We start from the raw sequence: 57,135 nt of genomic DNA, 5'->3' as shown, positions 1-57,135 counted from the left end.
TGCTTGCTGTGTTCCACCTGGCTGGTCATTTCCAACTGCTTGGCATAGGCCTGGCGAAGTTCCGCCTCCTTGCGTTCGCCCGATGCCAAGTCCTTGGCGAGGCGGTCGGCGATCAGTGCAAAGCTCTTGCCCACTTCACCGAATTCATCCAAACCTGCCTCGGGCAGGGTCAGCTTGATATTGGCGTCCTTCAGCTGGGCGGCCTTGGTCAAGGCATTCTTGAGCGCATCTAAGGGGTTCAGCACCAGTTTGAGCAGAACCGCCGACATGGAAATCAGCAGCAGGCTGATCAAGACAAACATCTCCAGCGCCCGGCTGCTCACCAGGGAATGCAATTCCTGCTGAATCACCGCACGGGTGGTCACCACCGTGACCAAGCCTAGTTCGACCGTGTTGCCCTCGGCCTCGATCACCAAGGGGAAGACCAGGCGGTCTTGCAGTTCGGGCTGTTCATTCGCTGCTTTGACATGGGCCTCGGCAATGGGCGGGCCGTTCTTGTCCTCGGCGATGACGATGCTGAGAACTGGGGTGATGATCTCGGCCTGGAGGTTCTTCTTCACCGTCTCGGTGTCCAAGCGCCACATCGGTGAGGCCAGATTGATCTCCAAGCGCTTGCGCAGGGACTGGCGATCCTGCTCGTAGCGTTCAAGGAGCTGATCACGGCTGTCGATGTAGGACACCAGACCAAAAACCCCCAAGATGGCCGAGATCAGGAGGGTGAAAAATAGATTGAGGCGGAAGCGAATGCTGTGTCGATTCAAGTCAGCCCCACCCTTTGCCAAGACGCAGCCTTAGGCCTGATCGAGAAACTTGCCCAGCATCATCGGGGCAAGCCCAGGCGCTGGTAGAAGTCGTTCATGAATTTGTCGTAGGCGCCGCTGCTTTTGAAGTCCAGCAGGGCCGACTCAAAAACTGCGACCATATCCTTGCCTTCTGGGTGACTCTTGGAGAAGTTCAGCCACATCCCGTCCTTGCTGAGTTCACCCACCAGGGCAATATGGCCCGCCAGCTTGGGATCATTTTTGATGCGTACCAAGCCCGGCAAGCTGCTGAGCACAGCGTACTTGACGCGCTTGGCCATCAGCATCTTGAGCAAAAGTTCGTCCGAGCTGGCTTCCGTGAACTTGATCTTGGGATTGGTTCTGAACTCCGCCGGGTAGGTGTAGCCGGCCGTCACCCCCACGGTCTGCCCCTCCAGCTCCTGTGCTTTGATCGCCTGCTTCGGCGCACCGGATTCGGACAAGGCAAAGATGCTGGTGCCTGAGAAAAACAGGGGCGTCGGGTGCCACAAGAACTCGTTCTTGTTCTCCTCGGTGATGGAGGTGTTGAAGCAGGCCACCACCTTGCCGGTCTTGACCAAATGCAGGCAGCGTGAAAACGGCACGACCAGGTATTTCACCTCGATGCCGCGAGTCTTGAAGATGGCACGGACCAGATCGGGTGTCATGCCCTCTGGGCCCGATTTGTCGGCTTTTGCAGAGGAGTAAGGCGGCCAATCGTCTTCGGCGGCGATGGTGATGGATTTGCTCTGCGCCAGGACTGCGCTTGATGCAAACAGCATGAGGCCAAGGCTTGCCAAGGTCGCGGCCAACCGTCGCCGGGATCCAGCTGAGATCAAATCCATGGACTACTCCAACAAGCCCCTTGAAGGGATTCAAGGAAGGGCCAAGCAGACATCGCTCGATGCCCCTCCTCGCTCAATCCGCTGTGATGATACTGCGCAGGACTTGTCAGGTGCTTTCAGGCATTAGGCAATTCGCCAACAGTCGTGACTAATGTGTTACTTGCCCTGTGTTGATCCAATTTGCCAGCATTGCCCGTAGTCTGGCGGCCTGGGCCAGCTGGCTGCGCTCGGCGGTGTTTGGCGGCCATGCTCGATCAGCCAGCGGCGGGCCAGCATCCAACCGCCGTGGCTGATGACAATCTGCGTGCCCGAGGGCGCCGACCAGTTTGCGGCTCTGGCCAGGAGGGCCTGCAGGGATTCGCCCCCGCCTGGTGCATAGTCGACAAAGTCTTGCACCCAAGCATCGATCTCGCTCTTGTCGATCGCATGCCAGGGCCTGGCCTCCCAGGCGCCGAAGTCGAGTTCGCGCAGAGCAGGGTCGACGGCCAGCTGCCATCCCCAGCGCTGCAACCAGCGGCCCACCTCGGCACAGCGCCGCAGCGGTGAGCAAACGACGCGCTGCGCTAGCCGCTCGCGCCGCGCCCGTGCCTGAATGCGCCGGGCCAGGCGTTTGGCGCGCCGCCAATGCACCGGCAGATCGCAGCCGGAGCCTACGCACAGGCCCTGGGCTCCCTCGGGCCGCGGATGGCGCCAGACCCACAGGCCGGGCTCAGAAGACATTGAGCAAGCCCACAAAGGCCAGCAGCCCGGCCAGTTCGGCCAGTTGCTGGGTGGCTCCCAGGGTGTCGCCGGTATAGCCGCCCAGGCGGCGCTCCAGAAAACCCTGCATGGTGAAAGTCGCCAGGGCCATGGCCAACCAGGCGGCGCAAAGGCTGGGCACCAGATTGGGCTGGGCCCAGGCGATCAGGCCGCTCAAGCCCAAGACCCAGAGCAGGGCGAAGACAAGGGTCGCGCCACCGGCCTGGGTGGCCAGGGGCTTGGCCTTGGCATGTTCGGCGTCCCCGGCGTAGCTGAGGTGGTGCATCAGGGCGACGGGGGCAGCGCGCGAGGCCGTGTGAGCCCAGAGCGTGGCCAGCAGGGCGAGGTCGGGGTTGAAGTCCAGCAGGGCGACCAGGCAGGCCGCTTTCAAGCCCAGCATCAGGATCAGGCCCAGGGCACCGTAGCTGCCGATGCGCGAGTCCTTCATGATGGTGAGCGCTTTTTCGCGGCTGACCGCGCCGCCCAGGCCATCACAGCTATCGGCCCAGCCGTCCTCGTGAAAGCCGCCGGTCAGCCAGATGCTGGCGGCCAAGCCCAGGCCCGCGCAGATGCCGGCCGGCCAGATCCAGGAGGCGCCCCACATCACCAAAGCGGCCCATGCCCCCACGACCGTGCCCACCGCCGGGAAGTAGCGCGCGCACTCCTGCAACCACTCGGGCTGAAAACCCACCCAGGCGGGAACAGGGCAGCGGGTGAAGAACTGCAGGGCGGTGAAGAAGAGGCGGAGTTCGTGCAGCAAGGGGCGCATGGGGCGGAGGCAGGGGAGCGAGTTCGGCGGTGGAGGCAGCCCGCACTCTAATGCAGCCGCCGCCCGTTCTTAGCCCGGACATTTCACGAGGTCGGCCCCCGCTGACTTGAATCACCAATGCCTGTTGAGTCTTTGGCGTTCAACAACAGATCCAATTTGGAACCAGGGCCTACGCGGGTTTGCGCGGCGCAAGGCTTGCTGGCTGGCCCTCAACTCCTCGCCAATGCCTGTGGGCATTGGCTGCGGCCGTCTCGGACCAGCCCGCGGCGCCCTGCACCACGCAACTCCCGCGTCCCTCGTGAAATATCCGGGCTAGGCGTCAGGGAAGCGCTGGTAAATGTCTTTCACCGCGTCCAGCCGCGCCAGCAGATGCTGGATCAGCAGCGGGTCGAACTGGGTGCCGGCCTGGGCGCTCATATAGGCCACACTGTCCTCAAAGCTCCAGGCGGGCTTGTAGCAGCGCTGGCTCAGCAAGGTGTCCAGCACATCGGCCACCGCGACGATGCGGCCGGCGATATGGATCTGATCGCCGATCAGGCCGCGCGGATAGCCCTGGCCGTCCCAGCGTTCGTGGTGTTCGTGGGCGATGATGGCGCCCAGCTGCAGGATGCGTTTGTCGGACTTGCGCAGCAACTCAAAGCCCACCCGGGCATGGGTTTGCACACTGGCCCATTCCTGTTCATCGAGCTTGCCCGGCTTGCCCAGAACGCGGTCGGCAATGGCGATCTTGCCCACATCGTGCAGGGGCGCGGCCAGGCGCAGAAACTCGATATCGGCCTCGCGCATGCCGGTAGCTTCGGCCAGCAGGGCGGCGATCTCGCCGACGCGGCGCACATGCTCGCCGGGCTCCATGGAGCGGCTCTCCACCGCTTCGCCGATGATGTAGACGGTGGAGCGCTGGGTGTCTTGGATCTCCTCGCGCAGCAGCAGGCTTTCGTAGGTGATGGCCACATTGGCGCAGAAGATCTCCAGCAGTTCGCGGGCCTGCTCGTCGATCACCTCGGCGAACTCCATGTACAGCAAGGTCTCGTTCCCCGAGCTGCTGCGGTAGTAGCCCACGAAATGCTGGGGGTCTGAATTGCCTTGCTGCTCGACCAAAGCCCGGTCCAGCGCGGCGCAGACGCGCGGGGGCAGGGTGTTGATTTCTTCGTCCACCAGCATGCGCGAATACTCAGGCGTGGCGGCCAGAATCTTCAGCCGCCCCTCGGCATGTGAGGCGGCATAGGCGGCCACCCGGCTGGCACACACGCCTCGGGCCTCATAGCCCAGCAGATAAGCCACCTGCTCCAGCACGGCGGAGGCGAAGCGACGTAGGTTTTGCGAGTCGTAGACGCGGGTGATGGCATCGATGGAGCGGCGCAGCGCCTGGCGCGACTGCTCGATGATCATGATGTCGCGGTAGGAGCGCAGGGCAGCGTAGAAGACGGTGATCAGCTTGCGCTTGGTCAGCTCGGTCTTCTCTTTGTAGTCGTTGATGTCATAGCTCTTGATGACATGCTCTTCCGGCGCCTGGCCGGGTTGGCCGGTGCGCAGCACGATGCGCACATGGTGGTTGTCCAGCTCTTCGCGGATGAAACGCGCCAGCTCCAGGCCGGCGTGCTCTGACTCCATCACCACGTCCAGCAGGATCAGGGCCACATCGCGGCGGGACTTGAGCAGCACCCGCGCCTCGGCGGCGCTATAGGCGTCGAGAAACAGCAGGCGGCGGCCGGCGAATTCAAAGTCCGCCATCACCAGCTGGGTCACCTGATGCACGGCCACATCGTCATCGACGATCAGCACCACCCAGGGATCCAGCGCCGCTGCGGCTGCGGCCGCTGCGTCGCTCTCGTCCTCTTCGTCCGCAAATACCAAGTCGGTCATCACAAGGCCCCGCTGTTGACGAGTCAATTATGTGACCAGGGGATTCAGTCGGCTTGCTTCTCGCTGACGCCGGCCGATGCAAAGCTGGCCATTTCGTGCAGGATGCGACAAGCCGAATCGAGCAGGGGCCAGGCCAGGGCCGCGCCCGAGCCTTCGCCCAGGCGCAGGCCCAGGTCCAGCAGCGGTGTGGCCTCGCCGCAGGCCTGCAGCATCAAGGCATGTCCGCGCTCTTGCGACTGGTGAGCAAACACGCAGCGCTCCAGCACCGCCGGTTGCAGGCGCGAGGCCACCAGCACGGCGCTGCTGGTGATGAAACCGTCCACCACGATCACCCGCCGCTCCAGCGCCGCCTGCAGCACCGCGCCCACCATCATCGCGATCTCAAAGCCGCCAAATGCGGCCAGGGCTTGCAAAGGCTCGCTGGCACTGGCGTGGCGTTGCAAGACGGCCTGCAGCACGCGGGTCTTGCGAGCCAGGCCAGCGTCGTCCAGGCCGGTGCCGCGGCCGGTGCAGTCGCCCACCGGGTGGCCGCCCAGGCGGGCCAGCAGCAGGGCCGCGCTGGAGGTATTGCCTATGCCCATCTCGCCCAGCATCAGCACATTGCCGGGGCGCTGGCGTAGCAAGGCCTTGCCCTCGTTGATGGCGGTGGCGCATTGCTCCACGCTCATGGCCGCCTGGGTCGAGGCGTCCTGGGTGCCGTGGGCGATCTTGGCGATGATCAAACCCTTGCGCGGCTCGAAGTCGTGGGCCACTCCGGCGTCCACCACCACCAGGTCCAGGCCATGCTGGCGAGCCAGCACCGACACGGCCGCGCCACCGGCCAGAAAGTTCTCCACCATCTGCCAGGTCACATCGCTGGGGTAGGCCGACACGCCTTGGGCCACCAGGCCATGGTCGGCCGCAAACACCATCATCTGGGGCTGGTGCAGCGAGGGCGTCTCGGTGCCCTGGATCAGGCCCAGGCGCAGCATCAAGCCCTCCAGCCGGCCCAGGGAGCCCAGGGGCTTGGTCTTGTTGTCGATGCGCTGCTGCAGGGCGGCGGCCAGGGGCTGGTCGTGCAGAGAGGGGATGTGGGGAATCAGGTCTTGCGGGGTGTGCATGGGGGAGCTCATGGGAGATTGCGCATCAGTTTTGTTTTTTGTCCTGTAAGAGACCGGCCAGCACGCCGGGCTGGAAGTGGCGGTCCACATAGTCGGCCAGGCCTTCGAACACGCGGTCCAGGCTGGGCGCTTGGGCGCCGAACAGGGCTTGCATGACGGCGCTGTCCTCAAACAGGCCGTGGGCGTAGCAGCCCAGCACCGGGCCGGCTTGCCAGCCCACCACCCCAACCTTGTCATCAGCGCTGTCGCTGAACACGGCCGGCGTGGCCGCCGCCAGGCTGGGGTGCTGGACGGTGCGGCCATGGTGAATCTCGTAACCCTGGGCTTGCACCGCGCTCAGGGCGGCCCAAGGTTCGCTCAGGGGTGCAAAGCGAAGCCGGGCCGGGCGCAGCAGCTTGTCGCGTTCGAACTGGGTGACCAGGGGCAAGAGCCCCAGGCCGGGTGCATTACCGTCCAGGCCATGGGGGTCGAGCAGGCTTTCGCCCAGCATCTGCAGGCCGCCGCAAATGCCCAGCACTTTTTTGCCCGCCGCCGCATGCTGGGCGATGGCTTGATCCAGTTTCTGCGCGCGCAGCCAGGCCAGATCGGCCGCCACCGCCTTGGAGCCGGGCAGGATGATGAGATCCACCCCGTCCAGACCGGCCGGTTCGCGCACCCAGCTCAGGCGCACGCCGGGCAGACTGCGCAGGGGCTGAAACTCGTCCAGATTGGACAGGCGCGGGTAGGCCACGATGGCGATCTTGAGGCCACGGCTGCTGCCGCTGATGCCGTCGTCGAACACGCCATCTTCCTCCGGCAGGCCATGGCCGCGCCACATGGGCAGCACGGCCACGGTGGGCACGCCGGTCAAGGCTTGCAGCTGCTCGGGCCCGGGGGCCAGCAAGCTGGCGTCGCCACGGAAGCGGTTCAAGACAAAGCCACGGATCAGCGCCCGCTCATGCGCGGGCAGGAGCTGGTGCGTGCCGTAGAGGTGGGCAAAGGCGCCGCCGCGGTCGATGTCGGTGACTAGCAGGCAGGCGGCCTCGGCCTCCAGGGCGGTGCGCATATTGACGTAATCGCTGCTGTGCAGATTGATCTCGGCCGGCGAGCCCGCGCCCTCGATCACCACCACATCGTTCTCGGCCATCAGCTCATGCAGGGCGGGCTTGGCGCGCTGCCACAGCAGCTCGCTGCGCTCCCGCCAGGGGGCACGGGTCAGGACCTCGTCCACCTCGCCCAAGACGATGACTTGCGAGGCCGTGTCTTTTTCGGGCTTGAGCAGCACCGGGTTCATGCGCACATCGGGTGTGCAGCGCGAGGCCAGGGCTTGGAAGTATTGGGCGGAGCCAATTTCGCCTAACTTTCCATTCAATGCTGGTACGACTCTCGCGTTATTGCTCATGTTCTGCGCCTTGAAGGGCGCGACCTTCAGCCCCTGGCGCGCATACCAGCGCGACAAGGCCGTGGCCAGCCAGCTCTTGCCTGCGCCACTGGTGGTGCCCAGCACCATGATGGCGCGGGCTCTGTGTTTGCTGCTCATGCTTGCAACTCCTCCAAGGCTCGCTTCAGCGCCGCCTGCGATTCTGTGTTTTGGGTGGACAGCCGCACCCAGCCCGCCAGGCCGAAGCTGCTGGCGTCGCGCAGCTTGATGCCGCGCTGGCGCAGGGCCGGCAGCAACTCGCTGGTCTGCACACCCACGGGTGGGCGCGCCAGCCAGAAATTGCTGCAGCTGCTGGTCTGCTGCCAGCCCAGCTCGGCCAAGAGCTGGCGCTGAGTGTCGCGCCAGCCGCGCAAGGTCGTTTGGACCTGACGCAAATAATCAGCGGATTCTGGGCTGCGCCAGGCCCGCAGCAGCTCGCAGCCTTCGCTGGACAAAACCCAGCTGGGCGCCACAGCCTGGGCATGCAAGTACAGGGCATCGCTCCTGCTCGGCGCCAGCAGGCAGGCGGCGCGCACGCCCGTCAGGCCCAAGACCTTGTTGGGGCAGTGCAGGCGCCAGGCCTGGTCCTGCAGATGGGCGGGCAAATGGCTTTGGCCCTCCAGGCGCAGGCTTTCATACGCCAGGTCAACGACCAGCGCAGAGCTGCTGCGCTCGATGGCGAGGGTCAGGTCTTGCCACTCGGCCGCGGTGAGGCTGCTGCCACTGGGGTTGCAGGGCTCGCAGACCCAGACCAAGCTGCGGGCTTGACGCAGGCCGCTGCACAGCTCGGCCACGCTGCGGTAGCGGCGCGTCTCCAGGCCCAGGGCCTGGGCGGCGGCGGCATAGTCGCCAAAGCCGGGTTGTGGCACCCAGACTTCTCGAATGCCGCTCAAAAAAGCCGCCAGGCTCAGGCGCCGGATCGCCTCGGCCCCGCCGGAGCAGGGCAGCACCCGATCGGCCGCCACGCCCAGATCCGCGCCCAGATGCTCGCGCAAATCGGTGTAGGCCGGGTCGGGGTAACGGCGTCGGTCGGCGGCCAGCACGGCGCGCAGCAGGGCGGGCGGCGGGCCCAGAGGGCTGGCGTTGCTGGAGAAATCATGGGCCGGTGTGGGCCCGGCATCGCTGCCGCCGTGGATATTCATGTTTGCAAGCGCAGGAAAGCGGCCAGGGCTGCCAGCGAGAAGGCCGATGCCAGCAGGCCGCGCCGCGCGTATGCGATCGCAGCGGGCAGGTCTTGCGGCTGCGGGGCGCGACCCTCCGCGTTGAGTTGATAAACGCCAGGCTTGCCCAGGCGCAGATCCAAACGCAGGGCCATGGCCGCCATGGGCCAACCGCTATTGGGCGAGGGCGTGCGCGAGGCTTGCTGGCTCAGGCGCAGCAAGGCCTGGGGCCGCAGACTGCTCATGGCTATTGCGGTGATGCGGGCCGGCAGCCAGGACAGCACATCGTCCGCCCGCGCCGCCCATTTGCCCGCCCATTCCCACTGGCCGCGATAGCCCCACATGGCGTCGGCCGTGTTGGCGAAGCGGTAGACAGCGGCACCGGGCAGCCCGGCCAGCATGGCCCAGAACAGGGGCGCGACGACCGAGTCGTTGAGGTTTTCGGCCAGGGTTTCGATGGCGGCCTCGCGCACCTGCTCGGCACTCAAGGCCGAGGTGTCACGGCTGACCAAGCGTGCCAGCTGAGAGCGGCCGTCCTCCAGAGAAACTTGGAGCGCCCGCTCCACCGCCAACACCTCATCGGCCAACATACGCCAGGCCAGCAAGGGCTTGAGCAGCAGGCCCAGCAGGGCCGCGCACAGCAGCAGGCGCGGCCAAGAACTCCAGGGGGCCAAGCTCAGGATCAGGGCCGACTCCAGCAGCAGGGCCAGCCCACCCACCAGCAGCGCGCCCAAGACCCAAGCCAGCGCTCCCAGGGCAAAGGCGGGCCTGGGTGGCAGGCTCAGCAAGCGTTTGGAAAACAGGCCCAGATAGCGACCCATGGCGACCACCGGATGCGCCCAAGTCGGAGGCTCGCCGAAGAGACGATCCACCAGCAGGGCAAAGGCAAAGGCCAGCGGCCACAGCAGGCACATGCTCAATCTTCGATGCCGCGCTGCGCGGGTACACCGGCCTTGAAATGGTGTTTGATCAAAGCCATCTCGGTGACGGTGTCGGCCAACTCAATCAGCTCGGCCGGCGCGTTACGGCCGGTCAGCACCACGTGCACATGGGCGGGCCGCTCGCGCAGGGCTTGTAGCACCGGCTCCAGCGGCAGCCAACCGTAGCGCAGGGGGTACATGATCTCGTCCAGCACGACCAGAAAGTTCTCGCCGCTGCGAATGCTGGCTTCGGCGCGCACCCAGCCATCACGCGCCAGCTGGGCGCTGTGCTCCAGGTCCTTGCTCTTCCAGCTGAAGCCGTCGCCCAGGCCTTCGATGGGCACGCCCAGTTTTTCAAACACGCGGTGCTCGCCGAAGCGTGCGCTGGGCACCTTCATGAATTGGTAGATCTTGACCGTCTTGCCCCGGCCATGGGCGCGCAGGGCCAGGCCGAAGGCGGCCGTGCTCTTGCCCTTGCCGTCGCCGGTGTGGACGAGGATCAGGCCGCGGCGCTCGGCCGTGGGGATGACGCGTTCGCGGTCGACGGGAGGTTTTTCGATTTCCATGCTTTGCTCAGCTCAATTCAAAAAGGGGTTCGTCCATCAGCATGTCGGCCAGCGGGCGGGTTTGGCGCCAACCCAGCGCCTCCAACATGGGGCGCTCATAAAAGGTGGCGACCGGGCCCAGGCAGAGCAGGCCCAGGGGCAGGGAGCCCGCAGGCAGCTTCATCAACTCGGCCAGGGCAAGCGGCTCGAACATCGAGACCCAACCCAGGCCCAGGTTCTCGGCCCGCGCCGCCAGCCAGAGGTTTTGCACCGCGCAGGCAGCCGAGCACAGCGCCATCTCGCGCGGCATGCTGCGGCGGCCGAACACGGTGCCATCGTCGGGCGCAAGGCTGACCAGCAACAGCTCGGCGCAGTCGCCAATGCCCTCGACCTTGAGACGCAGGAATTCTGCCGCGCGCTCGTCCAGCGCGGCGGCCGTGCGTTGGCGCTCTGCCTCGACCAGGGCCTGGATTTGCTGGCGGGTTTGAGCATGGCGCACACGCATAAAACGCCAGGGCTGCATCAGGCCCACCGAGGGCGCTTGATGGGCGGCAGCCAGCATGCGCTGCAGCTGCGCTTCTTCGACCTGGCCGCCGGGCTGAAAATGGCGGATGTCGCGGCGCAGGGCGATATTGGCGTAAATCGTGTCGCGCTCAGCCGCGCTGAACTGGTGCTGGGCGCTGGTAATCACCTGCAAGCACCCGTAGCGAAAAAGCGCGCCACCGCCGCTGGGTTGGAGGGGAAGTAATGGTGCACATAGCTGGCGCGCAGCGAGCCCTGGATGAAGAGCGGCTCGGCCGCGCGGCTGCCGGTCTTGGCATTGGGGTTGCTGGCAACGGCTCGCGGCTGCAGCGGGGTTTCCATCGTGGAGTGATGAAAGCTGTGGCCGCGCAACAGGCCCTCGGGCCAGTCCAGGGCCTGTAGACCTAAGGCGGCCAGGCGTTTTTGCATGCGCGCCTGGCCGGGCATCAGGCCGGCCATGGGCTGGGCCTGGCCAGCGGCATCGCTCAGGCTGTCGAGCAAGCAGAGCATGCCGCCACATTCGGCCAGCAGAGGTTTGCCTTGGGCCAGATGTTCACGCAACGAGTCGAAGAAGCTGGGGTGGGCGGCCAGGGCTGGCGCATGCAGCTCGGGGTAGCCGCCGGGCAGCCAGAGCGCATCGCAGGCAGGCAAGACCTGACCCTGCAGGGGCGAGAAGCAGATCACCTCGGCGCCGAGTGCGCGCAGGCAGTCCAGATTGGCGGTGTAGATGAAGGAGAAGCAAGCATCCTGGGCCACGGCGATGCGCAGGCCCGCCAGGGCTTGAGCGGGGAACTCGCTCTCAGGCCAGAGCGGCGCTTGCAGATCGAAGCGCACCCGTGGCCATTCAAACTCGGGTCTCAGCGCCTCGCCCCAGGCCTGGGCCCAGGCATCGAGCTGGCTGTCCAACTCGGGTAACTCCATGGCTTGCACCAGGCCCAGATGGCGCTCGGGCAGGCTCAACTCAGGCTTGCGCAAGAGGGCGGCGGCCAGGGGCAGATCGGCCGGCAGGCCTTGGGCCACCATCTGGCCATGGCCGGGGCTGCCCACGCGGTTGGCCACCACGCCGCAGAGGGTGATGTCGCTGCGATAACGCTGCAAACCCGTGGCAATGGCGGCAAAGGTCTGGGCCATGCTTGATGCATCGATCACGGCCAGCACCGGCAGGCCAAGGGCGGCGGCCAGGTCGGCGCTGCTGGGCTCGCCGTCGAACAAGCCCATCACGCCCTCGACCAGGATCAGGTCGGCCTCAGCAGCGGCCTCGGCCAGCAGGGCGCGGCAATGCGCCAGGCCGCCCATGAACAAGTCCAGTTGATACACCGGGTGACCGCTGGCACGCTCCAGAATCATCGGGTCCAGGTAATCCGGCCCGGTTTTGAACACGCGCACCCGCTGGCCTTGGTGGCGGTGCCAGCGAGCGATGGCCGCGGTGACGCTGGTCTTGCCCGAGCCCGAGGAGGGCGCGCTGATCAGCACGGCGGGGCAGAGGGTGGTGGCGTCAGTTGGCATAGGGCGATGAGGCTCAATCGGCCTTTTGTTTGAGGGGCACGACATTGCTGAAGGCGGGGGGCTTTGGCGCGGGCGCCGTGGGCAAGGCCAGCCACTGGCCTTCAAGCTCCAGCAGGTGCAGGCGTTCGTCAAACACCTGCTGCAGGGCGCGGCGAGTCTCGGCTTGGCCGGGCGAGCCGTGGCAGAGCACGCGGCCGGCCTGCATGACCACCAGTCCGTCGGCCTGCAGTGCCATATTCAGCTCGTGCAAGACGCTGACCACGGCCACGCCGGCCTCGGCCAGGCCGCGCACCAGCTGCAACCAATCGGCCTGGTGGGGCGGGTCCAGATGGGCCAGGGGTTCGTCCATCAGCAGCACTTGGGCCTGCACGGCCAGGGCACGGGCCAGGAGCACGCGCTGGCGCTCGCCGCCCGAGAGCTGGCCCAGCGGGCGCTGACGCCAATCCCAGCACTGGGTTTGCACCATGGCTTGTTGCACGGCGGCATGGTCGCTGGCGCTGGGTGGGGCCAGCCAGGCCCGGTGGGGCAGGCGGCCCAGCATGACCACGTCTTGCGCACTGAGCTCGTCGCCGCTGCTTTCGTTCTGGCCCAGCCAGGCCAGCTCGCGGGCGCGGGCCTTGCGCGGCCAATCATGCAAGGGGCGGCCCAGCAGCGCTATGGATCCCAGGCTGGGGCTCAGCCCGGCCAGGGCGCGCAAGAGGGTGGATTTGCCCGCGCCATTGGGGCCGACGATGGCGGTCCAGTGGCCCGGCGCTAATTCAAGCGTCAAGCGGTGCAGGACCGGCTGGCCCTGCAGGCTGGCGCTGAGGTCCTGGCAGCTCAAAGCGGGTTTCATGCGCGGCCTCCGTACTTGCGTTTGTGCATCAGGCGCAGCAGATAGCCGCCGCCCAGGATGGCGGTGATCACGCCCACCGGCAGCTCTTGCGGTGCCATCAGCCAGCGCGAGAGGATGTCGGCCGCCAGCAGCAGCAGGCCACCGGCGCAGGCGCTGAGCAGCAGCAATTGGCGGTGCGAGCCGTGGCAGAGATTGCGCACCAGATGGGGGGCGACCAGGCCGACGAAGGCGATCATGCCGGTCTGGGCCACGGCCGTACCCGTGGCCAGGGCGAAGGCGCAGATCAGCAGCACCCGCACCAGGCCCAACCGCACGCCCAGGGACTGGGCGGTGGCCTCGCCCAGGGTCAGGGCATCGAGCGCCTCGCTAGCACCCAGGGCCACGGCCAGGCTGAGCAGCAGCACGACGCCCATCAGCACGATGCTGGGCCAGCCCAGAAAGCTGGTCGTGCCGAGCACAAAGGCCTGCATGGTGCGCAGGATGTCGGGCTGGGCCAGGGTGATCAGATCGGTGACGGCGCCCAGCACCACGCCCACCACCACGCCGGCCAGCAGCAGGCGCAAGGTGTGCTCCACCCCCTTGGCCATGGTCAGCGCCAGGCTCACACCGGCCAGGGTGCCCAGAAAGGCCGCGCCGGTCAGGCCCAGGCGCTCCATCCACTGCATGCCCATGGGGCTGCCGCCCAGCACGGCCAGGCTCAGTGCAACGCCCAAGCGCGCACCGGCGGCGCTGCCCAGCAGATAGGGGTCGGCCAGAGGGTTGCGAAACAAGCCTTGGGTGATTGCGCCGGCCAGGCCCAGCAAGGCGCCGGCCAGCCAGGCTCCCACCGAGCGGGGCAGGCGGATCTGCCAGAGGATTTGCGACTGCATCGCATCGGCGCCCGACCAGTCCAGCGCAAAGCCGGTGCTGCCCACGGCCACGCCCATGGCCAAGGCCAGGCCGCTGGCCAGCAGCAGGCCGGCCAGCAAGGGCCAGGCCGACCAGGCGGTTGTTTTGATGCCGACGGAGCTCATGGCTTGGCGTATTGCTCGCGCAGGCAGCGCGCCATGATCTGCGCCGCCTCACCCATGCGAGGGCCGGGCCGGGCCAGCACATCGCTTTGCTGGGCGTCAAAAACGCAGACCCGTTTGTCGTGAATGGCGGGGATGCGATCCCAGCCCGGGCGTTGGAACAGGCCGTCGGCATTGCGCTTGCCAATCATGATCAGCTGCGGCTTGGCGCGCACGACGAACTCGGGGCTGATCTTGGGAAAGGGGCCCATCTCGGGCGTGATGATGTTGCGCAGGCCCAGACGGGCCATGGTCTCGCCCATAAAGGACACCGGCCCTGCGGCATAGGGCGAGCGGTCGACCTCGTAGTAGACCAGGGCGCCGCGCGCCTGCGCTGGGATGTCTTGCGCCGCGGCGCCGACCAAGGCATCGATGCGGCGCCAGACGGCCTGCGCATCGTTGACCTGCAGCAGCTGGCCCATCTTGGCCAGCACCCGCTGCACATCGGCGTAGGACTTGGCCTCCAGCGTCACCACCTTCAGGCCGAGGCCGCGCAGGCGTTCGGTGACGCGTGAAGAGGGGGCCAGCAAGACCACATCGGGCCTGAGGGAGACGATGGTCTCGACCTGGGTGTCGTCCAGGCCGCCGAGCTTGGGCAGCTTGTTGACCGACGCCGGGTGGTTGGAATAACGGTCCACGCCGACCAGGCGCGCGCAGGCACCGAGTTCGCAGACGGTTTCGGTCAGCGAGGGCAGCAGGGTGACGATGCGTTGGGGCGGCTGGGTCCAGTGCGTGATCTGGCCGAGGTCGTCCTTGATCTCAACACGGGCTTGCGCCTGGCTCAGGCCAGCGGCCAGGGCAAGAAAGAGGCCGAGGATGCTGCCAAGGCCTAGTTTCATGGTGTATTGCATGAGGGTTCGCTCTGCGTTTGTACGGGGCGGCTCCAGGCTTGGCCGGCCACCATCAGGGTCAGGTCTTGACAGCGTGCCGCCACCGCCTGATTCAGGCGGCCTAACTCATCCACATAAAAGCGCGCCTCGCGGCTCATGGGCGAGACGCCCCAGCCCACCTCGTTGGAGACGAAGACAATGCGGCCGGGCAGGGTGGGCAGGGCCTGCAGCAGGGCCTGGCGCTCGGCCTCCCAGGCTGCCAGATCGGCTGTGCCCGAGATGGGCATCAGCCAGTTGGTCAGCCACAGGGTCAGGCAGTCGACCAGGATGAAGTTGTCGGCCGAGGCTTCTTGAACCAGGGCCGTCGTCAAGGCCAGGGGCGCCTCGACGGTGGCAAAGCCCGCCGGCCTATCTGCCTGGTGGCGGGCAATGCGCGCCTGCATTTCTTCGTCCAGGGCCAAGGCCGTGGCCAGCACCGTCACCCGCCGTCCGGCGGCTTGGTTGAGCCAGTCTTGCGCCAGCTTTTCAGCATGGCGCGACTTGCCGCTGCGCTGGCCACCGACGATGAGTTGGTGCTGGGGTTTCATCGCTTAGCGTTTGCTCAGAGCTTGGGCGAGTAGCGCAGGCTGAGGAACACGGTGCGCGGCGCCTGGGCATAACCCTTGGCGGTCTCGTAGTCCTTGTCCAAGGCGTTGTCCAGATTGAGCTGGAGGCGCAGCTGCGGGTTGACGCGGTAGCCAATATCCAGGTTCAGCAAGGCGTAGCCGCCCAGAGGGCGTGTGTTGGCATGGTCATCAAAACGATCGCCAAAGGCCTGCACTTGCGCGCCGGCCGTCCACTGCGCCAGGGCCTTCTCGACGCGCAAGCTGCCATGCACCTTGGCCCGGCGGCCCAGGATTTTGTCGGTCTTGGTGTCGCGCGGATCTTGCCAGTCCACCGAGCCTTGCAGGCGCAGTCCGGCCAGGCGGGTTTCACCTTGCAGGCTGATGCCGCGCAGGCGCACCTCGGCGAGATTGCCGTAGCAGCCGTCCCAGGGTTGCGGGTCGGCGCTGGGTGGGCAGCTGCCCAGGAAGATGGAATCCCAGGTGATGAGGTCCTGGATCTTGTTGTTGTAGACGCTCAGACCCAGCTCGGTGTCAGCGCCCTCATAACGCAGGCCCAGCTCGGTATTGCGACCACGTTCGGGATCCAAGGGCTTGGCGCCTGGCTTGGGTCCGTATTGGCTGAAAGTTTGGTAAAGCGTCGGCGCGCGGAAAGCGGTGCCTGCGCTGGCCCAGGCGCGCCAGGCGCTGGCAAAGCGCCAGCCGACAGCCAGGCTGCCGTTATTGCTATTGCCGAAGTCGCTGTCCTGATCTTGACGGGCATGCAGCTGTGCGTCGAAAGCGCCCAGGCTGAGCAGATAACCAGCGCCGATGGCGTTCTGGCTGCGCTTGGCTTGGCCGCCGGTGTCGGCGCGCAGGCCGGAGTTGATCAGCTCGTCTTCTCGGCGCTCCAGCAGGAAGTTGACTTGCTGGCCCGTGCCCAGCTTGAGTCCGGCGTTCAGGGCGTACTGGCGCACCTGGGTTTCGGTCACATAGGTGGGGCGCCGGTTGCTCTGGGTCTCGTAGCGTTCGGTGGATTCACCCGCACTCAGCTCGGTGTTCAGTGCGGGCGTCCAGTTGGCGCTCCACAGGGCGCGGCTGGCGCGGGTGGCATGCAGATTGTGGTCATCCACGCCTGGCTTGGGCTTGGCCGAGGCGTCGTACTGGGCGTCGGTGGAGGCCGCGGTGCTGAGCAGCTCCAAGCGGTGCGCGGTGTTGAGCTGGTAGCCCAGGCGTGCGCTGCCGCTGTAGTTGCGCCAGCCATCCTGGTCGGCCTGGTAGCTGGGGTCGTTGAGGACCTTGCGGGTGTTGAAACCTTCGGAAAACTCGGCAGCCATGCTCAGCGCGTAATCGAAATCGCCTTGGCGACCGGTGGCGCTCAGATCGCCCTTGACCGTGCCCAGGGAGCCGATGCCGGCACCGAAGTCAAAGCTGGGCTGGCCATTGCCCTTGCGGGTGAAGACCTGCACCACGCCCGCCACGGCGTCCGAGCCGTAAACGCTGCTGGCCGGGCCACGCACGATTTCGATGCGGTCGATCAAGGCCAGCGGGATGGCTTCCCAAGCCGCACCACCGCTGCCGCTTTGGGTATCCATGCGCACACCGTCCACCAAGAGCAGGGTGTGCTGGGTGTTGGCGCCGCGCATGAACAGGCTGGTGCTGGCGCCGGGGTTGCCGTTGCGTACGATTTCGATGCAGGACTGGCGGCTCATCAAATCGGCCAGATTGCCGAAGCCTTGGCGCTCGATATCGGCGCGGGTCAGCACGGTGACATCGGCCAGCACATGCTCAAGGCTGAGCTTGCTGCGGGTGGCGGTCACCATCACAGAGTCAAGCTTGTTGGGGCCCAGCGCTGCGGTTTGAGCTTGGGCGGAAATGACTTGGGTGCAGGCCAAAACGGCCAACGCGATGGGAGTGGCGTGCAGGCCAAGGGCGAGCGCGGACGGGCGTGTTGAACGCCGGACGGAAGAGGTCATGAGAGCTAGAGGGGCAAAGCAAAAACCAGGCGCAAAGCTCACCCGCTGAGCGCACTGAATATCGACGCCGAGCTGCGGCTTGGCCGCGGCACTGCATCACCTTGTTGGCCGGTATCCGGGCTGATGAACTGGCCGTCGATATCAGGAGGACCCTGGACCTGGGCGGCTGACCCCTGCGTCCTTCCCAGCGCGCTTTTGCGCACCAGTGGATTGAGAACAGGGATTGCAGCGAGAGCCTTGTCTTGCTGCGTTCACTTACCGTTGCGGGGACAGCTCAGGTTGGGCTTGCATGCGTGGCAGCGCGCCTTCCTGATTCCCGTTTAACTGCGCAGACATGAATGCCTGCGCGAGCACCAACAGGCTTGGATTCTAGCTGCTGCGGCTCATGAGGAAACGCTGGGCTGGGCGCAGCCCGGCCCTGGGGGCGCTGAGAATGCCGATCAGGACGTGCTTTGTGCGCCCTGGGCTGAGGCCTTGTTCTTCTTCTTTTTTTCTTTGGGCCCCTTAGGCGCCTTGTGCGGCTTGGGGGCCGCGCGCTTCTTGCTGGGCTCGCCCGCCGTCGACTTGGGCTCTTGGGACTTCATGCGCCCATCGATGCTGCCTGCCTTGGCATTGGCCTGGCGGTCGCGGGCCTCTTGCTGGAGGCGTTCGCGCTCCATCGCATCGGCCAGTTTCGCCTCGCGCGCGCTTTGGGCCTGGGCGGCTGCGGTTTGCGCGGCGCTGGGTTGTTCGTACTGCAGCTTGGTGGGCTCGTCCTTCTTGCCGCCGGGGCAGGGCGAGTCGCGCAGATCGCGGCCCTCGGGCCCGCAGCGGTAGAGGGGGCTGCTTTGGGTCTGGGTTTGCCCCTGGGCCGGAGCCTGCATTGCAAGCGCTGCAATCAGCAGCAGGGCGAGCGATGCAAGGTCCGGTGAGGGGCGGGGCTTCATGGTTTGGGGCCGGGATCCGGTGTGGGGACTGGGCCTGCCGATTCTGCGACGCTGACCGATGGGCTCGCAAGAGCGGCGGGATTATTGGCCGAGGTCGTGGCCGTGGCCACCTGCGGCGCCGGCTTGGGTGGCTTGGGCCGGGGCGGCTTGGCGTGGATCTTGGTCAAGGCCTTGTCCATCTCTCCTTTGAGCATGAACTCCAGCGCGTCCATGGACTTGCCAATGCAGTCCTCCACCGCCTGGCGCTCGGCCAGGGGCGGCTTGCGCAACACATAGCCGGCTACCTCGCTCTTGATGCCAGGGTGGCCGATGCCCAGACGCAGGCGCCAGAAATTGGCCGAACCCAGTTGGGCTTGCATGTCCTTGAGCCCGTTGTGGCCGCCGTTGCCGCCGCCTTGCTTGAACTTCATCTCGCCGGGCAGCAGGTCCAGCTCGTCGTGGATGGCCAGGATCTCTTCCGGTGCGATCTTGAAAAAGCGCGCTAGCGGGGCCACCGACTTGCCCGAGAGATTCATATAAGTCATGGGCTGCAGCAACCAGATGGGGCCGCTGGCGCCGGGCGCGTTGTTCACCCGGGCGCACAGGCCGTAGTAGTTGCGCTCCACCTGCAGGCTGGCACCCAGCTTGCGGGCCAAGGAATCAATCCACCAGAAGCCTGCGTTGTGGCGGGTGTCCTCGTATTCAGCGCCTGGGTTGCCCAGGCCAACAAAGAGTCGAATCATGGGCGGGATTATCGGTGCAGCGCACCGGCCCGCCCTGGTTCAGCGCCTCAGCATTTGCCTGCGGCCTTGAGCAAGGCATTGCAGCTGGGGGCAGGGGCCGTGCTGGTGCTGCCGCCGCCGCTCTTGCCCATCTGGGTGCAGATGGCGTCGGAGTGCGGCGTCTGGCCAAAAGACATGGCCTTCTGGAAGGCGGTGGCGGAGTACATATAGCACTGGAAGTGGGCGCCGTCCTTGGCCTTGACGTTGAACTCGATGCGGCCGCCGCCGGCTTCCACCTGGTCGGTAATGGTGAAGCTGCCTACCGGGCGGCCGGTGGCCATGGCGGCTCTTTGTTCAACGCCTTCTTGTTTGATGGTGGACGAACAAGCGCCCAGGCTGAGCAATAAGGGGATGAGGAAGTAGTGGGCGCGAGCTCGGCCGTGGCGACTGGCTTTGATGGAAGATGAGGAGGGCATGGGCTTGTGCTTTCGTTTTTGACTACAGTTGGGAGCAAGGGCGTTCAGACCTGCGGGGCGCGTGGGCAAGGGCGGCCATGGCGCTGCGCAGCTTGAAGCTCTGGCCGAGTTTGCCCAGGCCCGTGCCCGCTCGTGAACCCTCCCGCAGTAGGGTGGCGTACGGGCCAGATTTGCGGGCCAATACAGGAATGCACGGAATGAATGCAGAGCCTCGTTTTTCTCCTCCTGCGAGGCAGCCGGGTCCGGCGGAGCGCCTGGGCCATGCCCTGGTGGTCGATGACCATCCCTTGGTCGCGCGCGGCCTGGCGCAGTTTTTACAAAGCCATTGCGGCTTTGCCCAGGTTCATCTGGCGAGTGATGGTGCCAGCTGCCTGCGCTGCTTGCAGGACTTGGGGGATGCGGCAAGCTTGCTGGTCTTGGATTTCTGGCTGGCCGATGGCAGTGCCTTGGATCTGCTGGCTCAGCTGAGCGTGCAAGCCCCGACCACCCGGCTGCTGGTGCTGAGCGGCGATGAAGACCCGGCGATTCAAGCCAAGGTCCAGGCGGCCGGCGCCCATGGTTTTCTGCTCAAACAAGCCTCGCCCGAACAGTTTCAGCAGGCGGTGGACTCGTTGCTCGCGGGCGAGACCTGCTTTGCCCCTGCTGTGCAGGCGCGATTGCCCCTGGCCCGGCGTGAACTGCCCTTGCATGCGGCCGACCTGGGCCTGACCGAGAGGCAGGCCGAGGTCCTGAGTTTGACGCTGCGCGGCTTGCCGAATAAGCGTATCGCCCGCATGCTGGCGGTGAGCGAGGCCACGGTGAAAGAGCATATGGGCAAGATCCTGGCCAAGCTGGGCGTCAGCAACCGGGTCGAGGCCATCCATCTGCTCAATGGCCGCCGGCTTGAGCCGTGATGAAGCGCCGCCTTGCTCAGGCCTGGCGGAATGTGTTTCCGCCGGCGCTGGCTCAGGAAGATCTCAGCCCCGCGGGTCGGGCCCGTTTGCTGGCCCTGATGTTGCAGCGCCTGGTGTTCAGCATCTGCGCAATGCCATTTTTCGGCCTGGTACTGGCTCTGTGGTTCCAGGGTTTTGGGCGCAATCAGCTGGGCTTGCGGCTTTGGACGGCTGGCTATGTCCTGGCCTCGCTCCTGGCCTTGCTCATGCGCCAAGGTTTTTTGCGCGAGTTGCAGACGGTCTCGCCGGAGGCCCTGCTGCTGCGCTGGCAGCCGCGAGTGCGGCGCTTGAGTCAGGCCAATGCCTTGGGTCTGGCGGCGCTGGGATTGACGCTGTTTCTTGCCTCGGGGCGTACCGAATACGACTTCGTCCTTTTGCCCCAGATCGGGCTGGCGCTGCTGATCGTGACGAATGCGCGCAGCCAGCTGCCTGCGGTAGGCATCTTGCTGCGCTTCCTCGGGTTGGGCTGGGGAATTGCGACCGTCGTCTATCCCCTGACTCGAATTGACTGGCCGCCCCTGATCGCCGAGCCCAGCTTGAGCCGGGTCAGCGAGATGCTGTCTCAATCGCCCTGGCCCTTGGTCTTGCCGATTTCCTTGCTCTTCCTGCTGGCGCTCTACCGCCATGCCTTGATCACGCAAAACTTCTTCCACCAACAGATCAAGCTGGAAGAGCAGGCGGCGCAGCTGGCCCAGCAGTACCAGGCGGCCAAGGAGGAGGCCGAGCAGGCCTTGCAGAGCAGGAACCAGTTCATGCGTACGGCCAGCCATGATTTGCGCCAGCCGGTGCACGCCATGAGTTTCTTGATCGAGTCCATCGCCCATCGCAACCAGGACGCCGGCCTGCGCCCGGCCCTGGCCGATTTGCGCCAAGCGGCGCAGTCCTTGAGTCTGATGTTCAATGCCTTGCTGGATTTGTCCCGCATCGAGAGCGGCCATATCAGCGTCAATCCGCAGCTCCTTGCGATCAACCCTTTGTTGCAGGAGGTTGTCACGCTGTTTCGCGCCGAGGCCCAAAGTCTGGGTTTGGCCCTGCGGGTGCGGTTGGCCCCGGCGCATGCCTCGGTCTTTGCCGATCCCGTGCTGCTGCGCCAATGCTTGGTCAATCTATTGCACAACGCCATGCGCTACACCCGGCGGGGCGGGATTTTGCTGGGGGTGCGCAAGCGTGGCGCGTACTGGCAGCTGGAGGTTTGGGATAGCGGGCCGGGCATACCGGTCGAGGAGCGCTCACGGATCTTCTCGCCCTTCTACCGCCATGTGCATGGGCAGGAGATCGACGGCGGAGGCCATGGTCTGGGCCTGGCCGTGGTGGCGCGCTGCGCCGAGCTGATGGGCGCCAGCTATGGCCTGGACTCCATCGAAGGCCGGGGTTCGCGCTTTTTCCTGCGCCTGAAGTCGGCCGCAAGCCTGGGCCTAGCCTCTGCAGCGCAGTCCTTGCCCGAGCCGCGCAGAGGCCAGCTGTGTGGCCGCTGCCTGGTGGTGGAGGACGATGCGCAGGTTGCATCTGCCTGGGCCAGTTTGATGCAGGCCTGGGGCTTGGAGGTGCGCTGCGCCGAAGACGAGGCACAAGCCTTGGCCGTCTTGCAAGCGGGCTATCTGCCGCAGGCCATTCTGTGTGACCAGCGGCTGCGTTCGGGGCAGAGCGGGGTGCAAGTGCTCAAGACCTTGCTAAACCTGTGCCCCGACGCCAGTGGGGCCATGGTCAGCGCCGAGTGGAACTCCGAGGAGCTCTTGGCCGCGGAGCAGGAGGGCTATTTGGTCCTGCGCAAGCCCTTGGCCGTGGAGCACTTGCATGCCTTGCTTTCTCAGTGGATGCCCAACTCAGTGCTCGCCCAATGAAAAAAGGCCTCGCAGTGCGAGGCCTTTCTCAGCAGAAGCTCGTCCGGGGACGAATTACTTCTTGCCCTTCTTCTTGCCCTTGCCGTCATCGGCGGGAGCAGCAGCGGCGACGATCACTTCTTCGGTGATCGGCTCAACCGGGGTGGCGACCACGGGGTTGGGCTTGCCGTGGGTCACAACCTTGACGCCGGCGGGCAGCTTCAGGTCGTTCACGTGCACCGAGTGACCCTTGGTCAGGCCGCTCAGGTCGACTTCGATGAACTCGGGCAGTTGCTGAGCCAGGCAGGTGATCAGCAGTTCGTTGATCACGTGGTTGACGGTGCAGCTGTCGGTCTTGACGGCGACCGAGGTCTCTTCACCGATGAAGTGCAGAGGCACCTTCTTGGTGATCTTGGTCGTGCCGTCCACGCGCTGGAAGTCAGCGTGCAGGACTTGCGGCTTGTAGGGGTGCAGTTGGAAGTCGCGCAGCAGAACTTGCGTGACGGCGCCGTTCAGTTCCATCTCGAGGATGGTGCTGTGGAAGGCTTCCTTCTTCAGGGCGTGGAACAGGGCGTTGTGGTCCAGTTCGATATTGGTGGGCTCACCAGCGCCAAAAACGATGGCGGGCACGCGGCCAGCAATGCGCAGGCGGCGGCTCGCTCCGGTCCCCTGCAAATTGCGCTCAAAAGCGACGAATTTCATATGGTTCTCCAAAAAGGATGGAGCGCCCGCGACCAGGCTGCTCCGATAAAAGCGGTCTCAAGAAAGTGACCGCTGACGACATTCAGCCCTGGCATTGCTGCCAAGGCTGAAGAAACTTAGAAGTTGTTGTTCTGCTCGCTGAACAAGGAGGTGACCGACTCACCGTCCGAGATGCGGCGGATGGTCTCCGCGAACAAGAAGGCCACCGAGAGCTGGCGAATCTTGCCGCAGGCCTTGGCCGCGTCGTTCAGAGGAATGGTGTTGCTGATCACCACTTCGTCCAGATGGGACTTGGAGATGCGCTCGATCGCCGGGCCCGACAGGATGGGGTGGGTGCAATAAGCGAACACGCTCTTGGCGCCACGGTCCTTCAGCACCTCGGCAGCCTTCACCAGGGTGCCGGCGGTGTCGATCATGTCGTCCATGATGACGCAGTTGCGGCCATCGATCTCACCGATGACGTGCATCACTTCGGAGACGTTGGCGGCCGGGCGACGCTTGTCGATGATGGCCAGATCGCAACCCAGCTGCTTGGCCAGGGCACGTGCACGGACCACGCCGCCGACGTCGGGGCTGACCACCACCAGATTGGAATAGTTGCGGGCCTTCAGGTCCGACAGCAGCACCGGCGAAGCGTAGATATTGTCGACCGGGATGTCGAAGAAGCCTTGGATCTGGTCGGCGTGCAAGTCCATGGTCAGGACGCGCTCAACACCCACGGTTTCCAGCAAGTTCGCCACCACCTTGGCCGAGATCGGCACACGGGTCGAACGGGGGCGGCGGTCTTGACGGGCGTAACCGTAGTAAGGGATCACGGCGGTGATGCGGCGAGCGCTGGCGCGCTTCAGGGCATCGACCATGATCAGCAGTTCCATCAGGTTTTCGTTGGTCGGCGCGCAGGTGGGCTGAATCACGAAAACATCACGGGCACGGACGTTTTGCTGGATTTCGACGGTGACTTCACCGTCGGAGAAACGACCGACCACGGCTTTGCCGAGCTCAAGGCCCAGATGCGTGGCGATTTCTTGGGAGAGCACCGGGTTCGCGTTACCGGTGAAGAGGACGGTATTGAGCAGCACGAGCCATCCTTTACGGAGAAGGACCCGTGGTCAGCCGCGTGTCCGGGTGAAAAAAGCAAAGGCCCCTAACGATTAAATTAGTGGGCCATGGAACAAAGCGTAGAAACTTTGACTTCCGAAAGAAATTTGGCAGGGGAAGAAGGATTCGAACCTTCGCATGTCGGAATCAAAATCCGATGCCTTAACCAACTTGGCGACTCCCCTACACAGGACACTGCAGAGCTGCAGCACCCCATAACTTTTCAGCACAAGCAACTCGCGTTGCTTTCTAAAAATCAACTTGCGTTGACTTTTTGCTTAGGCCCAACCGTGAAGTGGGTGCTGATCTAAGCAGCGGCAAATTCTAGCATGAAAATTAGAGGGTAAACCATCTATCCATGTTTTTTTATCCGAAGATAAAATGCCGCCCTTTTTCTGCAATTCGCTTGGCAAACCGTTTGACTGATAGTCAGACGGCAACCTTGCGAATACTGCGCTTCCCGATCCTGTCATTCGGCTATTGCCAAACTCAGCTTCAAGAATTCGCAGCGCCTGAACAACTTCGGGGCAGCTTGCTTCGGCTGGCTTTTGCAGATCATTACGACCGTAGCCATTCAGAAAACTTGCTATCCCTTCCTCGTTCAGCACAACGGGTTTGGCATCCTGATCGCTTGAACTCTCGTTCAAACTCTTCTGTTTGCCTGTCAACTCGTGTCGTAACTCGTTGTGTGCAGGAAAGCCCGCTACTATAGCCACAGAATTCGACCTTGCCAAGAGGGGGCTCGAAAATATTTGCTGTGTCGAGATGCTTTGGCTGGGTTTGAGGACCGCAAAAGACATCGCCGGTAGATCGATGGGATGCAGGATTTCCCCGATGCCTTCTACGAACGCGTGCCGTCCGCCCAGAAAAAAAGGCACGTCCGCGCCCAGGCTCAAGCCCAGTGAAAAAAGTTTTTCCAGCGGCCAGTTCAGACCCCATAAACGGTTCAAAGCGAGCAAGGTGGAGGCCGCATCCGAAGATCCTCCCCCCATGCCGGCACCGGCGGGCAGGCGCTTTTCGATATGAATGTCGGCGCCGAAGCTGCAGCCGCTTTGCGCTTGCAGGGCACGGGCCGCACGCAGGCACAAATCATCGGCGGGCAAGGCGTCGCCTTGGTCATGCCGTGCGAGCTGGCCGTCAGCGCGCTTTTCAAAATGCAAGGTGTCGGCCCAGTCGATCAGGGCAAAAATGGACTGCAGCAGGTGATAGCCATCCGGCCGCTTGCCCACCACATGCAAGAAGAGATTGAGCTTGGCGGGCGCCGGGACGTCGTAGATGGCTTGCATTGCGCGGGAGAAAAGAAAGAGGGAAATGAAAGGAGGACGCGAGGCGCTGATTTTCTCAGGGCTCGATGCGTGCGCGCAGCACCACGGCCGGGTCGGCCAGATAGGGGCCGCGGGTGGCGATGATCAGGCCTTGCTTGGCAACGGCGTCGAAGCGCGAGGTGTCAATGCGCCAGCCCAGTTGCTCAAAGCCTTGTGTGTTCTTGCCTTCCAGGGCGCTGCTGCTCATCTGCGGCCAGGGGCGGCCTTGCAGCCAGTCAAACAGGGCGGCGACAGGAATGGCCTCGCCCAGCAGCTCGCGGGTCAAGGCGTCGAGGTCCTCAAAGCTGCGATCCATCTCGGGCGTTTTCAGGCGCACCTCGCCGTCGCCCCAAGTCGCCCTGGCCAACAAGCTGCCCAGAGGGGTGCTGAGCTCCAACTGTCCGGCCGCCGGGCGGCCATTCAGATCAAAGCCCACATTGCCGCCGGTGGGGCGACCGTTGGCTGTGTTGTTGACCTGGATGCTCAGGCGGCCATTCAGATGAATATCGCCTTCCGCCACTTGCAAGAGTGGGGCTGGGCGCTTCTCCAGGCTGCTACACGCGCTCAGGCCCAGCAGGCAGGTGCCGACAAGGGCAGCGAGCAGTGCACGCTTCACAGGCCTACCTTCAGACGTTTGAGGGTTTCTTGCAAGGCCTCGTTCTTGGCGTCGCGCTTGATGCCTTCTTGCCAGATGCGGCGGGCTTCGTCCTTCTCACCGCTGACCCACAAGGCCTCACCCAGATGGGCGGCGATCTCGGCGTCAGGCCGCGAGGCATAGCTCTGGCGCAGCAGGCGCACCGCCTCGGCCTGATTGCCCAGGCGGAACTCCACCCAGCCCATGCTGTCCAGAATAAAGGGCTCGTTGGGCACAAAGCTCAAGGCCTTGGCGATCAGCGTGCGGGCTTCGTCCAAGCGGATATTGCGCTCGGCGAGCGAATAGCCCAGGGCGTTGTAAGCGTGGTGGTGATCGGGTTTGATCTTGATGACCTTGCGCAGCAGGGCTTCCATCTCGTCGAAGCGGCCCAGCTTTTCGGCCATCATGGACTGCTCGTAAAGCATGTCGGCATCGTCGGGCAGGCGCTCGTTGGCCTTGGCCAGCACCTCGTAGGCCAGCTGCCATTCGCGCATATCGCGCAGCAGCTGGGACTCGGCCAGCAGCTTGCCGCGCAGCTTCTCCGGCGTGTCCTCGGCCATGGCTTGCACGACCTTGCGTGCATCGCTCAGCCGACCCTGGCGTGCCAGCAAGGAGGCGCGGCGGAACTGCGCCTCGGTGACTCGCTCGGCGCCGTCCACCTTGATCAACCAGGCCTCGGCGGCCTTGAAGTCGCCGCGCATCTCGGCCGTTTGGGCCAGCATCAGCCAGGCTTGTTGGCGGGCCTCGCTATCGGCTTGGGCCTGAGCGGGCACGGTGGCCTCGGCGCTGCCTGCGGCCGCGGCGGCCTTGTCCAGCAGTTGCAGGTATTGATTCAAGGCGGCCTCGGCTTCGCGCGGATGGCGCAGGTCCAGCTCGAGCGCACCCAAGGCAAACCAGGCGGTCGAGATGCTGGGCGCGGCCTCGGTGATGGTGCGGAACTCGCGGGCAGCATCGCCGGCGCGTTGGGCGCGCGCCAGGGCCTGACCATAGGCCAGACGCAGGGCGTGGTTGGCGGGTGTGGCGCTCAGCCGCGTCTTGATCAGCGCTTCGGCTTCGGCCTGGCTGGGCATCAGCTCCAGGGCCAGCTGCATGGGCTCATCGGACTCGGGGTAGTGCTGGGCGATGTCCTTGGCAATCGTCAGGGCGCGCGCACTGTCGCCGGCCTGGTTGGCAAAGCGGGCCTGCGTTACGCGGGCGGCCAGGCGGGTTTGCTGCTGGGTCGCGGCGGCTTCCAGCACCGGGTCCAGGGCGGCTAAGACTTTTTTCGGCTCGGCCGCGCGCTGGAACAGGCGGGGCAGGGAGACCAGCACACTGGGGCGCTGTGCCTCGGGCGTCAGGGCCAGCAGGGCGCGCAGCGGCTCGGCCACCTCGGCCGGGCGATTCAGCAGGGCCAGCAACTGGATGGTCATCTGCTGGGCTGCGGCGGACTTGGGCAGGGCATCGCGCCAAGCCTTGGCGGCCAGCAAGGCCTGGTCGCCGGCGCGGGCCTGCAAGGCGATGCTGACGACACGGGTGAACAGCTCTTCATCGCTGGTGCGGCGGGCCGCGTCCAAAAGCACCTGATAGGCCACGCCGGGCTGGCCGGCCCGCAGTTCCAACTCGCCCACCAGCAGTTGGTAGAACAGCGGGGCGTCCAGATCCGAGTTGAGGGGCTTGACGACCGCGGCCTTGTCCTCGAGCTTGGTGTCGGTCTTGCTCGCAGCGTGTGCGGCGAGGGCAGGAGCGGCGAGCAGGCCTGCGCATAGCAAAGTGGCAAGAAGGTTGCGCTTGATACGGGGTCCGCCGTGGCGGAAAGACTCGGGCATGAAAGCTCCTGCGTGAAATGCTCGCCCATTCTGCCCCGATATGATCGCCCCCATGCCCGAGCTCCCCGAAGTCGAAGTCACCCGCCGCAGCTTTGCGGACGCCATTGCCGGTGCCGAGGTGGCGGGGCTGCGCCTGGGCAAACCGCTGCGCTGGCCCTTGGGGCAAGCGCTGGAGGCCTTGAACGGCGGGCGCATCGGTGCGGTGCAGCGCCGAGGTAAATATTTGTGGCTGCCGGTCTCCGCCCCGGTGGAGCGCGGTGGCCTGCTGCTTCATCTGGGCATGTCGGGCTCGCTGGCCTTCACGCCGCATGCCGATTTGCGCAGCTCGCCGCCGGGTTTGCACGACCACTTTGATCTGCAGACCGACAAAGGCTTGCTGCGCCTGACCGACCCGCGCCGCTTTGGCGCCGTGGTCTGGTCCGAGGCCATGGATGCCGGGCCCGCCGCCAAGCTGCTGGCTGGTTTGGGCATGGAACCCTTCGATCCGCGCTTCAACGGTGAGCATCTGCATGCGGGCCTGAGCGGCCGCCGGGTGGCGATCAAGCTGGCCTTGCTGGCCGGCGACATCGTGGTGGGTGCCGGCAATATCTACGCCTGCGAGGCGCTTTTCATCGCTGGCATCAACCCAAGGCTGGCTGCTGCCAAGCTCAGCCGCCCGCGTGCCGAGCGCCTGGCTCAGGCCGTGCGCGGCGTGTTGGCCCAGGCGGTGGAAGCGGGCGGCACGACCTTGCGCGACTTCAAGGACGCCCACGGTGTGGCCGGCAGCTTCCAGATGCAGGCCCGGGTTTACGGTCGCGAAGGCCTGCCTTGTTTTGATTGCGGAACGAAGATCCGCCGCATCAGCCAGGGCCAACGATCGACATTTTTCTGCCCCCAATGCCAACAGCGCTGAAGCCTCAAACAACATCTCTTCCCTTGGACTTTGCTCCCCGCCTGGTGGCCTGGCAGCGCAGCCATGGCCGCAATAGCCTGCCCTGGCAGAACACGCGCGACCCCTACCGCGTCTGGCTGTCGGAAATCATGCTGCAGCAGACCCAGGTGACGACGGTGCTGGGCTATTACCAGCGCTTTCTGGAACGATTCCCCACGGTCAGCGATCTGGGCGCGGCCTCGCTGGACGAGGTCTTGGCCCTGTGGGCCGGCCTGGGCTATTACAGCCGGGCGCGCAATCTACATGCTTGCGCCCAAGCGGTGCGCGAGCAGCATGGCGGCGAGTTCCCTCGCACGGCCGAGGCCTTGCAGACCCTGCCCGGCATCGGCCGCTCCACCGCCGCGGCCATCGCCGCCTTCTGCTTTGGCGAACGGGTGGCGATTCTGGATGGCAATGTCAAACGGGTGCTGACGCGCTTGCTCGCTTTTGATGGCGATATGGCCAGCAGCGCGCAGGAGAAAAAGCTCTGGCTGCTGGCCACCGAGTTACTGCCCCAGGCCAAGGACATGATTGCCTACACCCAGGGCCAGATGGACTTGGGCGCCAGCATCTGCTCGCCGCGTGCGCCGCAATGCTTGCTGTGCCCGGTCAGCGAGCTGTGCCTGGCGCGTGAGCAGGGCGAGCCCACCCGCTTCCCGGTCAAGACCAAAAAGCTCAAACGCAGCCAGCGTGAGAATTGGTGGTTGTGGCTGGAGCATGAGGGTCAGGTCTTGCTACAGCAACGGCCGGCCAAGGGCGTTTGGGCAGGGCTGTGGAGCCTGCCTCTGTTCGATGACGAAGCCGCCTTGCAGACAGCGGCCCAGGGCCTGCATGCGCCGCTGGAGACCATGCCGCGCATCCAGCATGCCTTGACGCATTTCGACTGGACCCTGCACACCCAGCGGGCCGAGCTCAAGCAGAGGCCCGCTGACGCTCAGTTCGGTGGAGAATGGGTGGCACGCGAGCGCCTGGCCGAATACGCCTTGCCGGCGCCGCTCAAGAAAATGATCGTGAGCTGATCGGAAAATCAAAAGCGGGAGCTTTGGGAATGAATGCAAGTTTGAAACCGACCGTGGAGTCGGCCCTGGTGGCCTTGCTGGCCGCTGCCGGCTGCCTTTGGTTTTTGATCTCGGCGGCCAATAGCGCCGACCCAGCGGCGTCCCGGGTGGCGATGCTGGCGATTGGCTTGGCGGGCAGCTTGGCGGCGCATTGGGCTTTCATGGGCATTCTGGTCAAACGCAGCGGCCGCTCGCTCTGGTTCTGGCTGCCTTTGCTGGTGATCTTTGTGCCGATAGGCACGGCCGTGCTGCTGGCCCTGATCGTCTCCAGCGACAAAGAGCCGGCCTTGCAAGGCTCGGCTGCCAGCCCCGAACTTTGAGAGTCGCCCGCCTTGGGTGCAGCGCTTGCGCCCAAGTTTTGAATAAGTAAACAAGAAAGCATTGTTTAGAAAATTTCGGGTTAACACCTAAATTGCGAAGGCGCCAACAAGAGCGTGCAGTAGAAACAAGCGTCGCAATGTCTCCCGTCTCCCGTCTACCCTTCTGCCCGTCGACTTCGGGCCCCAGCCGCCTCGTCGAGCCTGTCTGGCTTCTGCATTTCCTCCCTCGGCACATCGCTACGAATGTGTTGATGGCGAGCACCGCCTCGCCCTAATCCCCTAATTCCCTCGCGAATTCGCGTTGAGCTCAGCCCGGGCAGATGGCCCGAGCCGGCCGCCGCATGCCTAAGCCCTTACCGGGGCTGATCTCGTCCCGACCCGGACTTTTCCTTCACGTCTTTCAAAAATCATGTCGCTGAAACCATCAGTACTGGCCGCTGCATTGGCCGCCGCTTTTCTGCCTGCCACCTTGCTCAGCGCTCAAGCGCAAACAGGCCCCGAAGCCGACAAGGGTTCGCGCCTGGAGCGCATCACCGTCACCGGCTCCAACATCCTCAGCACCCAGCGCGAGGGTGCTAACCCCGTGCAGACGCTGACGGCCAAAGACATTGCCGCCAGCGGCAAGACCACCTTGCCCGAGCTGCTGCGCGCCGTCACGGCCAATAGCGGCAATAGCTTTAACGAGCAGTTCACCGGTAGCTTCTCGGCCGGCACGGCCGGCATGTCGCTGCGCGGTCTGGGGCAGCAAAACACCCTGGTGCTGGTCAATGGCCGCCGCGTGGCGCCTTATGCCACGGCGCAAAACATGCAAGAGGTCTTCACCGATCTGAACAGCCTGCCTCTGGCTGGCGTGCGCCGCATCGAAATCCTCAAGGACGGCGCCTCGGCTCTGTACGGCTCGGACGCGATTGCCGGTGTGGTCAACATCATCCTGTATGAAGACTTCCAAGGCACCGAGGCCCGTGTGGGTTTGGGCAGTTCCACCGAGGGGACGGGCCAGCGCGAGCGCAGCCTGGAGCTGCGCCACGGCTTTGGCGATCTGACGGCCGATCGCTTCAACATCAGCCTGAGCTTTGATGCCGTCAAGCGTGACCGTTTGGACCAGAGCCAGGTCGAATGGCTGCGCGACAGCGACTTCCGAAAAGAGGGCGGCGGCACCCTGGCCTGGGTAGCCACCAACTATCTGGGCACTGATCCGACCAACAAACTGGGCGGCGAGCAAGGCCCGCTGAAGCTGGTCAACTACGGCGATATCACGCCCGGCAAGACCGGCACCGTGCTGGCCTACAACCCGGCGCAGTACAAGACCTTGATTCCCGGCGTGGAGCGCTATCACGCCTCGGCCCGTGGCACCTACCGCCTCACCGAGAACATCGATGCCTATGCCGAGGTCTTGCTGGGCAAGTCGCGGGCGGAGCTGATTTTCTCGGCCCCCTTGTCGGTCTCCAGCAGCCTGCGCGCCTGGAATAACAAGACCCAGTCCCTGGACACCATCTCGGTGGCTCTGCCCAAAGATCACCCCAACTACCCCAGCAGCGGCTCCAATGTGCTGACGGCCACCTTGTTCGATCTGGGCCCGCGCATGAAGCAGGACTCGGTGCAGTTCCAGCGCCTGCTGGCCGGTGCTCGCGGCACGACGGGCCAATGGGATTGGGAGGCTTCGGTGCTGCAATCCGGCAGCCGTATGCGCGAGACGGTGCAGAACTTTGGCAACCGTTACGAATTCGAGCGCTCGCTCAAGGCCGGCAGCTACAACTTCGCCGATCAAAGCAAGAACAGCGATGCCCAGCGTGATGCCCTGCGCATCTCCACCCTGCGCCCGGCCGAAACCGAGCTTTACGCATTCGACGCCAACGCATCCACCGAGTTGACCAAGCTGCCGGCCGGCCCCCTGGGCTTTGCCGCGGGCGTACAGCTGCGGCATGAGCGCATGGACTCCCGCACCTCGGACGCCGTGCTCTCCGGCACCGAGCTGCGCCCCGCCATCAACATCATCCAGGGCACGCGCCGCGTCAGCGCCGGCTATACCGAGTTCAATGCGCCCCTGCTCAAGAGCCTGACCCTGAACCTGGCCGGCCGCCTGGACCATTACAGCGACTTTGGCGCCGCCTTCTCGCCCAAGGCCAGCCTGCGCTACCAGCCGACCGAGTGGCTGGTGCTGCGCGGCAATGCCTCGCAAGGCTTCCGTGCTCCCTCGCTGCCCGAGAACACCCAGAGCACCGGCGTGAGCTATGGCTCGGTGATCGACCCGCGTGACCCCATCTCGCCCACCGTGGCGCGTGGCGTGACCAATCTGACCGCCGCCAACCCCTCGCTCAAGCCCGAGCGCTCGCGCAATCTGAACTTTGGCATCGTGGTTTCGCCGGACGCGCAGACCAGCTTTGGCATCGACTACTTCAATATCCAGCAAAAGGATTTGATCGATACCGAGACGGCCAAATACATCGTCGACAACGAGAAAAACTTACCCGGCCGCATCGTGCGTGATGAGCAGGGTCGCATCGTCTCCATCACCCGTCAGTTCAAGAACCAGGGCGAGCGCACGGTCTCGGGCTTTGACATCGAAGCCAGCCGCAGCTTCGGCCTGGGTGATCTGGGTCAGCTCAAGCTCAAGGCCCAGGTCAGCCGCCTGCTGCAGTTCAAGGCCGCACCCGCCGAGGGCGAGGCAGCGATCAACGGCGCGGGCAGCAATGAGTTTGGCTCCCTGCCGGCCTGGCGTAGCGTGACCAGCGCCAACTGGACGGCGGGCAACTGGACCACCACCCTGAGCTGGAACCATGTGGGCGGCTACACCCAGACCTATCGTCCCTCAGAGGCTTTCGCCGAAAAGGTGGCGGCCATCAACACGGTGGATTTGAACGTGGACTGGCAAATCAGCCCGCGTCTGCTGGCCACGGCCACGGTACAGAACCTGGGCGCCAGCCAGCTGCCCTGGGACGCTTCCACCGGCACCTTCGACGGCAGCCAGGGCGACCCGCGCGGCCGCTTCCTGGGCCTGAAAGCGCAGTACAAGTTCTGAGCCCGGACACAAGGGCGCGGAAGCGGCCTTGTGCCTGGCGAAGGCCCAGGCGCGATACCAGCGCCTGGGCTGAGCCCCCAACGCAAAGGCGCGGAAGCGGCCATGTGCCTGGCGAAGGACCAGGCGCGATACAAGCGCCTGGGCTGAGTTCGGACACAAGGGCGCGGAAGCGGCCTTGTGCCTGGCGAAGGACCAGGCGCGATACAAGCGCCTGGGCTGAGTTCGGACACAAGGGCGCGGAAGCGGCCATGTGCCTGGCGAAGGACTGGCCGCCATACCAGCGGCCAGGCATGAGCTAAGGGCTTGCTGAAATGAAGAAGAAGGGCGTACCGGCCAACAAGCGGGTACGCCCTTCGATCTTTTCAGGTTTTTTCAGGCCTGCTTAGCGTGCATCCAGCTCCCGGTGCCGTTTGAGCACCTGGCCGTGGTCGGCGAATTTGCGTGCCAGGGTCTCGACCAGATAGACCGAGCGGTGCTGGCCGCCGGTGCAGCCTATGGCCACGGTCAGATAGCTGCGCTGATCGGCCGCATAGCTGGGCAGCCAGGTGGCCAGAAAGCCGGCGATCTGGCCTATCATCAGTTCCACCTCGGGCTGAGCCTTCAGATAAGCGGCGACCGGGGCGTCGCGGCCATTCAAGGGCCGCAACTCGCGGTCGTAATAGGGGTTGGGCAGCACCCGCACGTCGAAGACCAGATCGGCATCGCTGGGCACGCCATGCTTGAAGGCAAAGGACTCGAACACCAGGGTCAGCGTCGTGCCGTCCACCACCACCAGATCGCGCACCCAGGCGCGCAGCTGGGCCGGGCGCAGCTGGCTGGTGTCCAGCACGGTGGATTCCACCCGCAGGGCGCTCAGCAACTCACGCTCCAGGGCGATGGCATCCAGCAAGGCGCGGTGCTGGTCTTCACCGTCATCTTTCTTGCCCTCGTTGAGTGAGGACTGGTCCTGGCGCAGGGGGTGAGGGCGGCGGGTTTCGGAGAAGCGGCGCATCAGCGCCTCGGTATTGGCATCCAAAAAGATGGAGCGCACGGCCACGCCCTCGGCGCGCAGCTGCTTGATCAAGGGCAAGAGCAGGGGCAGGGAGCCGGCTCGGCGCACATCGACGGCGATGGCCACATGGCGTTTGCCGCGCTGCTGCTCCAGGCGCAAAAAATTCAGGAGCAGCTCGGCGGGCAGATTGTCCACACAGAAAAAACCGGCATCTTCCAGCGCGTGCATGACCACCGATTTGCCGCCGCCGGACATGCCGGTGACCAGCACCACATCGCTGTGCTCGGCCTTGGGCGGGGCTTCTGGCGAGGTTTCTGGCCTGCTGCTGCCGCTATTGCTGCTGCTCATGATTTGGCCTTCTTGGTTTTATCGTTGCGGGCATTCGCGGCGACGGGCGCGCTGGCGGAAAGATCCAGCATCTCCTGCGCATGCGCGATGCTGGTGGAGGAAAGTCGTTCACCGCCCAGCATGCGGGCGATCTCGGCCGTGCGGGTCTCGCCCGCCACCGTGCGCACCGTGCTGTGGGTCTGGCCGGCTTGCAATGCCTTGGCCACGACCAGATGCTGATCCGCACAGGCAGCGACCTGGGGCAGGTGGGTGACGGCCAGCACCTGGCGCTCGCGGCCTAACTGCTTCATCAAGCGGCCCACGGTCTCGGCCACCGCACCGCCCACACCGGCATCGATTTCGTCAAAGATCAAGGTGCCCACGCCTGGCTGGCCGCCGCCTTGCTGATTGGCCTGGCTGGCGGTGACGGCGATGGCCAGGGCGATGCGTGAGAGCTCGCCGCCCGAGGCCACTTTGGACAGGGGCCGTGGCGCGCTGCCGGCATGGCCGGCCACCAGGAACTCGGCCGACTCCAGGCCAAAGCTCTGCGCCTGCTCTTGTGCGCTGAGCGCAATCTCGAACACGCCGCCATTCATGCCCAGTTGCTGCATGGCTTGGGTGACGGCGCTGGCCAGCTGGGGAGCGGCTTTTTTGCGTGCGGCGCTGACGGTCTTGGCTTCTGCGTTGAACGCCTTGTTGGCCTGGGCCACGGCGGCCGCCAGCGCGTCCAGATCGCTGGCGGCGTCCAGGGCTTGCAACTCCGCACGCCACTGGGCCAAGAGGGCCGGCAGCTCCTGCGGCGTGCGGCGGTAGCGGCGGGCCAGGATCAGCCAGGCGGAGACGCGCTCGTCCAGCTCCTGCATGCGCGAGGGCTCCAGCTCGCTGCCATGCAGATAGGTGCTGAGCGTGTGGGCGGCGTCCTGCGCCTGGGTCTGCGCGCCGCGCAAGGCCTCGACGGCGGGCAGCAGGGCGGCGTCGTAGTCCAGTACTTTTTCCAGCTGATCCAGGGCTTGGGTCAACAAGGATTCGGCGCTGGGCTCGGCCTCGGTCAAGGCATCCAGCGAGGCGCGGGCCGCGTCCATCAGGGACTGAGCGTGGGAGAGTTTTTGGTGCTCGGCGTTCAGCTCCTCCCACTCGTCCTCGCCGGGGGCGAGGCGGGCCACTTCACCGATCTGCCAAGCCAGGCGCTCGCGCTCGCGCAGCAAATCGCCTTGGCGGGCTTGCGCGGCGCTGAGGGCGTCGCTGGCGATCTTCAGGGCTTGGTAGCTGCTGCTCAAGGCGGCGGTGTTGATGCCGGCGTAGTCGTCCAGCAGGGCGCGCACGGCGGCCGGGCGGGTCAGGCCTTGCCAGGCATGCTGACCGTGGATGTCCAGCAAACTGTCGGCCAGCTCGCGCAGCTGGGTGACGGTGGCGGCGCTGCCATTGATCCAGGCGCGGCTCTTGCCTTGGCTGTCTATCACCCGACGCAGCAGCAAGCTGCCGCTCTCATGCTCAAAGCCGGCCTCGTCCAGCCAGGCGCTCAGGTGGGCGGGGCGGTCGAATTCGGCCGAGATATCGGCGCGAGCCGCGCCTTCGCGCACCACACCGGCGTCGCCGCGGCTGCCCAAAGCCAGCTGCAAGGCGTCGATCAGAATGGATTTGCCGGCCCCGGTCTCACCGGTCAACACGGAAAAACCGGTGTGGAAGTCCAGCTCCAACTCGGGGACGATGACAAAGTCCCGCAGACTTAGTCGTCTCAACATAAGCAAAGGCCTCGGCTTGAGTGAAATATGAAACGCAGAGGGTGAAAACCTTTGTAGCGAGCGGCTGTCAGGCTTGGGCGAAGGCGCACAGGAACCGGAACGTACTTCCTGTACGTGAGGATTCCGAGCACCGACCAACGACGCATGGCGGCCGCGCAGTAAAAAGTTTTCATCCTCTTAGCTGACGCCTTCGTACCAGCGCAGCTTGCGGCGCAAGGTGGCGTAATAGCTCCAGCCCTTGGGGTGCAGGAAACAAACCTGGTGGGTGGAGCGGCGCACGGTGATGCGGTCGCCGTGCAGCAGACTGGCCAGGCTTTGCATATCGAAGTTGACGCTGGCGTCGCGCCCGGCCACGATTTCCATGCGCACCTCGCCGGTGTCGGGCAGCACGATGGGGCGGTTGGAGAGGGTGTGCGAGGCAATCGGCACCAAGATCCAGCCAGCGATGGAGGGGTGCAGAATCGGCCCGCCGGCCGACAAAGCGTAGGCGGTGGAGCCGGTGGGGGAGGCGACGATGATGCCGTCCGCCCGCATATTGGCGACGAACTCATCGCCCACATCGACTCGTAGTTCGACCATGCTGGCCGTGGCGCCACGGCTCACCACCACATCGTTGAGGGCGAAGCCTTCAAAAATGCTGCGCTCATCGCGCCAGACGGCGCCTTCCAGCATGGGGCGTTTTTCGGTCTCGAAATCGCCCGCCAGAATCGCCAGCAAGGCCTCTTGATAGCGTTCGATGGAGATATCGGTGATGAAGCCCAAGCGCCCCTGGTTGATGCCCACGCAGGGCACGCCGTAGCGGGCCATCTCGCGGGCAAAGCCCAGCATGGTGCCGTCGCCACCGACCACGATGGCCAGGTCGCAGCTCTTGCCCAGCTCCTCGTTAGAGAGGGCGTCGTAGGCAGTAATCCCGGTGTTCTGGGCCGTCTCGCGTTCCAGCGAAACCTCCAGGCCCTGACGCATGACGAAATCGGCTATTTCTTCCAGGATGGGCCGGATGCCCCGGGCCTGATGCTTGCCCACGATTGCGACATGTTGGAACGGTTTGGCCATGCGAAGAATTACACCACAGCACCATGTCGCTTCCCTGGGAAATGGGCGCTGAATTCCCCCCGATCGAGCCGGGTCGCCGCCTGATGACTAGGTGACTCACTCGGTCTGGCAGGCCCAGCCAGTCCGTACAATGAGGCCATGCTCGACGAGCGATCCAAATCCCTGCTGAAAACACTGGTTGAACGCTATATCGCGGATGGTCAACCCGTGGGCTCGCGCACGCTCTCCAAGGCCTCGGGCCTGGAGCTCAGCCCCGCCACCATACGCAATGTGATGGCCGACCTGGAGGAGCTGGGTCTGATCGCCAGCCCCCACACCAGCGCCGGCCGCATCCCCACGGCGCGCGGCTACCGGCTCTTTGTCGACACCATGTTGACGGCCCAGCCCGCGTCCTTGCTGGGCGCCGATGCCCGGCCGCTGGACACCCATCTGCAGCCCGATCAGCCTCAGCGCGTCATCGCCAGCGCGGCGGCTCTGCTGTCCAATCTGTCCAATTTCGTCGGCGTGGTGACGGCGCCGCGCAAACCGAGTGTCTTCCACCACATCGAGTTTTTGCGCCTGGGCGAGCGGCGGGTCCTGGTCATCATGGTCTCGCCCGACGGCGATGTGCAGAACCGAGTCATCTTCACCGCGCAAGACTTGAATCAAAGCGAGCTGGCCGAGGCCAGCAACCGCCTCAACGCCAGCTACGCCGGCCTGAGCCTGGAAGCGGTGCGTGAGCGGCTCAAGTCCGAGGTCGACGCCTTGCGTGGCGAGATTGCCTCGCTGATGAGTGCCGCCGTGCAGGCCGGCACCGATGCCATGGCGGAGGAGCAGGAGCGGGTCGTCATCTCCGGTGAGCGCAATCTGCTGACCGTGCAAGACTTTGGCAACGATATGGGCAGCCTGCGGCGCCTGTTCGATATGTTCGAGCAGAAAACTCAGCTGATGCGCCTGCTCGATGTGTCCAGCCGAGCCGAGGGCGTTCGCATCTATATCGGCGGCGAAAGCCAGGTCGTGCCCTTTGAGGAACTGTCCATCGTCTCCTCACCCTACGAGGTCGACGGCCAAATCGTCGGCACCCTCGGTGTCATCGGTCCCACCCGCATGGCCTATGACCGCATGATCCAGATCGTCGACATCACCTCAAGAATGATCAGCCAAGCGCTCTCGCAGAAGTAAGTGCGAAGGCTTTCAGTGAGTTGACGAGGCGCCGCTTCGGATCGTCGCCCCAAAACTCTCTATACAATCCGCGCCTTCCGGTGCAATGCCGGAGCAACCCCAGGCCAAAAGCCGCACGCAAGACCCGGGGGCCGTTAGCTCAGTTGGTTAGAGCAGAGGACTCATAATCCTTTGGTCGCAGGTTCAAGTCCTGCACGGCCTACCAGTTTTACTGGTGTTTTTGCGATAGTGATTACTAACGTAAATTGCCCTGAATTTCACTGGTGCCAGTTTGGTGCCAGTTTTGAGGTGGGTACACCGCTCTTTTCGCGGTCGAAAAAACTTTTCGAGTCCTTTGGCCGCTGGTGACCTCGTGTGCCCTTTTTGCCCACGTGACTTGCCGTTTTGCCGGCAGCAACGCGGGGGTGGCCCCGCCGCAATCCTGTTTGCATAACTTGTAAATTGAGCTGATATTGCTTGTTTGAGCCTTGCTTGATCGCTTGGTGCGAGCGAGTTCATTGGCTCGTGTTTCAGGTGATCTGAGCTGCCGTCTACTTCGTCGGTTTCGGATGCTGAAAATGGATGAAAAGTCATCCCTAAGTTGCCTTCTGAGTCAGCGCATATTGGCGGGTATGGATTGCGATCCGCCGCTCGAAAAACGCAACGCCATAGCGTCACGCAAAAGCGCTCGGCGCGCTCGGTTGAGTCTTGATTTGAGGGAGCACGAGCCGGCATTGAATGCACTCGCTCGGTCTCGTCGAATGACTGTGGCCGCTGTCGTGAGAACGTTGCTGGCCAAGAGCCTTGAGAAGGAAGCGTCAGCGGAAACGAGCGCTGGTGTCTCGCGTCCAGTGCGAACCGAGCGACGTCTCTTGAGCTCTGCAGGCTGCGCCAAAGTCACCCTGCGCATGCCCACCCAACACGCCACTCTGCTAGCGCGCTCAGCTCGTGCGGCCGAGTTGTCGCAGGGGATCTATGTCGCTCGACTACTTGATGGCCAGACTCCTTCACCTGTTCCTCCTGATCAGCGAGAAAACAGGGCCGTGTTGGCACAGTCCACAGCAGTCCTTTCCGCCTTGTCCAGCGATATGCAAGCGCTGATGCGCCTTTTGAGGCAGTCCAGTTCCCCTGGGTCGGCCTTGTGCCAAGCCAATGTCGAGAATCTGTCTGAGTTGGTGGCCCGGCATCTTGCGATAGCGGCTCCTTTGATTGCCGCAATGCGCAGAGTCCGAGCATTGCCAGCGGTCGAGATAGATCTTTGATGCGAGGAGGGAGCCAATGTCTTCAGCATCCAAAGTCGACGGGGTATTAGTGCAATGGGGAGATCGCCTGTTCTATCCCGGCATTCGCATCGTTAGGACGGAGCCTACTCCGCGCTTGAACTCCAAAGTACAGCTGCATGCTGCAGTGATTCGGCGCCGCATTGAATTGACCGTGAGCAAGCGCGCTCCTCAGGTCATGGTCAAGGTCACGGGAGGTGGCCGAGGTATGGGCGCAATCGCTGCGCACTTTCGTTACATCAGCAAAGACGGAAGGCTGGAGTTCGAGGACGACCGAGGCGTGATCCATCAAGGCAAGGAGGCACTGCGGGAGCTGGCCGAGCAGTGGCGCCTGGGTGGTTCCTTGATAGATGAAAGCAGCCCACGGCGGGAGGCCTTCAACCTGATGCTGTCGATGCCGCGCGGAACGGACGCGCAAAGCGTTCTTCAGGCTGCGAGGGAGTTCGCCCGCATTGAGTTGAGTGACCACCGCTATGTGATGGTGCTGCACGAGCACCAGGCGAACCCCCATGTGCATTTGAGTGTGCGGGCCGAATCCATGAGCGGTGAGCGATTGAATCCGCGCAAGGCCGATCTGCATCGTTGGCGCGAGACCTTTGCGGAGCGGCTGCGTAGTCGGGGAATTGAGGCGGAGGCGACGCGTCAGGCTACGCGATGTGAAGGACGGCGCCCTGAGGACCTGTGGCAGCGCAAAGCTCGTGAGGAAGGTCGCTTGAGCATGACCGACCAGCCACAGAAGTCAGGCAATTCCTACCAGCGAAGTCGCAACGGAGCTCTGGAGGCCTGGAAGCAAATCACGCAAGCACTCCTCAACTCGGATCAGGCGGCAGACCAGGAGTTGGCGCTCCGTATTGCTGGCTTCATAAATGAATCAGCGTTTGCCAAGGAGCACTCGCAGCAGCCTGGGCGAGAGGTTGAGCCGGGTCGAGCCGCACGAGCTGTTGAACCAGTGGTGTCGAGACATGCGGGTGAGCGGGGAATTGAGCGATGACTGATGTGGAGCAGCGTTTCCACATTTTCTAAGAGCATGAACCATTCAAGGATCAATCGAGATTTCAAGGTCTGACATTGGCTCTCTGAGTGGCCAACTACAGATGAGGTTTGCACGACTCCAACGTGCCAATAGCCGGAGTGCTTAGAACTTCAATCTCTGGGTGGCTGAGGTGATTCGAGTGCAGTCGGTCACTTTCGACTACTGTCAACTGTCGACGCTCAATCAGCATAGAAATTCGGTGAGCCGGCGATAAAGCTCATCGATTGGTCGCATCGGAAGGCGTCTTCGCCTGCGATTCAGCGTTTACGATGAGTAAGTCAAGATAACCCTTTAGGCTTTGAGGCCGGCTGATGGAGAGGTGAATGTTCTGTGTGTATTGCGGGGTCAAAAACACGCTTTCAGGTGCACTGTTCTGCTCGAATTGTGGCAAGCAGTTGAACTCGGCCATTGCGGCCACCGGAATTAAGGAAATTCGGCCGAAGGCATGGTTAGCTTGGCCATTCTGGCTGTTGCTGTTCTGCTTCGTCGGTGCGGTCATGGGCTACTTATTGCCCTCCCACGGGCGACCTTTATCGCAATCTTTCAGTGGTCCCCTGCTTACGGGAGGTGCATTGTTAGCTTACGTGTGGAAGAAGCGCGGCCTGAACGTATGGGCCGGCTTCGTACTGGGCTTGTTAATGTCAGTCGGTCTTCTGATGGTTTCAAGCTTCAGTTTCGGGGCGTGGAAGTTTTACAGGCCAACTATGAGTGCGGACGAATTCCTCGATGCAGAAAAAGTGCCGAATGCCATACTCATCGAGCCGGATAAGTTGCAAGACGCAGCGTCAGTTCCGATGCCGTCGTTATCAGGCAAGGATGACCCCGGAGTGGACAGGAAACGTCAAGCCCCTTAGGCCATCGAAAAATGCATCGGAAGCAAGAGCGGACTGAAATGACTCGACTCCAAAGGGAGGTCATACGCCGGTTTTTGGCGCTTGGAGTCCGCTACCTTCTAGTGGGCGGGCAAGCCATGCGATTGATGGGCATTGACCGTCCAACGCGCGATCTAGACCTATGGATTGCTCGCGACCGCACCAACACGGAGGCTATGACTAGCTTTCTTCAAGAGTTCCCAAACAGGCCGCCGCTTGAACGGTTGCAGCAGCCGAACTTCAAGTTCTGTGTTGGCGATCCAGTGCTCCCCGAAGTTGACATCCTGACTTCGGTCGCAGGAGACCCAGAGTTTGATGATTGCCTTTCCCGTTCGCAACAAGCGACTTTGGATGGATACCTGTTACAAGTAGTGGCCGTCTCGGACTTACTCGCAATAAAGAGGGCATCAGCGAATGCGATGAAACAGGACTCTGAAAATGCAACATTTAGCTTGGAAGACCGCGCGTTAGCTGCTGGAACTGCTGCGAAGGAAAGACGAGATATTGCGCTTTTGGCGCTACTGCTTGCCGCAGGTGGTTGACGTGCTGCCTAGCTAACCATTCGCTTCTACCGTCAGCCCCAGACGGCGTCTGAGATCAGGCGTCAAAACACTGTAGTCAGGCAGTGCAACGAGAGCAGGGTGTGGCAGCGTTAGGGCAATTGGCCGCTTGGCAACGTTCGGGCGCGAGTTTCTGTGAAGGGCACAGAGCGCTTCAGTGCCAGTAGGTTCTCTGTCGACGCTTGCTGCACTTCGGCGTCGTTTCGAAGTTTGTGAAAACTGTCGTGGGTCTCAGCCTGGGTTTCTCGGCCAACCCGACTTAGCTGATCGGCCGTGTCAGGGGGTGCTGCAGGCGGTTGTCCAACGGAATGCTAGATGGCCGGTGTTGGCCGTCGCGGTAGTTGTTGAACTACGCTTGGACCTGGCTGTTAGCCTTGTACTGCGTTCGAATTGGTTCTTTGCTCTGCTCAACGGGTATCCCGTGCTTTGCGAAGAGACAATTCAGTCAGATAACCACAAGGAAAGACTCTCAGGCTGTGCTCGGACGGGGGCTTCACGTTGCTTTTTGTAAGGTAGCTATAGCCTGTCGACGCGCCGCCTCTGGCGCCTTATGGAACGTCAAGATCATCTGCGCCATTTCGTCACTGTCGCAGTAGAGGAACGCGACTGGTACGCCAAGCACTTGAGCCAATCGCATCGCTATTTGGAAGTCGGGTGCGTGAACGCCCTGCTCGTAGCGATTTATACGGGTCGAAGCCACGAACTCGTCAAGGCCCGCCTCAATTCCTAGCTGCTTTTGGCTGAGTCCGAGAGCAATGCGAGCCTCTTTCAGCCGCCTTTGCCAGACCCCCGCTGTACTGTTTTCCGCGTCTTTCATCTTGCTACGAGAGTCGTAGCTTTTGTACAATCCAGATACTACGAATTTCGTAGCATTGACAGGTTGCGGTAGCGCAAGCAACGCGCGCCTTCTCACTTCAGCAAGGGGGAGTGATGGAAAACACTTTGTGTGGAGCAAATGCTGAGTGGCTGAGTCGTCCGCTTTGTTGCAGATACGCGTTGGTCCACTTTGCTGCACTACCGATTCAAGCGCCTGCTCTTGTTGAGGAAAGCCGTAGCCCTCTGACTTGGGCTCTTGGCACGTTGAGCGATGGTCAGCGGGAATTGCTGGGCGCTTGGAGGTGTTCGCCGATGGGGGCACCCGACTGGCGGGCAGTCTTCGTTGATCTAGCTGATCGCGGTGTTGAGCGGATTCGATTCGTGGCTAATGCGGATGCTGGCGCCGCGCGGTTGGCTTTCCCTCATGTCGTCGAAACGAGGCTGGAACTGGTTCGAAAGGACGGCTCGAACATTGGGTATTCAATGTTTGCGCGGCGACTTGTCACTACTTCCGCTCAAGAAATGGAAGCAATTCAGGGTGAGGTGGTTCGAATAGTTGGCCAGAGGCGTGGCTCTTTGGTGTCTCCGTCATGGCTGTTCTTTGTTGGTCAAGTTCTTCAGCGAGTGGACAACCAGTTGGGGTCAATGGCGCTCTGTCTTTCCGGCGCTAGTCGCATCAGGTCCCGGCGATGCAACGTCGAACCTCGCCGCTGCAGGGTACCAGCGCCGATCAATTGCTGGTGAAAAGGAGATTCCAAATGATTAATTTGGAAGCAGCTTTCTCGCGCGTCAGAGCCGCTTTGATGCGCCGAGGCCGCTCAACCCATGACGCTGATGATCTGGTGCAAGAAGCCTGGGTGCGCCTCGCCCGCTATGAGCTGGATCAGCCGGTGCCGGTGGAGCGGCCCGAGGCGTTCTTGATGCGCACGGCGCTGAACTTGTCGATTGATGCACACCGAGCGCGGGTCAATCATGGCGAGGAGGTGCTGCTGGAGGAGGTGGTGCTTTTGGATACGGCGCCGGGCATTGAAGCTGTGGTGCTGGCTCGCGAGCGCATGGCGCGGATGAGCGTGTGCCTGAATCGCTTGAACGAGAAGACGCGCGACATCTTCCTGGCCAACCGCATTGACGGCCTGACCTATCGGGAGATTGCGGATCGCCATGGCTTGAGCACCAGCACGGTAGAGAAGCACATTGCCAAGGCGACACTGCAGGTAACAGGCTGGATGGAAGGTTGGTAGGCGTGCGAGGTTCAGGAGAAGAAGAGGGCAGGGGGCTTGGTGAGGTGGCTGCTCCGGCGGTGACACCCGAGATTGCTGCTGAAGCCTCGGTGTGGGTGGCTCGCCTGCATGGGCCTGATCGGTCCGTACGCATGGAGCGCGAATGCCTGGCTTGGCAGGAGCGGTCTGCGGCGCATCGTCTTGCTTTTGAGCGCTGCACCGAGATCTGGCAGGAAGTGGCGGGCGTGACGCTGAGCAGCTATGCCCGCTCAGCTTCTGGTGAGGGTGCTTCAGTGGCTCGCCAAGCGCACCTGGCTTCGAGGCCTGTGCCTTGGGCCTTGGCCTTGTCTGTCTCGTTCCTTGTGGGCTTGGTGATCTTGCATCCCTGGCGAAATGTAGAGAGCTTTCGGACCGGTGTGGGTGAGCAGCAGGTGGTGATGCTGGAAGACGGCACCCGCATGTCGCTGAACACCGCCACGCGGGTTCGCGTGGAGCTTGGGCGGGCGCAGCGCACGGTCTCCGTGGAGGGTGGGGAGGCCTTGTTCGAGGTCGCCAAGGATGTGAGCCGACCCTTCATTGTTCAGGCGGCAGGCACCGAGGTCGTGGCCACCGGCACGGCCTTTGTCGTGCGCCTGACGCCAGGTGATTCGCCTGCTGCAGCCGCAGCCCTCGCCGTGACCTTGGTGGAAGGGCAGGTGGTGGTCCGTGGTGCTTCATCAGGTGACGCGGGGGCTGCGCGTCGGAGCCCACTTGTGATGGCGCCTGGAGAACGAATGCGACTTGATTCGCGGACTGGGGCAGGGGAGTCAGGCAAGCAGGGCAGTTCGCTTGCCTTGGCTGTTCCCCAAGTCGACCGGCCGCGCATGGAGCAGGTGTTGGCTTGGAGGCGTGGCGAGGCGCTGTTTGACGATGTTCCGTTGCTTGACGCCGTGGCTGAGATGAATCGCTACAGCGCGGTGCCGATTCGATTGGTCGAATCGGGCGGCCTTGCTGAGTTGCGGGTCAGTGGCCTGTTTCAGACGGGGGACAACGCGAGCTTCGCGCGGGCGGTGGCGGCGTTGCATGGGCTGGCGCTTCACGAGCATGCCGATCAACTCGACCTCGCTAGGCCAAAGTAGGCTGAATTTGACCTGCCCCCTTCCTGCCGTACCAGCGCAAAGGTAGTGAAGTCCATCAACCAGGAGAATGATGGACATGAAGAAGAGCAGATTCACCGAGGAACAGATCATCGGATTCCTGAAGCAGGCAGAGGCTGGCATGCCGGTCAAGGAACTGTGCCGCCAAGGTGGCTTCAGTGACGCCACCTTCTACAAGTGGCGCGCCAAGTACGGCGGCATGCAGGCCACGGATGCCAAGAGACTGCGTGAACTCGAATCCGAGAACGCCGAGCTCAAGCGCCTGCTGGCCGAGGCGCACCTTGACATCCATGCGCTCAAGGACGTTTTCGGCGTAAAGCCCTAGCCCCGCAGGTTAGGCGTGAAGCGGCGGCCCAGATGATTGCGCAGCACCATCTGTCCGAACGCCGCGCTTGCCGCCTGGTGGGGCTCTCCATAGACAGCTATCGCAACCCGCCCGTGATCGATGAGGCCACGCAACAACTCAGCGCCAAGATCGTCGAGATCGCGCAGGTGAGGCGGCGCTTCGGCTATCGCCGCATTCACGACCTGCTGCGCCCAGAGTTTCCGGGCGTCAACCACAAGCGCGTCTATCGGTTGTACAGCCAGGCGCAACTCGCGGTGCGCAAGCGCAAGAAGATCAGACGGGCAGCCAGCGAGCGCGTACCGCTCACCGTGCCAATCCGAGTCAATGAGGTGTGGAGCATGGACTTTGTTTCCGACAGCTTGGCCAATGGCCGGCGCATCAAAAGCCTGACCGTGGCCGACGACTTCACGCATGAGTGCGTGGACATTGCCGTGGACTTCGGCATCTCAGGGCAGTACGTGACGCGGCTGTTGGATCGGGCGGCAATGTTCAGGGGCTATCCGGCGGCGGTGCGAACAGATAACGGGTCGGAGTTCACTTGCCGGGCCTTCATCGCTTGGGCGCAGTCTCACGGCGTACAGCACATCTTGATCCAGCCCGGGCGGCCCATGCCGAACGGCTACATCGAGAGCTTCAACGGCAAGTTCCGCGACGAATGCTTGAACGAGCATTGGTTCGAGACGCTAGCGCAAGCACGTACGGCGATTGCTGCCTAGCGCCAAGACTACAACGAGGTGCGGCCGCACAGCAGCTTAGGACGAATTCCTCCGGCCGAGTTCGCCCGCAACCATCGCACAAAGAACCATCCGCCACCGGCTACAAGCAAAGAGATCAAGTAACCTTCAACCCGGACTTCCGCCATGCGACTGGTACGGCGGTAGGGGGCAGGTCATGTGGGGCATCACGTCCCACAGCCAAGCCATGGCGTTCGACCCGCTCACTGAGCAACCGAACAAGGCATACTCTGAGTCGCATTGCTATGGCAACGCTACAGCACAGCCTTGATATTCAACAATCCCGGCTTCAGGTTTTGGCGGCTAGTTGGACGAACTGGACGAATGGCGGCCAGCTGGGCGCTCTAGGCAAGGATTTGAAGCGTCCTGACGCCGTTGCTGTGCGTCCGGACGGGGTTCGCGTTGGAGTGGAAAGATCGAACGCGCCTTTAAGGCGCAGGAACTCGATGCTGCGGTATGGGTGTGCCCCACAAAGGAGCAAGCGCAGCGCCTCAAAAAATCCTCACTCCAATCCGCTCCGTGAAGCACCAAGGCTCCACAGTCCTCGTTCAACCCGAGCGTCATCACGCCAATCTCTACTTCATCGACAATGCGGCGTGGCCGCATCTGACCGTGGACCACTGCGGCTGGCGACACAATGTTACCAGCGACGGTCCAGTTTGAATTGATCACGACTTCACGCATATTCTGTGCTTCCGTCGCATTCCTTCAGCCATTGAAGTCGCGCCAACTACCCTGCGCGTACGCTTCCATGCTGGCAATAGCATGTAGTTGTGACGCCAATTTAACTGCATCACGCACACGCCGACTCTCGACTGTTTCCCCGTATTCGATCAGATGACGTCGCTTGATGCCCGCCCACACGACTGAACAGATGGTATGTACCGCAGCTTCTTCGCTCACTGCATTTGCAGGGCGCCCGATAACGACATATGCCGTCAGGGCTCCTCCGCGCATTGGAATGTTATTACTATAGACCGAGAAACCACAGGCAGAAGCAACCTCGATCAAGTCGGCACTTGAGTAACCGATACCAAAACGCTCAGGCTCAAGCAAAGGATAGAGCTCTGCAATGACGACCTTTCCGTCTTGAGCCACGAGTTCGCGGCAGTCCTGGAAGAACTTATAGATATCTCTCGGCGTGCATTCGTGAAGCAGATTAACTGCCAGCACGACATCAAATGGAGGTTCGGCGCTTTTTATGTCAGTTGTTAAAGTGACTTGCTTCTGATTAACTCTATCCATTAGTTGAGTATTGAGAAGTTCCGCTTGTTTGGCATTGGGCTCATAAAAAGTCCACTGCGCACTCTCCAAGTTCAATTTCTTGACTTTCGCAAGCTCCCAGAACGTACGACCCGATCCAGCTCCGTAGTCGAGAACACGTAGTTCGTTTGTCCCCTTCCTTCGAACGATTTCATGCAGTTCCTCGGCAAGGGCGTTCGTCTGCCCATCTGCCCGATCCCCGCTCCCAGCAGCGGCGACCTTCAAAGTTAGGCCACCATTTATGGATTCAAGTAGATTAAATGCCAACTCCGAACGCGCGGAAAGCCCAATATTTAGCAACTGCTTGTCTAAAGCGTCAAAGAGCTTATATGCGGCAGAAATTCGTTGAAAATCAGTGCTTAGATCGCTAATTCTTCGTTTGGGATGCGGGCGATCGTCCGAGCGTTTCTGTGGCATGACTTCAATTAGGCTGGGTCGTTCCTTAACTAATTCTAATTCAAAGAACCATACCCGGTCCGCATGCGTCGAGAAAATCAGGTGCGGATGATGAGTGGTTACGATACTCTGGCCAGCATATTTCCTAATTAACTCGCATAGGCCTGAGATGAATTCAGGGTGTAGGTGATTCTCCAATTCATCAATGAGCAATATTCGAGGCTTCAAATAATAAAGAATTAGACACAAGACAAAGGCCACCTTTTGCCCCCGACTCCAGCCGCTCCCGTCCGATCCAAATGTCGTCGCTTCATTACGTGAGTAATACAGCACCGGTTCGAAGCCCCGGCCAACATTGAATCGAAAGAAAAGCTTGCCACCACACATCTGCTCAAAGGATTTAAGGGGCGGGGTCGAGCTGGTATTCACGCAGTAAAGTTTATTTGGATCGAAATTTCGACACAGCTTTTCAAAGTGCTCGTCTTTTAGGTCTTCCTCGACGATAGGTCTTCCTACTGCCTGTGCGAAAGAAGGCGCAGACAAAAGTTGATCGCGCACAAACGATGAGCGCACGGACGATATACGCCGCTCGTCGCCATCACCGCTGACTCTCCCGCGCTTGAGAGAGAGCGTCGCGAATTTGTTGGCGAATGAAGACAGATTGGCAAGCAGAACATGGCCAGCAAACGGCATCGTTGCGTCGACCGGTCGGACCCACACGTTAGCTGATGCCGTACCGAGGCCAGCGTCGTAATTCGGCGCTTTCAAATTGGCGTTGTGGGCGCGCAAAGCCTGATATGTGTGGTGGAGGAAATGCGACTTCCCAGTCCTATTTCGGCCACATATGACAGTCAACGAACTCCCGCCATTTTCGGCAGGCAGAGCAACATCAATGTCCTTCAACTTGGAGTTGTCCACCTGCTTTTCGCCATTGGGACCAATGAGCTGCTGTTGACCGAAGTTGATGGTCCGAATAAAAGTGCTTGCACTGTCTGCGATCTGCTCTCTATCCATTTTTTCCTCAGACTCTGGCACGTGTGATGGCACAGCATACGATGCGCCAACCACCGCACTCCTCGCGCCCAGGCCATGGCGCGATCGGCTATGGATGCAAAGTCGGCGGTTTCCGGTGGTACAAGTATCAGCAGGCGAAGATCAGCATGAGGTTGAGCAAGCAATCGGCGCAAGGCCGTTCAGGCCGCAGCGCCTTCTGCCGCACCGGCCCCTGCTGATCGAGCTGAACGCCGGGGGGGCATCGCCCCGCGCCCGTCGAAGCCCGGCAGGGGCGCGAAAACGGGCGCTAGCCTGACAGGGGACACGGCTCTAGCCGTGAGGGGTGACGAGGCCGGTGCATTCAGCGCCAGTGCGACGTTAAGATCGCATCGCCCCGGCCCTCGGTCTTCGGCCTCCAGCCGAAGACCGAGATCTTTGACGAATATCGGAGACGATCTCATCACAGCAACGTCATCGACACCTGTCAACCAAGACATTCAAAATGGAGCACGGATTCGTGAACAGGGAGGCCGAGAACAATGAGCTGGGATTTGAAGTGGGGACGACACCCGAATGCCAAGCCAGTCAAGCGCGGGCAAAGCAGTTCGGCGCTCCGGCGATCGCCAAGTTCGCGGACGATCCCGCTGAGCTTTGGCCGATTCAGGAGTTCACGTACTTGGCGCCGGGACGCTGCGCAGGCACAACGGTCAGCGAACGTCGGGGGTGAGTGGATGCCTATTGGCGTAAAGCGGACACTTGGTACAAAGAGTGGGCGGTGCTGAGTCGTTTGCTCAGTTCATGGACCGGGTGATCCTCGCGCTAGCGCAAGTGCGGCTGCCGCACTTCTCTCGACCGCTGAAGCTACGGCGCTGGTACTCGGTCATGGCCAATTCTTCAATGCTTTGAGATGGCTACGAACTGGTGCGCGGGTCCAAGATATGGGGGCCTTCAGAGCATTTGATGTCGACCATCTGGTTTAAAACGGCCAAGTCTTGGAGTTTGGCTAGATTTCGTGCCGCGAGTTCTTGACCGAGCCCCATCGACAGGGTTTTAGCCGAGAACTCGGCGTTCGGCCGCCGATATAGTGATTCGATATTGGATTCTTACTTTGGACAAGCTGTGTCAAACAACATAACGGAAAGCATTCCTGTCCGCGTCCGCAGCCATATCCTCCGGTTGCTGGGCGATCAACTCGTGGGGCATGACAGGCTGGCCATCTTTGAACTCGTCAAGAATGCGTATGACGCTGATGCCGAAGATGTCCAGGTTGTGGTTGACCTTCGAGCAAAAAAGATCACCGTTCGGGACGATGGCTGCGGGATGAGTCCTGACACCATCAAGAATCGGTGGCTCGACATAGGCACCGACTCCAAGCGAGGGCCGAATCGAGTACGAAGTGCTAGGTTTGGACGCTTGCCGCTGGGCGAGAAGGGCGTGGGGCGCTTGGCTGTACAAAAGCTGGGTGGGCAATTCCGCATGATCACCCGTACAAAAGGAGCGCGAGAGATTGTGGTTGAGCTGGATTGGGGCGAGTTGATCGGCTCATCGGACTACGTCGATGGCGGACTGAAGGTTCGGCTGACGAAGCGGGACAAAGCTGTTGACTTTCCTGGCCAGCAGCATGGAACAATCATTGAGATATCTGGCTTGGCGCGTAAGGAATGGGCGCGCAAAGATCTTCGCGACCTCAAGCGATTGGTCGTATCCTTAGAAAGCCCGTTTCACACTAATGATTCTTTCCATGTTTCACTGTCCGTACCTGGACGGGAAGGGGACATTGACGACGTTCCAGATTTGAAGGAACTGCTGCGGCGTTCGATTTGGGTATACGAATTTGAGCTATCAAATGAGGGATTTACCTGGAAATACAGTTTCGGTCCCCCAAAGTTGAAGAACTTGCACGAAAGGAAAGAAAAGTCTTCATCGCCGGGAATGCTCGAATGGTCGGACGAGGCGTACCGGGAGGCGAAGGCGAAAGCCGAGAAGGCTGACGAGGCTTCAATCTTCATCAATCCTGAGACTGCTCTTGCCGGCATTGGCACTATTAAAGGCAGATTTCATGTTTTCTACCGCCGGGATGAACTGTTGCGCCTAATGGGCGGAGACATTCGCCAGACTAAGCAATGGCTTAAAGACCAAGCGGGCATTCGCGTCTTCCGAGATGGAATTCGCGTCTACAACTACGGTGAGCCAGAGGACGACTGGCTCGGTCTGAATGCACGCCGAATCAATAGGCCCGCCGAACGGATAGGCACGAGTCAACTTGTCGCAGCGATCGAGCTTGACCTAGCAGACAGCGCGGCACTTCAGGAAAAAACGAATCGCGAAGGATTCAACGAAGACGAAACCTTCTCCAGATTTCGTTTGCTAGCGCTAAGCGTCGTCCAGCACTTTGAGAAGCTTCATGAGCCCGACCGCAAGGCAATTGACGCGGCCCTTAGAGACGATGGCAGCCAAATAGGCTCCACTATCAAATTGAAAGACGCGATTGATGGCCTGAAAGAGGTTTGCAACAAGGATAAGGAACTGTCAAAGACGCTTACGCCGTTCGTGAAGGCCATCGAAAAGGAAGTTGACCAAGTTAGGTCTGTGATGCTTAACGCAGGTATGGCCGGGATGGGTTTGGCCTTGGTTTTTCATGAGATTGACCGCTCAATTCGCACACTTACGTCATTGGCGGAGAAAGGGGCTCCGCCGGAGCGACTGCGGAATGGGTTGGGTGACCTTAGAAAGATGCTGGACTCCATTTCAGTGCTTTTGCGTCAGGGGAAAGCAAGAAAATTGTCCATGCGTGAATTGGTGAAGCAGGTCCTCGAACTGAACGAGGTTCGCTTCCAGTTTCACGGTATCACGGTTTCCGCACCGATCGTTACCGGTGAGAGTCCTGATTTTTTTATAAAGGCTCCCCAGCACCTCGTCTTGAGTGCATTGAATAATATCGTCGATAACGCCATTTACTGGACTGAATATCGATACCAGCGCGACAAAGTTTCCGGCCGCAAGCCGGCTTTGATAATTAAGAGCGTGTGGTCAAGCGAAGATGGTGGGTCCGTAGTAATCGCCGACAATGGAACCGGCTTCGCGGTAAGCGAGGCAGACGCTATACAACCCTTTATAACCAAGCGCGTAGGCGGGATGGGCTTGGGGCTGTACTACTGCAAATTGGTGATGGAAAATATTGGTGGGAGTCTGCAAATCCCTTCAATGGGCGACGCGCGTGATCTCATCGACATACCTAAAGCATTTGATGGCGCTGCAGTGGTAATGAATTTCAAGGGTGGGGAGTGAAGAAGTGTTTGAACATTCGTGTCCAATAATTGTTCTCGACGACGTAAAGGAGGAGTTGTGGGAGATATCCCATGGCTTAGGTGTCTGCGGATTGCCAATAATGTCCCACTGGGTGGCAAATGGGAAGCTTGAGCGGCAACCTGCGCACAAGCATGACGGAGTCCGAATACTGTTTACAGATCTGCATCTGCTTGGATCATTGCAAAGCAAGCCTGAGCAATATATTGCGGCGCTGGTCGCGTTTATCCGCCAGCTGATCAATCCATCGAAATATTTAATTGTGTTCTGGTCGGCGTACCCAGAAGAGGCTGAGAACGCCTGGCAGCTTCTGGTTTCCAGATTGAAGGCAGCCAATTCAGAGGATCTGATTCCATTCGACTATCGTGTTCTCGATAAGACTGAGGTCAAGAATATTTCCGATGAAGATGAAAATATCTCTTCAGAGGCAAAGGAGAAGGTGAAGGCTGATATCGAAAAGATATTCACTGATTTCCCACAGCTACGATCATTCATGTTGTGGGAGTCATGCGCCTCGCGTGCAGCATCAGCCACGAGCAATGAGCTGATTCGAAAGCTGGATATCGGCGGCATTCCATTCACAAATGGGGCTGCTGTCAAGGACACCATGAAAAGGATGGCACAAGAGACACTTGGCCGTCCGCATGCACCCAATGCGCCGACGAAAGGGGTTTACTTGGCATTGACGCCAATTGCCCAGGATTGGTTGAACAAGGAGGCAGCGAAAGGGGCGCTGGATAGTTTTCTTGAGCTGACGAGTAAAGAGAAGGTTTCTCTGCCCAAGGAAGCAGCAGGAAAGCCAAAGCTGACCAGCCTTCTCAATGACTTCTTCATTCATTCCGAACAGTCGAATTTGAGGGCGTCTGAGCGCGGGGCAGTTATTCTTTTGGATAACGGATTTCTGGAGAAGGCTCAAGGCGGCCTAGTTGATGAGATTGGACTTGCTGATCAGATGGGTGATTGGCGTGAGGCACTATGTATTGAATTCGCGCATGGTTATTCAAAGAAGACGCCGCAAGAAAAAGAAATCAGCAAGGGTAAGTTGAATCCCGGCAATGTTTATGTTACGGAGCTGAGTGCTGATTGTGACTACGCGCAGGATAAAACGAGGTCTCATCGATTTCTCTTGTCTTTGTTTGTCCCGACTGATGAGCCGAAGCCGTTTTATCAAAACGGGTCGGGTGCAAATGATTCGATCTATATAACGCCGGAGATCACGTTGGGAGGTGTGTCGGGGCGGCTTATGATTTCCTGCCGAATATTCTTGGCGAGGCCATATAGAGGAACTGTAGAGGGGGCTGTGGTTTCTAGGATGCGTCAAGAGGTTTTGTCGGAGCTTGCTCACCACTACTCCACGCATATGCGGCGCCCTGGGAAGGTCGCATTCTTCTGACTGCGATATGGAACGACTTGCCACTTCCGATCAACGTCGCCGGATGATGTCGCGGATCAAGGGGCGCGATACCGGGCCGGAGTTTGGCCTTCGCCGGAGTATGTGGGCGCTACACTTCTGTATCAGGCGGACACGCCCGGATGTTGTCTTGGTTAGGGCTAGGTTGGCTGTGTTTGTGGACGGTTGCTTCTGGCACGGCTCTGCCCGCAGCATTCGACGATGGCCAAGAACAACCGCGATTTCTGGGCACAGAAACTTCTGCGCAATCGAGAACGAAATGTGGAAAGCACTCGATTGCTGGAAGCGAATGGGTGGCGTGTGATGAGATTCTGGGAGCATGAGATAGAGGCGTCACTCGAAAGCTGCGCGCGCCGCGTTGCGAACATGGTGTGCGCCGGAACGGATTCAATGGCATGACCTTCTTCAGCGGCGAGCAACTGAGCGAAGTTGACTTGATAGTTGACGCCGTCTATGCCGGCTACAAGACTGAACGCGGCGGTATCGCTGATCCTTTGGTTCCTTTGGCCGGAGTGAGTAGGCAAGGCGGCTTCCGGTACCGGGGCAGCAAGGAGCGCCCAACGCTGCTTGTTCTGACCTCAAACTTGGCTGAGCCGGAGTGGCCTGATCAGTTGGATGAGACCACAGGGACATTCACCTACTACGGTGACAACCGCCACCCGGGGCGCCTACTGCATGACACACCCCGGTTCGGGAACCAGCTGTTGCGTCAGATCTTCGACTGGTCGCATTTGGGGCAACGCCATCTGGTGCCGCCAATTCTTGTTTTTACTACGGAGGCTTCGGGCCGGACCTTTCGGTTCAGAGGACTTGCGGTGCCTGGCAGTCCGGCATTGGCTGCGACTGAGGATCTTGTGGCGTTGTGGAAGACGAGCGAGGGACAGCGATTCCAGAATTACAAGGCGGTGTTCACGATTCTTGATGAGGCAGTGATTGCGCGCTCTTGGATCCATGCCGCGGGGCGCGGTGATGCATCGGCAGCAGCCGCACCCGGCGCCTGGAAGGCATGGATGGCGTCTGGTGGCGTGCGGCCGCTTATGGCCCCGCGTTCTGTGTTGATCAGGACAAAGCTGGAGCAGCAACCCACAACCCCTGCGGACGAGGCGCTTATCGAAGTGATACGCCAGCGCTACAAGGCAAATCCATACGGTTTCGAGGCCTGTGCAGGTGCGCTTACCCGCCTCCTGCTTCCCGATGTTTCACGCCTCGATTTGACCCGGCCATGGCGCGATGGAGGTCGGGACGGCATTGGATGCCTACGCATTGGACGAGGTCCAGCTTCGATCGAGGTTGACTTTGCTCTAGAGGCGAAGTGCTACGGCTCCAACAACGCAGTAGGAGTGAGAGAGGTTTCTCGTCTGATCAGCCGAATCAAGCACCGCGAATTCGGGATTCTGGTGACAACTTCGTATGTAGACCGGCAGGCGTACCAGGAAGTTACGGACGATGGGCACCCTGTGATCCTGGTGGCAGCGCAAGACATTGTTGGGCTGCTGCATGCGGCTGAACTTCGGGCGCCAGCTCAGGTCGCTGCGTGGCTGGACGGGATCACTCGGAGCGGTTAAATCATGCGGCCTTCTGCTGCGCCCTGGTTCGCCGAAATCCACTGGAAGATCGCTGTCATGACGTCCGAGCACACACCGTTACCACAGAGCTTAACCTTCTCCCGCCGGGTTCCATGAGGCAAGACGTGCTCAGTTGCCCCCCCCATCGCAAGCAGCAGCTCGTCCGGCTGAAGCATGCGCATGTAGGGGGTGCCTTCTTTCCACGTCACCAAGCCAAATCGGTCAACCGTGGTCACTGTTCGAAGTGGTGCATCCAAGGTCTGCCAGCCGCCGGCATAGTCCGAGCCGTAGTAGACCATCAAGAACGGCACGCCTTGGCCCAGCTCGGTGATGGCGCGTTCAGCTCTTTCCAATGTCGCTTTGGCCCGGCCGGGCTTTCTCAGCTGGGAAACCGGATAGTTCGCCTTCCAGTTGACGATGTCGCGAGCTGCTTTTCTCGGTGCGTTCATCATTCGGAGAAGCTCTTCGCGGCTGACTTTTGTGCCCTGTTTATCGCACACAAGGAACATGCGTTTGCGCGCCTGAGCTGAGCCAAAGTCAGCCGAGTTGAGCAGCAGATCGCTAACTGCGTAGCCAAGACCCTCAATGGTTTGGACTAGTTCGTCATGGCGATCCCACTTCTTCATCCGGTTGACGTTCTCCACAATGACCCAGCGCGGCTCCATCGCCTCAACCCAGGGAACAATGCCGATCGCTGTTTCACGGCTTTTCTCCAAGCCTGGCTTGGCACCACGAGCTATCGAATGAGATGTGCACTCGGGAGACGTCAAGAGAACGTCCGGTTGGTACTTCGCCCCGAGCTCCGCAGGCGAAACATCCTCGATTTTCTTGGTGATGATCTCAGCCTGCGGAAAGTTCGCTTTGTAGGTCTTGGTTGCCAAGTCCCATGCGTCCAATCCGAGCAGAGGAATACCGCCCCCTCGAACTGCACCGCGCGCACCGAAACCCGCGCCGCAGAAGAGATCCACAAATGTCGGCATTCAAAAATTCCAGCTTGAGCTTACTTTAAACAAGCGTTGATCGTACCAGGTGCAGGCGTCGGATAGGAGTCGCTAGGGCTTCGCCCACTTTTTAAGGCAGGCGATTTTTCCTGCCGCCTTCAACCAGTTCCGGATCGTACGTTAGCTAATATCGAAGCGGGTCGCGACCTGGCCGATTTGTCGCCCCGAACTACAAGCTGCACTGCATGCTCCTTGGTATCCGCGCCGCAATGGCGCTTCGCGAACCGCCCCTCCTTGACGCGATCGCGCGCGCGGTCGTATCCAGCCTTTCGGTTCAGTCTCAACTCGCCCGGAATCAACGCGCGTAGATCAGGCAGATGGTCGGATGAGATCAGCGGCGCGAGCCGCTGATCCAACGTCTCACGCTGAAACTAGTAGCGAGGATCTCGCTCGGTCCCCTGGAAGACTTGGCGTCCCTCCGCTGCGTCCACCGCTCGCCCCAATACGACCGAAGTGCAGCTTAGAGCCTAAGCCTCCGTCAGTGACGGAGTGAACCGCCGCGCGCAGGCCGCGACTTCATCGCGCAGTGCTTCACTACGCGTGAACCAACTTAGGGCTACAGCCATCAAGAACAGAAACGTATCTCGATGCCCCTCAGGGAAGCCACCAAACCACTGGAATTCAGCGATGCGTATCCGGTCACAATAAACAAGCGCCCACCAGTGGTAGATGCTGCCCTTGTTCTGGTTGCCCTGATGGTCGCTCGACGGGCTAGTTCGCTTTGAGCGCTCGGCGCGAATATCACGGATCTCCGCGCGTGTCTTCGGCAACACTTTGTCCGCCAGCCAATCAAAGTCATACCGTCCAGGGGTAATCCCCCCGAATTCC

Annotated in this window: 50 protein-coding genes, 2 tRNA genes, 1 pseudogene and 1 riboswitch (1 of these 54 only partly in view); of the genes and pseudogenes, 20 read left to right on the top strand and 33 right to left on the bottom strand. The window is 62.1% G+C overall.

From position 1 onward, the window contains the following. The 20 genes from DBR47_RS06465 to DBR47_RS06370 form a co-directional block, all read right to left on the bottom strand. On the bottom strand, positions 1–761 hold the beginning of the coding sequence (locus DBR47_RS06465) for a response regulator (RefSeq protein WP_124448168.1). Its footprint begins 2,278 nt before the window's first position; the window shows 761 of its 3,039 coding nt (coding positions 1–761); it begins with the start codon at positions 759–761; its stop codon lies off the left edge, out of view. A 59-nt stretch (positions 762–820) separates the two neighbouring features. Further along, complete coding sequence (locus DBR47_RS06460) at positions 821–1,561, bottom strand: ABC transporter substrate-binding protein (protein WP_197046899.1); 741 nt, start codon at positions 1,559–1,561, stop codon at positions 821–823. 219 nt (positions 1,562–1,780) lie between these two features. Next, entirely contained in the window at positions 1,781–2,344 is a 564-nt protein-coding gene (locus tag DBR47_RS06455) for a histidine phosphatase family protein (RefSeq protein WP_124448164.1), read from the bottom strand. Further along, complete coding sequence (locus DBR47_RS06450; RefSeq protein WP_197046898.1) at positions 2,334–3,131, bottom strand: adenosylcobinamide-GDP ribazoletransferase; 798 nt, start codon at positions 3,129–3,131, stop codon at positions 2,334–2,336. Before DBR47_RS06450 ends, DBR47_RS06455 begins: the two co-directional genes overlap by 11 nt. A 312-nt stretch (positions 3,132–3,443) precedes the next feature. After that, positions 3,444–4,994 carry a DUF3369 domain-containing protein gene (locus tag DBR47_RS06445; protein WP_124448160.1) on the bottom strand — a complete coding sequence of 517 codons (1,551 nt, stop codon included), beginning with the start codon at positions 4,992–4,994 and terminating at the stop codon, positions 3,444–3,446. A gap of 44 nt (positions 4,995–5,038) precedes the next feature. Continuing rightward, positions 5,039–6,106, bottom strand: a complete 1,068-nt coding sequence (gene cobT, locus DBR47_RS06440; RefSeq protein ID WP_231512161.1) for a nicotinate-nucleotide--dimethylbenzimidazole phosphoribosyltransferase — start codon at positions 6,104–6,106, stop codon at positions 5,039–5,041. 13 nt (positions 6,107–6,119) lie between these two features. Next, positions 6,120–7,613, bottom strand: coding sequence for a cobyric acid synthase (locus tag DBR47_RS06435; protein ID WP_124448158.1), 1,494 nt, complete (start codon positions 7,611–7,613; stop codon positions 6,120–6,122). Beyond that, a complete protein-coding gene (locus DBR47_RS06430) occupies positions 7,610–8,635 on the bottom strand; it encodes a histidinol-phosphate transaminase (protein WP_124448156.1) in 1,026 nt (341 codons plus the stop codon). The genes DBR47_RS06435 and DBR47_RS06430 overlap by 4 nt, the downstream gene beginning before the upstream one ends. Next, positions 8,632–9,567, bottom strand: coding sequence for an adenosylcobinamide-phosphate synthase CbiB (gene cbiB, locus DBR47_RS06425; RefSeq protein WP_124448155.1), 936 nt, complete (start codon positions 9,565–9,567; stop codon positions 8,632–8,634). The genes DBR47_RS06430 and cbiB overlap by 4 nt, the downstream gene beginning before the upstream one ends. 2 nt (positions 9,568–9,569) lie before the next feature. Continuing rightward, positions 9,570–10,139, bottom strand: coding sequence for a cob(I)yrinic acid a,c-diamide adenosyltransferase (gene cobO / locus DBR47_RS06420; protein WP_124448153.1), 570 nt, complete (start codon positions 10,137–10,139; stop codon positions 9,570–9,572). Between the two features lie 7 nt (positions 10,140–10,146). Further along, positions 10,147–10,809 carry a 5,6-dimethylbenzimidazole synthase gene (gene bluB / locus DBR47_RS06415; protein ID WP_197046897.1) on the bottom strand — a complete coding sequence of 221 codons (663 nt, stop codon included), beginning with the start codon at positions 10,807–10,809 and terminating at the stop codon, positions 10,147–10,149. Then, on the bottom strand, positions 10,806–12,146 hold the full coding sequence (locus DBR47_RS06410) for a cobyrinate a,c-diamide synthase (protein ID WP_124448151.1): 1,341 nt from the start codon (positions 12,144–12,146) through the stop codon (positions 10,806–10,808). Before DBR47_RS06410 ends, bluB begins: the two co-directional genes overlap by 4 nt. A 13-nt stretch (positions 12,147–12,159) precedes the next feature. Continuing rightward, positions 12,160–12,981, bottom strand: coding sequence for an ABC transporter ATP-binding protein (locus DBR47_RS06405; RefSeq protein ID WP_124448149.1), 822 nt, complete (start codon positions 12,979–12,981; stop codon positions 12,160–12,162). After that, a complete protein-coding gene (locus DBR47_RS06400; RefSeq protein ID WP_124448147.1) occupies positions 12,978–13,994 on the bottom strand; it encodes an iron ABC transporter permease in 1,017 nt (338 codons plus the stop codon). Before DBR47_RS06400 ends, DBR47_RS06405 begins: the two co-directional genes overlap by 4 nt. After that, entirely contained in the window at positions 13,991–14,869 is an 879-nt protein-coding gene (locus tag DBR47_RS06395) for an ABC transporter substrate-binding protein (RefSeq protein ID WP_124448145.1), read from the bottom strand. Before DBR47_RS06395 ends, DBR47_RS06400 begins: the two co-directional genes overlap by 4 nt. Further along, complete coding sequence (gene cobU / locus DBR47_RS06390; protein WP_124448143.1) at positions 14,866–15,447, bottom strand: bifunctional adenosylcobinamide kinase/adenosylcobinamide-phosphate guanylyltransferase; 582 nt, start codon at positions 15,445–15,447, stop codon at positions 14,866–14,868. Before cobU ends, DBR47_RS06395 begins: the two co-directional genes overlap by 4 nt. A 14-nt stretch (positions 15,448–15,461) precedes the next feature. Next, positions 15,462–17,264, bottom strand: a complete 1,803-nt coding sequence (locus tag DBR47_RS06385; protein WP_197046896.1) for a TonB-dependent receptor domain-containing protein — start codon at positions 17,262–17,264, stop codon at positions 15,462–15,464. A gap of 241 nt (positions 17,265–17,505) precedes the next feature. After that, positions 17,506–17,790: riboswitch (cobalamin riboswitch) on the bottom strand. Between the two features lie 67 nt (positions 17,791–17,857). After that, a complete protein-coding gene (locus tag DBR47_RS06380; RefSeq protein WP_124448139.1) occupies positions 17,858–18,343 on the bottom strand; it encodes a hypothetical protein in 486 nt (161 codons plus the stop codon). After that, a complete protein-coding gene (gene pth / locus DBR47_RS06375) occupies positions 18,340–19,065 on the bottom strand; it encodes an aminoacyl-tRNA hydrolase (RefSeq protein WP_124448137.1) in 726 nt (241 codons plus the stop codon). The genes DBR47_RS06380 and pth overlap by 4 nt, the downstream gene beginning before the upstream one ends. A gap of 47 nt (positions 19,066–19,112) precedes the next feature. Beyond that, positions 19,113–19,520: a hypothetical protein gene (locus DBR47_RS06370; RefSeq protein WP_124448135.1), complete on the bottom strand. Its 408-nt coding sequence runs from the start codon at positions 19,518–19,520 to the stop codon at positions 19,113–19,115. 197 nt (positions 19,521–19,717) lie between these two features. Here DBR47_RS06370 and DBR47_RS06365 point away from each other — a divergent pair, with 197 nt between their 5' ends. Next, positions 19,718–20,413, top strand: a complete 696-nt coding sequence (locus DBR47_RS06365) for a response regulator transcription factor (RefSeq protein ID WP_197046895.1) — start codon at positions 19,718–19,720, stop codon at positions 20,411–20,413. Then, on the top strand, positions 20,413–22,293 hold the full coding sequence (locus DBR47_RS06360; RefSeq protein ID WP_124448133.1) for a hybrid sensor histidine kinase/response regulator: 1,881 nt from the start codon (positions 20,413–20,415) through the stop codon (positions 22,291–22,293). Before DBR47_RS06365 ends, DBR47_RS06360 begins: the two co-directional genes overlap by 1 nt. Before the next feature lie 54 nt (positions 22,294–22,347). Here the strand turns inward: DBR47_RS06360 and DBR47_RS06355 are convergent, their stop codons facing one another. The 6 genes from DBR47_RS06355 to DBR47_RS06330 all read right to left on the bottom strand — a co-directional run bounded on the left by DBR47_RS06355 (position 22,348) and on the right by DBR47_RS06330 (position 27,815). Next, on the bottom strand, positions 22,348–22,974 hold the full coding sequence (locus DBR47_RS06355; protein ID WP_124448131.1) for a 50S ribosomal protein L25/general stress protein Ctc: 627 nt from the start codon (positions 22,972–22,974) through the stop codon (positions 22,348–22,350). 116 nt (positions 22,975–23,090) lie between these two features. Further along, entirely contained in the window at positions 23,091–24,053 is a 963-nt protein-coding gene (locus DBR47_RS06350) for a ribose-phosphate pyrophosphokinase (protein WP_124448124.1), read from the bottom strand. A 127-nt stretch (positions 24,054–24,180) separates the two neighbouring features. Then, positions 24,181–24,257 (bottom strand) — tRNA-Gln (locus DBR47_RS06345). A gap of 93 nt (positions 24,258–24,350) precedes the next feature. Next, positions 24,351–25,358, bottom strand: coding sequence for a 4-(cytidine 5'-diphospho)-2-C-methyl-D-erythritol kinase (gene ispE / locus DBR47_RS06340; RefSeq protein ID WP_124448122.1), 1,008 nt, complete (start codon positions 25,356–25,358; stop codon positions 24,351–24,353). A gap of 55 nt (positions 25,359–25,413) precedes the next feature. Next, complete coding sequence (locus DBR47_RS06335; RefSeq protein WP_197046894.1) at positions 25,414–25,992, bottom strand: outer membrane lipoprotein LolB; 579 nt, start codon at positions 25,990–25,992, stop codon at positions 25,414–25,416. Then, positions 25,989–27,815 carry a tetratricopeptide repeat protein gene (locus DBR47_RS06330; RefSeq protein ID WP_124448118.1) on the bottom strand — a complete coding sequence of 609 codons (1,827 nt, stop codon included), beginning with the start codon at positions 27,813–27,815 and terminating at the stop codon, positions 25,989–25,991. The genes DBR47_RS06335 and DBR47_RS06330 overlap by 4 nt, the downstream gene beginning before the upstream one ends. 52 nt (positions 27,816–27,867) lie before the next feature. Here DBR47_RS06330 and mutM point away from each other — a divergent pair, with 52 nt between their 5' ends. From mutM to DBR47_RS06310, 4 genes are all read left to right on the top strand, one after another. Further along, entirely contained in the window at positions 27,868–28,707 is an 840-nt protein-coding gene (gene mutM / locus DBR47_RS06325) for a bifunctional DNA-formamidopyrimidine glycosylase/DNA-(apurinic or apyrimidinic site) lyase (RefSeq protein ID WP_124448116.1), read from the top strand. Continuing rightward, complete coding sequence (gene mutY / locus DBR47_RS06320) at positions 28,692–29,744, top strand: A/G-specific adenine glycosylase (RefSeq protein WP_124448113.1); 1,053 nt, start codon at positions 28,692–28,694, stop codon at positions 29,742–29,744. The genes mutM and mutY overlap by 16 nt, the downstream gene beginning before the upstream one ends. A gap of 29 nt (positions 29,745–29,773) precedes the next feature. Further along, positions 29,774–30,103, top strand: a complete 330-nt coding sequence (locus DBR47_RS06315) for a hypothetical protein (RefSeq protein ID WP_124448111.1) — start codon at positions 29,774–29,776, stop codon at positions 30,101–30,103. 409 nt (positions 30,104–30,512) lie between these two features. Continuing rightward, positions 30,513–33,122, top strand: coding sequence for a TonB-dependent siderophore receptor (locus tag DBR47_RS06310; protein WP_124448109.1), 2,610 nt, complete (start codon positions 30,513–30,515; stop codon positions 33,120–33,122). A 382-nt stretch (positions 33,123–33,504) separates the two neighbouring features. Here DBR47_RS06310 and rapZ read toward each other — a convergent pair whose 3' ends face one another. The 3 genes from rapZ to DBR47_RS06295 form a co-directional block, all read right to left on the bottom strand. Beyond that, on the bottom strand, positions 33,505–34,461 hold the full coding sequence (gene rapZ, locus DBR47_RS06305) for an RNase adapter RapZ (protein WP_124448107.1): 957 nt from the start codon (positions 34,459–34,461) through the stop codon (positions 33,505–33,507). Next, positions 34,458–36,182, bottom strand: coding sequence for a DNA repair protein RecN (gene recN / locus DBR47_RS06300; RefSeq protein WP_124448105.1), 1,725 nt, complete (start codon positions 36,180–36,182; stop codon positions 34,458–34,460). The genes rapZ and recN overlap by 4 nt, the downstream gene beginning before the upstream one ends. A gap of 177 nt (positions 36,183–36,359) precedes the next feature. Beyond that, entirely contained in the window at positions 36,360–37,235 is an 876-nt protein-coding gene (locus DBR47_RS06295; RefSeq protein WP_124448103.1) for an NAD kinase, read from the bottom strand. Positions 37,236–37,373: 138 nt separating this feature from the next. On the opposite strand from DBR47_RS06295, the gene hrcA reads away from it, so the two are divergent. From hrcA to DBR47_RS06270, 5 genes are all read left to right on the top strand, one after another. Beyond that, positions 37,374–38,396 carry a heat-inducible transcriptional repressor HrcA gene (gene hrcA / locus DBR47_RS06290; RefSeq protein WP_124448101.1) on the top strand — a complete coding sequence of 341 codons (1,023 nt, stop codon included), beginning with the start codon at positions 37,374–37,376 and terminating at the stop codon, positions 38,394–38,396. 128 nt (positions 38,397–38,524) lie between these two features. Then, a tRNA-Ile gene (locus DBR47_RS06285) sits at positions 38,525–38,601 on the top strand. Between the two features lie 1,052 nt (positions 38,602–39,653). Then, complete coding sequence (locus DBR47_RS06280) at positions 39,654–40,646, top strand: relaxase/mobilization nuclease domain-containing protein (RefSeq protein WP_124448099.1); 993 nt, start codon at positions 39,654–39,656, stop codon at positions 40,644–40,646. A gap of 365 nt (positions 40,647–41,011) precedes the next feature. Further along, positions 41,012–41,542, top strand: a complete 531-nt coding sequence (locus DBR47_RS06275) for a zinc ribbon domain-containing protein (protein WP_124448097.1) — start codon at positions 41,012–41,014, stop codon at positions 41,540–41,542. 116 nt (positions 41,543–41,658) lie between these two features. Then, entirely contained in the window at positions 41,659–42,102 is a 444-nt protein-coding gene (locus DBR47_RS06270) for a hypothetical protein (protein ID WP_148090414.1), read from the top strand. Between the two features lie 511 nt (positions 42,103–42,613). Here DBR47_RS06270 and DBR47_RS06265 read toward each other — a convergent pair. Continuing rightward, positions 42,614–42,937, bottom strand: a complete 324-nt coding sequence (locus DBR47_RS06265; protein ID WP_124448093.1) for a helix-turn-helix domain-containing protein — start codon at positions 42,935–42,937, stop codon at positions 42,614–42,616. 113 nt (positions 42,938–43,050) lie between these two features. Between DBR47_RS06265 and DBR47_RS25455 the strand changes: the two genes are divergently transcribed. The 4 genes and pseudogenes from DBR47_RS25455 to DBR47_RS06245 all read left to right on the top strand — a co-directional run bounded on the left by DBR47_RS25455 (position 43,051) and on the right by DBR47_RS06245 (position 46,477). Beyond that, positions 43,051–43,680 carry a transposase gene (locus DBR47_RS25455; RefSeq protein ID WP_124448091.1) on the top strand — a complete coding sequence of 210 codons (630 nt, stop codon included), beginning with the start codon at positions 43,051–43,053 and terminating at the stop codon, positions 43,678–43,680. A 14-nt stretch (positions 43,681–43,694) separates the two neighbouring features. Then, the gene (locus DBR47_RS06255; protein WP_124448089.1) at positions 43,695–44,177 is read left to right on the top strand and encodes an RNA polymerase sigma factor; all 483 of its coding nucleotides are present in this window, start codon (positions 43,695–43,697) and stop codon (positions 44,175–44,177) included. A gap of 2 nt (positions 44,178–44,179) precedes the next feature. Beyond that, entirely contained in the window at positions 44,180–45,274 is a 1,095-nt protein-coding gene (locus DBR47_RS06250; protein WP_370454875.1) for a FecR domain-containing protein, read from the top strand. Positions 45,275–45,350: 76 nt separating this feature from the next. Next, a pseudogene (locus DBR47_RS06245) lies at positions 45,351–46,477 on the top strand (IS3 family transposase). 603 nt (positions 46,478–47,080) lie between these two features. On the opposite strand, the gene DBR47_RS06240 reads toward DBR47_RS06245, so the two are convergent. Then, the gene (locus DBR47_RS06240) at positions 47,081–49,045 is read right to left on the bottom strand and encodes an AAA family ATPase (protein ID WP_124448087.1); all 1,965 of its coding nucleotides are present in this window, start codon (positions 49,043–49,045) and stop codon (positions 47,081–47,083) included. Between the two features lie 1,098 nt (positions 49,046–50,143). Between DBR47_RS06240 and DBR47_RS06235 the strand changes: the two genes are divergently transcribed. From DBR47_RS06235 to DBR47_RS06220, 5 genes are all read left to right on the top strand, one after another. Beyond that, complete coding sequence (locus DBR47_RS06235; RefSeq protein WP_124448085.1) at positions 50,144–52,312, top strand: ATP-binding protein; 2,169 nt, start codon at positions 50,144–50,146, stop codon at positions 52,310–52,312. A 100-nt stretch (positions 52,313–52,412) separates the two neighbouring features. After that, a complete protein-coding gene (locus DBR47_RS06230) occupies positions 52,413–53,723 on the top strand; it encodes a hypothetical protein (protein WP_124448082.1) in 1,311 nt (436 codons plus the stop codon). Positions 53,724–53,730: 7 nt separating this feature from the next. Continuing rightward, entirely contained in the window at positions 53,731–54,045 is a 315-nt protein-coding gene (locus DBR47_RS25450) for a hypothetical protein (RefSeq protein ID WP_370454874.1), read from the top strand. Continuing rightward, positions 53,982–54,140: a DUF559 domain-containing protein gene (locus DBR47_RS25445; RefSeq protein WP_370454882.1), complete on the top strand. Its 159-nt coding sequence runs from the start codon at positions 53,982–53,984 to the stop codon at positions 54,138–54,140. The genes DBR47_RS25450 and DBR47_RS25445 overlap by 64 nt, the downstream gene beginning before the upstream one ends. Further along, complete coding sequence (locus DBR47_RS06220; RefSeq protein ID WP_124448080.1) at positions 54,137–55,306, top strand: restriction endonuclease; 1,170 nt, start codon at positions 54,137–54,139, stop codon at positions 55,304–55,306. The genes DBR47_RS25445 and DBR47_RS06220 overlap by 4 nt, the downstream gene beginning before the upstream one ends. Here DBR47_RS06220 and DBR47_RS06215 read toward each other — a convergent pair. Next, the gene (locus DBR47_RS06215) at positions 55,303–56,286 is read right to left on the bottom strand and encodes a DNA cytosine methyltransferase (protein ID WP_124448078.1); all 984 of its coding nucleotides are present in this window, start codon (positions 56,284–56,286) and stop codon (positions 55,303–55,305) included. The two genes, DBR47_RS06220 and DBR47_RS06215, sit on opposite strands and share 4 nt — an antisense overlap. 488 nt (positions 56,287–56,774) lie before the next feature. Further along, a partial coding sequence (locus tag DBR47_RS24670; RefSeq protein WP_197046893.1) for a hypothetical protein occupies positions 56,775–57,135 on the bottom strand: 361 nt, incomplete at its 5' end.

This window comes from Paucibacter sp. KBW04, assembly GCF_003852425.1.
Lineage (GTDB): Bacteria > Pseudomonadota > Gammaproteobacteria > Burkholderiales > Burkholderiaceae_C > Paucibacter_A.
Note: the sequence above shows the minus strand (reverse complement) of the source record. Positions and strands in the feature narration are given on the sequence as shown.

Coding starts and splice junctions, on each gene's coding strand:
- DBR47_RS06220 (WP_124448080.1), top strand. CDS start 54,137: ATGACCTTCTTCAGCGGCGAGCAACTGAGCGAAGTTGACTTGATAGTT.
- DBR47_RS06240 (WP_124448087.1), bottom strand. CDS start 49,045: ATGGATAGAGAGCAGATCGCAGACAGTGCAAGCACTTTTATTCGGACC.
- DBR47_RS06365 (WP_197046895.1), top strand. CDS start 19,718: ATGAATGCAGAGCCTCGTTTTTCTCCTCCTGCGAGGCAGCCGGGTCCG.
- DBR47_RS06270 (WP_148090414.1), top strand. CDS start 41,659: ATGCGATTGATGGGCATTGACCGTCCAACGCGCGATCTAGACCTATGG.
- DBR47_RS06380 (WP_124448139.1), bottom strand. CDS start 18,343: ATGAAGCCCCGCCCCTCACCGGACCTTGCATCGCTCGCCCTGCTGCTG.
- cobO (WP_124448153.1), bottom strand. CDS start 10,139: ATGGAAATCGAAAAACCTCCCGTCGACCGCGAACGCGTCATCCCCACG.
- DBR47_RS06405 (WP_124448149.1), bottom strand. CDS start 12,981: ATGAAACCCGCTTTGAGCTGCCAGGACCTCAGCGCCAGCCTGCAGGGC.
- DBR47_RS06370 (WP_124448135.1), bottom strand. CDS start 19,520: ATGCCCTCCTCATCTTCCATCAAAGCCAGTCGCCACGGCCGAGCTCGC.
- DBR47_RS06460 (WP_197046899.1), bottom strand. CDS start 1,561: ATGCTGTTTGCATCAAGCGCAGTCCTGGCGCAGAGCAAATCCATCACC.
- DBR47_RS06450 (WP_197046898.1), bottom strand. CDS start 3,131: ATGCGCCCCTTGCTGCACGAACTCCGCCTCTTCTTCACCGCCCTGCAG.
- cobT (WP_231512161.1), bottom strand. CDS start 6,106: ATGAGCTCCCCCATGCACACCCCGCAAGACCTGATTCCCCACATCCCC.
- DBR47_RS06410 (WP_124448151.1), bottom strand. CDS start 12,146: ATGCCAACTGACGCCACCACCCTCTGCCCCGCCGTGCTGATCAGCGCG.
- DBR47_RS06295 (WP_124448103.1), bottom strand. CDS start 37,235: ATGGCCAAACCGTTCCAACATGTCGCAATCGTGGGCAAGCATCAGGCC.
- mutY (WP_124448113.1), top strand. CDS start 28,692: ATGCCAACAGCGCTGAAGCCTCAAACAACATCTCTTCCCTTGGACTTT.
- DBR47_RS06435 (WP_124448158.1), bottom strand. CDS start 7,613: ATGAGCAGCAAACACAGAGCCCGCGCCATCATGGTGCTGGGCACCACC.
- ispE (WP_124448122.1), bottom strand. CDS start 25,358: ATGCAAGCCATCTACGACGTCCCGGCGCCCGCCAAGCTCAATCTCTTC.
- recN (WP_124448105.1), bottom strand. CDS start 36,182: ATGTTGAGACGACTAAGTCTGCGGGACTTTGTCATCGTCCCCGAGTTG.
- DBR47_RS25450 (WP_370454874.1), top strand. CDS start 53,731: ATGGAACGACTTGCCACTTCCGATCAACGTCGCCGGATGATGTCGCGG.
- DBR47_RS06230 (WP_124448082.1), top strand. CDS start 52,413: ATGTCCCACTGGGTGGCAAATGGGAAGCTTGAGCGGCAACCTGCGCAC.
- DBR47_RS06395 (WP_124448145.1), bottom strand. CDS start 14,869: ATGAAACTAGGCCTTGGCAGCATCCTCGGCCTCTTTCTTGCCCTGGCC.
- DBR47_RS06385 (WP_197046896.1), bottom strand. CDS start 17,264: ATGGTGACCGCCACCCGCAGCAAGCTCAGCCTTGAGCATGTGCTGGCC.
- DBR47_RS06430 (WP_124448156.1), bottom strand. CDS start 8,635: ATGAATATCCACGGCGGCAGCGATGCCGGGCCCACACCGGCCCATGAT.
- DBR47_RS06215 (WP_124448078.1), bottom strand. CDS start 56,286: ATGCCGACATTTGTGGATCTCTTCTGCGGCGCGGGTTTCGGTGCGCGC.
- DBR47_RS06280 (WP_124448099.1), top strand. CDS start 39,654: ATGTCTTCAGCATCCAAAGTCGACGGGGTATTAGTGCAATGGGGAGAT.
- mutM (WP_124448116.1), top strand. CDS start 27,868: ATGCCCGAGCTCCCCGAAGTCGAAGTCACCCGCCGCAGCTTTGCGGAC.
- DBR47_RS06310 (WP_124448109.1), top strand. CDS start 30,513: ATGTCGCTGAAACCATCAGTACTGGCCGCTGCATTGGCCGCCGCTTTT.
- DBR47_RS06445 (WP_124448160.1), bottom strand. CDS start 4,994: ATGACCGACTTGGTATTTGCGGACGAAGAGGACGAGAGCGACGCAGCG.
- cobU (WP_124448143.1), bottom strand. CDS start 15,447: ATGAAACCCCAGCACCAACTCATCGTCGGTGGCCAGCGCAGCGGCAAG.
- rapZ (WP_124448107.1), bottom strand. CDS start 34,461: ATGAGCAGCAGCAATAGCGGCAGCAGCAGGCCAGAAACCTCGCCAGAA.
- DBR47_RS25455 (WP_124448091.1), top strand. CDS start 43,051: ATGGAAAACACTTTGTGTGGAGCAAATGCTGAGTGGCTGAGTCGTCCG.
- DBR47_RS06455 (WP_124448164.1), bottom strand. CDS start 2,344: ATGTCTTCTGAGCCCGGCCTGTGGGTCTGGCGCCATCCGCGGCCCGAG.
- DBR47_RS06275 (WP_124448097.1), top strand. CDS start 41,012: ATGTTCTGTGTGTATTGCGGGGTCAAAAACACGCTTTCAGGTGCACTG.
- DBR47_RS06315 (WP_124448111.1), top strand. CDS start 29,774: ATGAATGCAAGTTTGAAACCGACCGTGGAGTCGGCCCTGGTGGCCTTG.
- DBR47_RS06330 (WP_124448118.1), bottom strand. CDS start 27,815: ATGCCCGAGTCTTTCCGCCACGGCGGACCCCGTATCAAGCGCAACCTT.
- hrcA (WP_124448101.1), top strand. CDS start 37,374: ATGCTCGACGAGCGATCCAAATCCCTGCTGAAAACACTGGTTGAACGC.
- pth (WP_124448137.1), bottom strand. CDS start 19,065: ATGATTCGACTCTTTGTTGGCCTGGGCAACCCAGGCGCTGAATACGAG.
- DBR47_RS06355 (WP_124448131.1), bottom strand. CDS start 22,974: ATGAAATTCGTCGCTTTTGAGCGCAATTTGCAGGGGACCGGAGCGAGC.
- DBR47_RS06400 (WP_124448147.1), bottom strand. CDS start 13,994: ATGAGCTCCGTCGGCATCAAAACAACCGCCTGGTCGGCCTGGCCCTTG.
- DBR47_RS06255 (WP_124448089.1), top strand. CDS start 43,695: ATGATTAATTTGGAAGCAGCTTTCTCGCGCGTCAGAGCCGCTTTGATG.
- DBR47_RS06265 (WP_124448093.1), bottom strand. CDS start 42,937: ATGAAAGACGCGGAAAACAGTACAGCGGGGGTCTGGCAAAGGCGGCTG.
- cbiB (WP_124448155.1), bottom strand. CDS start 9,567: ATGTGCCTGCTGTGGCCGCTGGCCTTTGCCTTTGCCCTGCTGGTGGAT.
- DBR47_RS06360 (WP_124448133.1), top strand. CDS start 20,413: ATGAAGCGCCGCCTTGCTCAGGCCTGGCGGAATGTGTTTCCGCCGGCG.